Source organism: Candidatus Enterococcus murrayae (assembly GCF_017315985.1).
Classification (GTDB): domain Bacteria; phylum Bacillota; class Bacilli; order Lactobacillales; family Enterococcaceae; genus Enterococcus_A; species Enterococcus_A murrayae.
This window is the reverse complement of the sequence record NZ_JAFLVR010000020.1, coordinates 1-57396: the sequence shown is the minus strand read 5'-3', so window position 1 is coordinate 57396 and position 57396 is coordinate 1. Positions and strand designations below refer to the sequence as shown.

The following is a 57396-nucleotide window of genomic DNA, read 5'->3' as shown; positions in this document are numbered from 1 at the left end:
TTTCTTTGGTAGATAAAAAGAGCGCGGTCATTTGGATAAAGCAACTCGAAGGAGCCTTCTGTTAAAATTCGTTCGGAATGCCGCAAACGAATCAGTTCTTGATAAAGCTTGAAGATTGATTTTTCATTTGCTTGATCCACCGCTACGTTGATTTGCGTATAATTCGGATTCACCTTAAACCATGGTTGCGCCTGACTAAAGCCTGCATTCGCACTTTGATCCCACTGCATTGGGGTTCGCGCATTATCTCGAGAGATTTTATGAACGGCTTTTAAAAATTCTTCTTTTGACATTGTTTTTTGCTGTTCAACATAAAACTCATAATTTCCTCGCAACTCAATATCTTCATATTCCTCCAACTCGAATTTCGTATTAGTCATTCCAATTTCTTCCCCTTGGTAAATGAATGGGGTTCCTTGCAAGCCATGCAGAATTATCGCAAATGCCGTAGCACATTCATAGCGATATCTCTCATCATTTCCCCAGCGAGAAATCACCCGAGCACGATCGTGATTTTCAAAATAGAGCGCATTCCATCCTTTATCTCGTAATTCCGTTTGCCAAGAAGCAAGAATTTTCTTCAAATCCGGTAAATCCATCGACTTTAATGCCCAACGACCATTGATGTCTCCTTTTTTACGATCAACATGCATATGTTCAAAGGTAAAAATCATATCCAGCTCTTCCCGTTTTGGATCAACTAATAAATGTGCATCCGTCGACTTAGCTGCTGGAGATTCCCCTACGCTCATCATCCTGAAAGGTTTCAAAACCTCTTGATTCATTTCATGGATAAACTCGTGCATTCGTGGCCCATTTTGTTGGTTTTCTGTCGTAAAGTCGCGTGGATTATTTGGGAAATCTAAATTCTTTGAGATCGAAGTGATTACATCCATTCGCCATCCGTCTACACCTTTTGCTTTCCAAAAGCGCATCATATCATAGATGTATTCCCGGACAGTTGGATTTTCCCAATTTAGATCTGGCTGTTCTTTGGCGTAATAATGAAGATAGTACTGCTGACGAGACGCATCCCAACTCCAAGCTGAGCCACCAAAACTCGATCCCCAATTATTGGGTGCTGAGCCGTCTGATTTACCATCTTTCCAAATATAGAAATCACTAAAAAAGTTGTCTTTGGATTTACGGCTTTCCTGAAACCACAAACATTGATCGGATGTATGATTTGCAACGAAGTCCATCACAATCTTGATATTCCATTCATGAGCCTCATCAATTAATTGGTACATTTCCTGATTTGTTCCGAACATCGGATCGATCTGACGATAATCCGAAACATCATAGCCATTATCAACCTGTGGTGACAAATAAATCGGACTGATCCATAAAGCATCGATCCCTAGCTCCCGTAAATAGGGCAACTTTTCTCTAATCCCGTTCAAATCTCCTATGCCATCATTATTGGTATCTCTAAAGCTTTTTGGATAAATTTGATAGAATACTGCTCTTTTCCACCATTCACTCATTGTTAGTCCTCCACCTTTTTCAGTACCCATTGCTGACTAAAATAATCTTCCTTGACAGGATCAATCGCTAAACCAAACATCATCAATTCATCCCCATATCGCTTTTCACCATTCGGCAACTCATACAATCCTTTGGAAACCAAGTCGACTAACCTTAAACGCTTTGAAGCAAAATTGGGGCGCGCCTGCACTTGAACATACGACACAACTATCTGGGAATCTTTACTATACTGCCAAGCTTTCGCATTACTCTTTTCTGATGTACTCAAGCGATAGAATTTGCCTAATTGAACGGTCTCACGAATTTTTTTGTATTGGGCGATCTGTTCTTTGATTTTCAATCTTTCCACAGGTGATAATTTTGATAAATCCATTTCATAGCCAAAATTCCCTTGCATCGCAACAATACCGCGGGTTTCTAGTGGCGTTACTCGCCCAATTTGATGATTAGGAACCTGCGAAACATGACACCCCATCGTAATTGGTGGATAAATCAGACTAGTTCCTTCTTGAATGCTCAAACGCTCGATAGCATCCGTATCGTCACTTGCCCAAGATTGCGGCATATAATAAAGCATTCCTGGGTCATTTCTTCCGCCGCCACCAGCGCAATTTTCAAAAAGAATAGCTGGGAAACGCTCGGTCAATGTTCCGACTACTCGATACAGTCCTAAAACGTAGCGATGATAAAATTCCTTTTGTTGGGCAGCCAGTAAGACATTCGAACCCGCTTCGGTGATGCTGCGGTTCCAATCCCATTTTACATAATCAATCGCATATTCTCTAAATAGAGCCGACATCGTATCAATCAAATAATCCTGAACTTCATGATTCGCTAAATCCAGAACCCATTGACCGCGGGAATAGGATTTCAACCGGCCTGGTACTTCCACACACCAATCAGGATGCGCTCGATATAACTCACTATCCTCTGAAATCATTTCAGGCTCAACCCAGATACCGAATGCTAGGCCTAATTTTTTGATTTTTTCGATAAAGGCTGAAAGTCCTGCTGGAAACTTATGCTGATCGACAAACCAATCTCCTAAAGAACTAGATGTATCGTCACGTTTGCCAAACCAGCCGTCATCCAACACAAACATTTCAACACCTAGATCCTTCGAGCTTTGCGCCAATTGAAGTAAATTCTCCTCTTTTAAATCAAAATAGCTGGCTTCCCAACTATTGACAACGATTGGTCGTTCCTTCTGAGCAAATTGTGGTGCTAACAAATGATTTTGATAAATGTTGTGATATTTATGACTCAGTTCCTGTAGGCCTTGATCACTAAACACCAGCACTGCTTCTGGAGTGACAAAAGTCGCTTCAGGGTTCAAATTCCAGCCGAACGTTGTAGAATTAATCCCAATTTGCATTCTCACCGCCTCTTGCTGATCCACATCAACCGTCGCTTCAAAATTTCCGCTATAGACAAGATTCATGCTATAGGCTTTTCCGAATTGCTCATTTGTCTCCTTTTCCACTAAAGCGATGAAAGGGTTATGCTCATGACTGCTTCCACCGCGCAAACTCTCAATACGATAATTCAACTGGCTTAATGCTGTGCGCTGAATCCCTGCTTCATGTGCCCAACGACCACTCAAATGTAAGAGTTCAACATCCATCGTCGGTAATTCTACACAGGCACTATTCATTTGGTTAATTTCTACATCACATTCACCATAATTTTCCAGCTCCGTATGACGTGTGATTACATCTGCTTCCTGATAAAGGGTGTAAAATAAACGCATTTTTACCTTTTGAACAGAATCCATCAAATGAATTACCAAAGTCTCACAGCCCTTACTGTCACGAAGACTTGGCAAGCCAGTCAGAGTTGGTTTCCCTGCAAGAATTTCATGAGAATCATACCGAAAATCACTGATATTTGTTCCATTTTTATAGCTCAATTGAAAAGCCGGTTTTCTCAGATCACTGTTTCCGAAAGCGGGATACTCCTGTGGCAGACGCTCCAATTTATATTCCTTGATATGGTCTGTATCAGCTAGATAGCTCGCTCGCTTAATCTCCTTCAATAAATAATCAGGGAACCGCTTTGCCAAGCGACTCCCCCAAAATAGATGAAAAAGATGATTTTGTTGGTTCTTTTGAATGAGGTAACTGGTTTTTCTTCCTTGAAGATGAAAAATCCCAGTCTGTTCATCAAAATAAATCATTATTCTTCGTCCCTTCTATGCAATTCCCAAAGCAGAAATGAGGATTCCTAAAACGATAATGCCCAGCATCAGCATCGTAATACTCACTTTTTTCTTCAATAAATAGTAGCAAAGCAATGTTAATAAAATTGGAACGATCCCAACAAAAATCTGATCAAGCATTTCCTGCAGCTTCATAACAGTTTCACCTTGCATTGAAAAAGAAAGCTTTGTCTGGAAAACTACCATTGAACTGGTCATAGCGCCAACCATCATCAAACCAACCAGGCTGGCTCCTTTTGTTAAAATACCGATCAAGCCTTCTGAATAAAGCTTTTCGATGTACTTTGATCCTAATGAATAGCCTAAAAATGCCCCATAATATCTAGTTAACCATTGTGGAATATTGAATAAGGCTAAGAATACCAAGGGGGCGAGAACGTTTCCGCTAGTGGCTAACCCAACTGCAATCCCAGCTGAGATCACACGCCAGACTCCCCAGAAAATAGAGTCACCGATCCCTGCCATCGGTCCCATCAGACTGGTTTTTACTGCATTAATCGACGCAACATCAAAATTTTCTTTTTCGGAATTTTCTTTTTCCATCGAAGCGGCGATTCCCATAATGAAGGAAACCATTGGAACCGTTGTATTAAAATAAGACATATGACGAACCAATGCTTCTTTACGCTGTTCCTCTTCTTTGTAAAACGCGTTGATAAACGGCATCATAGAGTAACAAAAACCATTCGCACCTTGTTTTGCCGGATTTACTGAAACATACAATGTTTGCGAACGCCAAAACATTTGACGGACTAATTTTTTCTCCTCTTTGCTTAAGTCTTTCCCTATTTTGCTCATGCGAAAAAGTCCTCCTCTTCTTGATCTGTCCCGCTAACGGATTGCATCGCTGCTGCCGGTTTTGCCTTTTCTAATTTATTTAACTGATAGTCTCTTTGAGCGATTACAATGGCCACGATAAAAGCAATTACTGCTACTGCTACCAGCGGAAGTTTTAAGTAAGCCACTAACACAAATCCTAAGAAAAAGAAAACAGCAATTTTATTTTCCCAAAGCATTCGCAATAGCATCGCCATCCCTACAGCTGGAAGCAGATTTCCTGCTATTGATAGACCGTTCATAATTACTTCTGGAATCATATTTAAAGCTGATTGTACTGCATTTGCTCCAAACAGCATCGCGAAAAAGGGAATCAATGAATAGGCAAAGAACCAAATACCCCAAACACCAAAATGTAGATAAGTGAACTGCTTTTGTTTTCCCTCAGCAGCTAAACGATCAAAAACAGGCGCCATTGAACCGCTGAATAAAATATATATAGCTAATTTGATTTGCTGTCCTAAAATTCCGATTGGTAATGCTAAGGCGATCGCGGCATCAACACCTCCGCCTAGCTTGATCGCAAATCCAGTCGCCAGCGCTGTGGCTAATCCCGGTTCTGCTGCTGAGGCACCACCAATATTAATGACTCCCATGAAGATGGTTTCCAGTGCCGCTCCGATTTTCAATCCTGTTTGAAGATCCCCCATTAATAAGCCTAAAAATGGACCAACCACGATTGGACGAAATAATAGCGAAAAGCCGATCAATTCATGTCCACCGACACAAAGAAACACTACCAAGCCAACTAAAAATGCATCCCACATATTTTCCGCCTCCTATAATTTCTGATCTTTGATGATCGAACGTGCTAAAACCTTGTCTTCAGATGGAACTGCTTGAAAAGCTGATTCAGGATAAACGTCTACCAACTCTTTTAATGCAGCGATCTCGCTGTCTGTCAACATGACATATTTGGTTATTTGTTTCTTCTCTGCTTGAACCATTTTTCCGGCATTGCCGATATTCACATATTCAATCGTTGAAATCTCTTTTGCAATCCTCAACGCGTCTTCTACTGTTTTGACTAGAACCATCAAGTTCATTTCACTAGCTTTCGGATTTTTCAACAAATTAATGGCTCCGTCAATGTCCTTAATAATTGACTTGATCCCGGATGGCACTGCCATCTGCAAAGCCATTTTTTGTGTTTCATTGTTCGCTACTTCATCATTTGCGATCACTAATCCTTGTAATTTTAGTTCTTTTGACCAAACCATAGCGATTTGTCCATGGACTAACCGTTCATCTACTCGTAATGCTTTAATCATACCTATTCTCCTTTTATCCTGATGTTTTTTAGTAAGCAGTCACCTGCAATAAGACTAACTCGTAACGAATGAATGATTTTTCGTGCACCCAGCAATCCACTGGTCCTATTGAAGGGTAATTGCAACCTGCCGTTTTTAAGCAAAAAATTCGTCTTCGTTCATTTCTGAACCAGCGATGGGTGCTACTACCTGCATGGTTTCTCGTGCAGAAGTAATCAGCTGGGACAATCGTTCCTCTGTCAATTGTTCCTTGTTTAATATTACCTCTAATACTAATGATAAATTAAAACCAGCGATAATTTTCGTGTTTTTTCCAGAACTTGCCAGTAATACCTTTTGATTCACACTTCCACCCAATAAATCAGTAAAAATAATTGCTGATTCTCCTTCTAAAGAATCAAAAAAGCGCTTGATCTGATCATCGATTGAAGGCTCCTCCTCAACATAAGCAGTTAAATAGCTAATTGATTCATTTGGAATGAACAGCTCCAGCGTACTCTTTAACCCTTTAGCAAAATTCCCATGTGTCGCGATCGCAATTTTTGTCATGCTCTCCCTCCTTATCCTTTTCAAAGTAATCATTTAAAATCGTTTGATTCGAATGCCTTCCAGCCTACAACTAAAGTGCTTAAGCGTTGCTGCAAGACACCTTTTGTTTAAGCAGTCTGCGACAGGTGAAGCTGACATCCTTCTCATCTTACTAAAAGCAATTGCCGTGCCAACTTTAAAAATACTGATCCAGCAATAGGTATTAAGCACAAAAAAATAGTGCTTAATAAAACAAGCACTATTTTAAGCAGTTATTAGAATCTCATTTTCAATAATTCATACATCAAGGAAAGCTCATAATCATTTACCACGACGTTGTATTTCTTCTCGATCTGATAAAAAATACTCTTAGACACCTCGTAAAATTCCTTTTTCACAGCATCTAACTCCTCCTGGAAATCATCATCTTCTGTATTTACCATCAGACGTTCGATCATCAAAGCAATGTGCATGGATAAATTCAATAAATCTCGACCAGAAAGTTTTAGCCCATAATACTGTTCATACTTGCTTATGATTTCTTGAACTTCTTGAATCACGATCTTAGGATTTAAGAATTGCAGGCGTGCACCGATTCCTTCTAACGTGAAGAATTGTAATAATTGTTCTAGCAACACAGCGCAATTTTCTTCGGATTCTCCATTTTGCACTAATAATTGCTGCAATTCATCTGCACCGCTTTGCTCCATCACTGCATAGATGTTCAGGATGGACAATTCCGTAAACGAATCAATATCCGTCGTTGTTAAAATCAGCTGTGTATTAGAGAAGTAATCAAGCTCATGTGAATTTAAAGTCTGCTTTAAATCTTTATAATCCATCGTTATAATCTCAGTGTCCTCATGCAGACACTGTTGCATGATGCGTTTAATTTCTTCCGACAGGCCGACACCCGACATACATGAAACAATAATATTTTTATTTTGAGAGATTCCCTCAAAATATTGAACATTCGTCAGTTCATTGTATGTTTCTGCTTTTTTTGCAATTTCTTTGAAAGACAATTGCTGCTGAACCTTCAGTCCCATATCTAAAGCCATCGAAGTCGTCAAATTATTGATGACCATTAAATCCGCATCTGATTGCTTCTTAATCTCTTTATACATTTGACTCAATGAACCCATATCAAATAGCAGAATAACTTCTTGATTCTTTTTCGTTTGTTTCTGAATGAAGCTCGTAACTTCTCGACTAATTTGCTGCATGGAAGCATCGATCGGCATATCAAAGGCTTCAAATAAATAGTTTTGACAAAGATTGTTAACGACTGTTTGGATACTTGAGGCCATACTTCCGTGTGAGACTAGAATACAAAGAAACGGCACCTTTTCGATTTCCCGATAATCTTCCCCTATCAAAATGAACAAGAATAGACAGCTTAAATACTCGATTTCCTCAGCTTCGAGTCCTACTGTACGACGAAGGCTTTCCACGAGCTCCCCTATCAAATAATAGGATCTCGGGTACTGTTCCTTCACTTGATTGATCGCATCTTTCATTGAGGCACACTTTTCTTTTGATTCAATAAATAAATATAAAATCAGGGCAGCCTGCTGCAAAGTTTCTTCACTCAGTCGCGAAAAAACACCATAGCGAGCCTTATGTGCAGCGGTTTGCTGACGGATTTTCTCCAGATAGCTTTCTATAATCAATGAATCCAAGTCCGAACGATCGAACAGCCTTCTGATTTTCTTGATTTCAGTTTGAATCAAAAATCGGCACTCATTCATTGAAGCAAGCTTTTCAGGAACGAGTACTGCTTGCAATAGTTCAGCAAGACGATGCTCAAACATATCTTTGATTTCTGAATCACAATTCGTATCGGGAGAAACATGAATTGTCCCATTTTCATTTGTTCCGACCTGAATCACCGGCTGCTGCTTTTGCTCCATGAATGCCCGGGCACACTGAAGACGAACGCGATTTTTTAGATCACCTAAGTTCCCTTTATAAGACTGATTGACCAGTTCAAAAACTTCTGAGAGGCTTAAGTCAAAATCCTTTTCTAAATTTACTGATTCCTGTACAAAATTAGTTAAGGTAATTTTCAAACGTTCGTGGATCGGCCTTTCATGGAAGGCTGGTAAATGGACTACCATAGGAACTCTTCGCCGAAAGGTCCGTAAAAGTGTGTCGTCTAATGATTCTGTCGTAGCAAAAATGAACCGCAGATCAACATCAATTGCCTGTTCCTTTTCTCCTAATGGATAATATTTTCCCAAATCCAATAGTGTGAATAATTTTTCCTGATTTTCACTATTTAGACGATGAACTTCATCTAAGAAGATAAATCCACCATCGGCTTGTTTTACTAACCCTTCAGTGTCCTGCTCAGCTCCAGTAAAAGCGCCTTTACGATAACCAAACAAAACAGATGAAAGCAGCTCTGGATTATTGGCATAATCTGCACAGTTCAACGTCACAAAACGTCCCGTTTCCTTGATTACCTTTTGCGAGATAGCATACTGATGGATCAAAGAGGCCAAATAACTCTTCCCTACTCCAGATTCGCCGGTTATTAAAACAGGAAAGCCTTTAGGCGGATAAGTTACTGCCGCTTTACATTCATCTATTTCCTTTTTCAGACTGCCATCTGAACCAATAAATTCTGAAAAAGAATCGACTGCACTTGTTACGGGCAGCCAATAAACAGGCCGTGTCCCGTATTTCTTCACCAGCCCTTCATCTAAAAGCTGTGACAAATAAGTTGTGACTACATTTCTACTCAATCCGGTACTTTCGGCAATTTCTGTAGTGGTAACTTGGCTCTGCAGAGTTGACAATTCTTCTAAATGATCATAAATGACGTACCTTGATCGCTTCATTTCATCACCTCCAAAATCAATTTTTAATGCTGTCTAGTGATTAACATGAGAGCACTCTTTAAGAACAATTAGAATCAATCAAAAGAAAAAAGTCAAGTTAACAAATAAAATATTTTTTAATCAATTGATTTTTATTTTTCTTTTAGATATAATTTCCAAAAAGAAACTATTTTAGGAGTGATAAAACTGTCTAACTTAAAATCAGCCTTGATTCAACTACAATGTGAACTAGTTGCCGAACGTAACCTCGTTAATCCTAATGAACTTTCTTGGCTGCAATATGATATTTTAAATTTATTACGTCAAAAAGGCCCGTCCTCACCTTCCTTATTAGCCGAACAACTACACATTCGTCCATCAAAATTTTCAAAAGCTATCAAAACGCTTAAGGAAAAAGGCTATGTCATTCAAACCGTTAATCAGCAAGATGGTCGCGGGTTACTAACGAGTCTCTCATCAGCGGGTAGAACTTTTCTTGATTCGGTTGATGCCGGACATACCTATCTCTATGAAACTGCCGATGCCGTACTCTCCACTGAAGAAAAAACGCTCTTTACTCAATGTGCTAACAAACTGATTCGTGCTTTTGAAGAGGAAAGGATGCGCAAGCATGTCCCAAACAATTAGTATTTTCGGCGCAAGAAGCAATAACTTGAAAAATATTTCTATCTTTATTCCCAAAGGAAAGATTACAGTTGTCACGGGCCTTTCAGGTTCTGGAAAATCGTCTTTAGTTTTCGATACGCTAGCCGCAGAATCCCAACGACTGTTAAACGAGACCTATTCAAGCTATATTCAGCAAATGCTCCCTCATTACGAACGTCCGATCGTTGATAAAATTGAAAATCTGCCTGTTTCTATCGTGATCGACCAGAAAAAAATTGGCGGTAATATTCGATCGACAGTTGGAACTGCCACCGATATTTATGCTTCCTTACGTTTGCTTTATTCAAGAATTGCTCAGCCTTTCATTGGTTATTCAATGATTTACTCATTCAATAATCCCACAGGAATGTGTCCAAACTGTCAAGGGACTGGAGAATGCTTAACCTTTGATTTGCAGGAGCTCATTGATTTCGACCGTTCATTAACAGAAGGAGCCATCCAATTCCCTACCTTTCAACCGGGAGGCTGGCGTTTGACTCGCTACACAGAGTCTGGCTATTTTGATAATCATAAAAAAATAAAAGATTTTTCGGAGGCTGAGCTAAAGAGACTGCTTTACGATAAAGGCAGTAAACCCATAAATGCTACAGATAAATTTCCAAAGACCGGATTTTATACAGGAGTAATCGATCGGATCCAAAAAACGGTGATCGAAAAAGACTCGAAACAATATCAGAAGGACATTAATCGAGTGACTACAACAGTCGAATGTCCAGAATGTCACGGCTCTCGTGTCAACAGTCTTGTGCGCTCAGCTAAGATCAATAATGTCTCTATTGCTGACTGTGTGACAATGCCGATTCAGGAACTGCTGGACTTTCTTTCCTCGATTGAAAATGACCAAGTCGAGACAATCCTGATTGATCTAAAGAATCGGTTGAAAACAATGATTTCTGTTGGTCTGGATTATTTAACTCTTGGCCGAACCACAGGCACTCTATCCGGAGGAGAATCCCAACGACTAAAAATGACGAAACATTTGAACAGCTCACTCTCAGATGTTTTGTATATTTTTGATGAGCCCAGCGTCGGTCTTCATCCCGAAGATATTATCGGCATCAATAAAATTTTTACCATGCTAAGGGAAAAAGGAAATACGGTTGTCCTCGTCGATCATGATCCAGATATCATCAGAATCGCGGATTTTATTGTTGAGTTAGGTCCTAGTGCTGGTGCCAAAGGTGGTGAAATCACCTTCCAAGGGAGCTACCCCGCCTTCCTAGAATCAAATACGCTGACTGCCAAGGCATTAAAAAAGCCGCATCGGCTCACTTCAAATAGGACATCTTATACAGATTTTTACACATTAGAAAACGTGAGTGCTCATAATATCAAAAATCAATCGGTAGAACTTCCAAAAGCCGCGTTGACTGTGGTTTCGGGTCTCGCAGGTTCTGGTAAAAGTACATTGATCCGCAAATTATTTACAAAAAAATATCCAGAGGCCATTACCTTTGATCAAACGCCGATCAGAGGAAGCAATCGATCGAATTTACTGACTTACTTAGGCATTTTCGATGCTATTAGACGTGAATATGCCAAGTCATCTGGAAAGTCAGCTTCTCTATTTACTTTCAATGGGACCGGCGCTTGCCCTGAGTGCAAAGGAAAAGGCTATATAAAATATGATTTGGCTTATATGGGCGATGTTCGACAGGTTTGTGAAAAATGTCAGGGCAAACGCTACAATCAAGAAGCGTTAAAGTATCGCTGGAATGGTTATACTATCGATGAGCTTTTTGGATTGACGGTTTCCGAAGCGTGTACACTGATTACTGTTCCAGAAATCAAAAAAGCGCTAGACGTTTTAGTCGAAACAAATTTAGCCTACGTCACTTTAGGTCAAAGCCTCGACACGTTATCGGGCGGTGAAAGACAACGATTAAAAATCGCTGCGATGCTGCTAAAAGAGGACATGGCAGAAGCGCCAACCATGATTTTTGATGAACCCAGCACTGGACTGCACGAGAGTGATATTGAGAGTTTACTCGTTCTCTTGCGTAAATTAAAAAAGCGGGGCAAAACCTTGATTGTTTTGGAACACAATTTATCCATCATTAGTCAAGCTGATTGGATCATTGATCTTGGGCCTCGAGGCGGAATTAATGGCGGACATGTATTATTTCAAGGGATACTGTCTGATCTTTTAAACTGCCAAAAGTCCTATACTGCCAAACATTTAAAGACCTTTTTTAACCAATAAATAGTAATTATTGATCACTGATACTCTTTGTTTTTTGAAATCAATAGTAGAAAGAACCGCTGATCTGAGCGATCAGCGGTTCTGTGCTATTTGTTCAGCTAACTCTTTTAGAAAGGGCTCATAATTGACCGTTGAGAAATCAGATACATCAAATTCTGTTAAATGGCCTAATTGAAATTGGTTGTATCCTCGTGTGTCGATAATTTCACGAAAGGCTTCCCTTGTAATCAGATTATCCGCCTGTGTTCGATCAATCAGTGTGTCGCCAAAATGATAATGCGTCATAATATGGCTCAGGTGGCGATCGGGTTCAACATCTCTAACCTTTCTGCGATTCCAAAGAACGTCAAAATCTGCGACTAAGCGAATCGTGATTGGTTCGTAGTGATAGTGTTCGGCTAAATCTTTTAATTTAGCTTTTTGCTTATCACTAAAAGGATATTCGGAAACTACGATGCGCTTCCCTGCTTCCATATATAAAGATAGAGCATTGTAATAGAACGCCCAAACTTTGTTCTCTAACTCATTCTTCTCCGTTAGATTGTCAAAGCCGATCTGATCAGCCAGGATTTCCTTCCCCTCATCCGGCGTGATCAGGAAGAAATCTCCTAGAACACGCCACATTTCATTGATCAGATAAGACTTTCCCGTTGCCGGACTGCCTGCGATCAAAATCAAATACTTTTTCATCTTACTTTTGCATCGCTAAAGGGCTGTCTACGTTCATAAACAGACTGATTTTATGTTTGACGATTTCTTTGACCGCCTGATTAGCTGGTATGACATTATGACGAAGCGATTTATTTACTTCTGTTTCTCCGAATGATTCCTTCGCCACTTTGGTCCAATTCACTAATAATTCGGTTCCAACGTTAAATTTGCGGATGCCATTGTTGATCAATTCTGGATAATCCTCCTCCCTCACACCAGTACCGCCATGAATGACTAATGGTACATCTACCACTGCATGAATTTCCTTTAATAATGGAATGTTTACTTCTGTTTTGGATTTGAATTGTCCGTGATTCGTTCCAATAGCGATGGCAAGAGCATCAATCGCTGTTTGTTTTACAAACTCTACCGCATCAGCAGGTTTTGTATAAACCTTGTCGTTTTCTGCTACAGAAATTCCTTCTTCTGTACCGCCGATCGTCCCTAATTCGCCTTCAACAGAAACCCCTTTGGCATGAGCATATTCAACGACTGCTTTCGTTTTGGCGATGTTTTCTTTGAAGGGTAAATGCGAGCCGTCATACATCACGCTGGAATAGCCTGCATCAATCGCCGCTTTGATCTCATTAAAGTCTCTGGCATGGTCTAAATGCAGTGCCACATCTACCATTTCCGTATTCGCTATCTCCTTCACCACTGCGACCATCACATCGTAGCCAATATATTTAGCAGTATCGATACTCGTTTGAATAATGATCGGAGAACCCATTTCCTTTGCTGCGCGAATCATTTCCGGCAGCATTTCCAAATTATGCGTATTAAACGCCCCAATCGTCATGTTCAAATCTTCTGCTATTTGCGTTACTTCTTTTAATGTTTTATACATTTATCCAATACCTTCTTTTCTTTTGATTAATTACCCGCTGATCGTCACTTTTTTGGCAATTTGACGCATTTCATCCATTTTGCCCATATACTTTTCGATACCCGCATCGTCGCCATTGCGAGCGGCCTCCGCACGTTTCCCATTGTAAAGGCTCATTAATTTCTTGTAGCCATCACCGATCGTCAGTTTGTAGTCTAAGCTTTTTTCTAAACTTTCGATGGCAGAATCAATTTGCTCCAGCTTGGCATGGTTCAAGCCAAGCGTTTCATACAGACTGGCTAATTCACTTTTTTCAGCTGGATTCGCCTGTTCAGCTTCAGCAGCTTTGACCATCAATTCCTGCTGCTCTTTTTCTAAAGCTTCCTTTTCTTCAGCTGACAGCTCATTTTTTTCTACTGATTTTTCTGTTTTGTTCTTTTTCTTAAAAAAACCAAACATGTTGAAACCTCCTAATTTTAGAACATTTTCAAGATTGGACTAAGAATCCAAGCGTATAACAAGGCTGCTGTAACAGTATCTACGTCAGTTGCAGTGGCATTGATAAAGCCCATTTGATTGAAGATCGTTACTAAAAGCGCTGGCAATAAGGTGATAAAGAAGCCGTGGGCGATCCCGCCAATGATGGCTCCTCTTCGTCCCCCAGTCGCGTTTCCGAAAATCCCTGCTGTTCCTCCCGCAAAGAAATTTGTCAGCATACCTGGTAAAATCATCGCTAATCCAAAAGTCGGCAGGACGAACATGGCGATGATCGTTCCGATCGTCGTTGTAATGAATCCTAGAATTACGGCATTTGGTGAATATGGGAAAAATACAGGGCAGTCCAATGCAGGAATCGCATTTGGTACAAGCTTCATGGCGATTCCGCGGAATGCCGGTACGATTTCACCTAGCAACAGACGTACACCTGATAACAGCACATAAACGCCGACAACAAATTGAATGGCCTGTAGGAAAGCAAACATCAGATAGTGTTGCGCTCCGTGATCACCGACGCCTTGACCAGCAAAAGCCGCAGTGATGATATATAACGGAACCATCACGACCATGACTGACAAATATGTGTCCTGTAAAAACTCAAAGGATTTTGGCAAATTGATGTCTTCGATTGATTTTTTGTTCTCACCGCGTTCACCAAAGATGTATGCAACACCTGCTTCAAACATATAACCAATCGTACAGAAGTGTCCTAAAGCAATATCGTCAGATCCGGTAATTTTTCGAATAATCGGTTGAGCGATCGCCGGCATCGCAACAGCAAAAATCGCTCCGACGATACTTCCAACAACGATCAGCACTAGTCCTCTTAATCCAGAAAAATAACCAAAAACAGTCGTCATCGTTGCCATCCAAAGAATCGCTTGACCCGTTAAGAAAATGTATTTCCATTTCGTAAAACGAGCAATCAGAATATTAACAATAAAAATACCTAGAAAAGTCAGTGCGATGTCACGGCCTAAGCCCAACTCATTCATCGCTTGTCCGTTGATTGCTTCGATTGAAGGAATGATCCCCTGCATGTGGAAACCAGCAGTAAAGATCTCGCCAAAATAAGTCAAGCTGCCGACAATAATGCTGGAACCGGCACTCAATACTTGGAAGCCAAGTAAAGTTTTCAGCGTACCTGATATAACTTGTCCAGCTGATTTTTTCTGCAAGCATAGCCCTAGCATCGCGATCAAAGCGATCGTGATCGACGCCTGTGTTAAAATATTCTCGATGATGAAATTAACAATTCCCATTTGTTTCGCTCCTTATTCATATTAATGTATTCATTTTTCACAAACCGAAAAATGAGTTTGATTTTCATGCCGTATACCATTCCACTAGGTGCACTTTTTTAGTGGGATAATTCTTGCGGTTTGTCTCTTTTCACTGTGTTAACTGTGAAGAGTGGAACTGGCATCCTTATTCATATTAATGTATTCATTTTTCAAAATTCGAAAAATGAGTTTGATTTTCATGCCGTATACCATTCCACTAGGTGCTCTGTTCTAGTGGGATACTTTTTTGTGTTCTGTTTCGCTCCCCTTTGCTAACTGTGAAAAGTGGAACTGGCATCCTTATTCATATTAGTGTATTCATTTTTCATAAACCGAAAAATGAGTTCGATTTTCATGCCGTATACCATTCCACTAGATGCACTGTTCTAGTGGGTTAATTCTTGCGGTTTATCTCTTTTCATTGTGATAACTGCGAAGAGTGGAACTGGCATCCTTATTCATATTAGTGTATTCATTTTTCATAAACCGAAAAATGAATTTGATTTTCATGCCGTATACCATTCCACTAGGTGCTCTGTTCTAGTGGGTTAATTTTTGTGTTTTGTCTCTTTTCATTGTGTTAACTGCGAAGAGTAGAACTGGCATCCTTATTCATATTAGTGTATTCATTTTTCATAAACCGAAAAATGAGTCTGATGTTCATGCTGACATACCATTTCTACATAATGCACTCAGACAAAGGCTAACTCCTATTTTAGAAATCATTTTTCGAAAATATGAAAAATGAATCTGATTGTCGTTGCGCATACCATTTTACTAACTTGCTGAAGCAAGAAGTAAAACTGGCAAACTGGCATCCTTATTGTTTTTTACAACGCGCCTTTTGACTCTAAGATTGGTAAAAGCTTTTCCTCGATTTCTGGTTTTGAGACGATATTTTTTAAATAAACGATGGCGGTTTTCTCTTCATCAATCGAAAATTTTTCAAACTGCGACTTGAAATTTTGTGCTGTGATAATAATGTCAGATTGTGACGATGCCGCTGTAGAAATATCTACATGATCCAATTTTGCATCAACGCCATGTGCATTCAGCACGTCCTCCGCTGCCATTTGAGCAGCGAAACTGCTTCCTAGCCCTGCCCCGCATACGAATAAAATTGATACCTGTTTTCCCATCTTTTTTCTCTCCATTTCTGTTTTTTATTTATAGTAAAAACATAATTCCCTAACTAAATAAGATTTCCTTGAACCGTTCGATATCTGTTTCGCGACTCAAACGATCTACCTTGGCTTCATCATTGATCAATTCGATCAGGCTTCTCATAATATTTAAGTGAGAATAGGCATCGATGGCTGCTAAGCAAAAAATAATTTTTACCGGATCGTTCTCTTCGTTGCCAAATTCGATAGGCTCGTTGATCGTTGCCACGCTGATCCCTAGCTGATTGACGCCATCCTCAGGACGCGCATGTGCCAATGCGATGTATTTGCCGATCACGATATAAGGACCGTATTCTTTTACCGAGTTGATCATGGCGGTCACATACCGAGGCTCGATCACCTTTTCATTTACTAATGGTTCGGAAACCCTGCGAATCGATTCCTCCCAAGTGTTTACCTTCTCATTCAATAAAATATTGCTGTCCTTTAGTACGTCTTCTAACATCGGCTGAATCTCCTTCTTGTTTATCGTTAATTGATTTTTGTCAAAAAGCGTTTCCAATTCTTTATAAATATCTCCTGACACCTCGCCGCCGCTTTTTTCAATGGTATCGATCAGCGCGTAGAACAATTGTGTGGAATCCTCGTTATTGACTAGCCGCTTGAGCTTCTGATTCTCATTCAAGAAGCTGGTGATTCTTTTTTTACTTTCTTCCTTGATGATCGGCTCCAGCTCCAACACAGGCTTTTGCAGGTAATCAATCGCTACTGTACTGAATATCAAATCCACATCTAGCTTTTCGATCAAGTCCACTTCTCTCGAGCTCAGTACAGCCAGAACCTCAATATTAAAGAGCTCCTTCAGGTTTTCCGACAGCAGCTTGCCGGTCGCAACTCCGTGGTTGCAAATGACTACCGCTTTATAGATGTAATGCAGATCCTGATTGATCGCACTGACAGAGGTGGAAAAATGAATCGTGAGAAAAGCAATCTCATCTTCTGTTATTTGCTTGCCGGTCACCTGCTCGATCGAGGGGGTGAATTGATGAATGGCGGAATAAATATTGCCATAATTCTTTTTGATATTTTCCTTCAATGGATTGACGATTTGAATATCACTCTTCACTCGATTGATCAGACCAACGAGATGCTTGTACAGACCTTCTTGCAGCATCTCCTCTTTTCTCGAAAAGGGAATCTTCGTTTTTGCTTCAACAAACTGCATCAGTTGTATCGAAAGAAGCTGTGCCTGAACCCATTCGATCGAATTATTCATATCTCTTGAGTTAAAGGTATTCAACATGAAAACAATGTATTTGATTTCGACTTCCGGCGGTGATAGTTGAAACGCCTCACAGATCGCTGTCACAAAATCACGAATATCGCTTTGAGGGGTATCCGCAGCCTCCCAAGCCGAGCTGGCGATCAAATCTTCTCGTAGATACCGGCTCAGCCATACTGCTGTAAATACCAGCAGCTGATTTCGATAAATTGCGTCCTCCATTGAAGCCATCGACTCCACGTAGAGCTGATCTAGTTTTTTCAATAAATGCTGTGGAATATAGTGGTTTAAAATCGTCCGATTGATGGAATATTCCTGCTCACCTTGAGGCGCAATCACGCCAACTGAATTGTTGATGATGTCATAGATCATCGTTCGAATCGATCGTTCCGCCCCCTGCAGGATGATTCCCTGCTTCGGTACACTTAAAACCTCAATGCCATATTCGGTTAAAATATTCCTGACTCGACGCATATCCTCATCCAATGAACTTTTAGAGATTTGGTATTCTTCCTCCTTTTGATAAAGAAAGGTCGCCTTTTTTCCTAGCGAAAAGGAAAGAATCAAATCAAAAATTCGGCTTTCACGATCCAAGTAGCGTTCATCATTGACTAAATCGATCTGTTTTAATAAGGCCTTCTTTTCTTCTGAGCTCAGGATTAATTGATAGCCTCTTTTTCGAAGATTTTTGATTTCTGGAATCTTTTCGGCAGCTAAAAATTGATTGATTTCCCGTAATTCATTTCGAATCGTTCGCGCACTGGTATGAAATTCTTCCTCCAGTTTGACAAGTGTGACTGGATAATCAGAAGTTATAAAAATCCGCAATATTTTTACTGTTCGATCTTTCATCTATATCTTCCTCTCGTCTAAGGTGAGTATATAACCCTTTATTTTTCTTGATAAGTAGAGATTCTTGCAATCTTTTTTGGCAACAATGTAAGCGCAACCTAAAATCGTTCCATTTATCCAAATATTCCATCTCTCAATTTCCTGTTATTTTAATTGATCTTCAAGCGCTATCGAATGTTCATTTACAAAAGGAAAAGCGGCCATTTTGCTGATGGATAAACGAAAGGAAAACGATCTCTGCTATTATTTAGCGAAACAAAAAACTCCCACAAAAGTGGAAGTTTTTTGTTCTTAGTGATTCGTTTATTATAGACGAATTAGCCAGAAAAATTGTGATAAATTAAAAATGGAACATTTGATTTTTTTAGCTGCCTATTTTTTCCATTGTTTATCCGTTACAATAAAGACAGCTGATTAGTATGCTTAATGAAATCAGGAAATGGGGCAATAAAAATGAAAAAGGATGATGGGAGCTCACTGGCGATTGGATTGTCCTTAGGGTTGGTTTTTGGCCTTCTTATGGACAACTTGGCCATCGGCTTGGCGATCGGGGTCGCTCTAGGGGCCTCTGGCACTTTTGCTAGAAGGAAAAATCAGAAATAATACTCGTCCCATACAATATTGGACGCATGGAGCCTCCTCGTTTATACTTTTAGGTAGAATGGAGGGTGTTTTTTATGATGCGTAGATTACGAAACTCTTTCTTAGTCACACTGGTTTATCTGCTTATTTCCAATATAGGAAATCTAACTTTCGGTATCAGCCCGAGATACAGTTGGACGACGACTCTTTGGGAGGCGCTATTTTTCTTTATTTTTGTTTTTTTGATCCAACAATTTCGCAAAAAATAAGCCTGATCAGTCCACTCAAATAAGGAGGTTTTTCCATGGAGTCAAATTTATCCGAAGATATCAAAATCTACCAGCAGGCCATTTACACGGACAGTCCTGTTTGTCGTGCGTACGCGGGTCTTTTGAAATTTATCCGGAGTGTCCGAACGGATTTCTTTATAGACTCAACGGATTATAAGGTCGGAAATCTTTCGGACGGCTATTTGGATTATACCTACTTTCCCTTCTTTGATCAGCAGCTGAGGAATGATGGGCTGCGCTTTGGGATCGTTTTGAATCATCAAGACATGCGATTTGAACTTTGGCTGATGGCTCAAAATGCCGACCTGCAAATCGATTATTGGAATAAGCTGAAGCATTTAAAATGGAATGTAGATAAGGCTGCGATGCCCAAATATACTGTTCTGGATACGGTCATCGTAGAGCAGCCTGATTTTTCCGATTTGGAGAAACTAAAAAAACAAATCATCGAAGGAAGCTTGAAAGAAGCGGCAGAAATACGACATTATTTATAATAAGCAAGCAGGGAGAGTCGAAATCTTAGTACTCTCCCTGCTTTTAAGTGTAGAAAACCTAATGAATTCTGTTCAATGCCTTCACTACCATTTTCGAAAACTCTTTCGAATGATCGATGAATGGCAAATGACCAGTACCTTCCATTGTGATAAAGTCTTTGTGAGGTGCTGAAATTCTTTGATAGTAATCCGTAGTCCGATGCTGAACATCCATTTCATTTCAGTTATCCAAACCTCGGCTGGCTGCTCAATTGCAAACAGGATTGTTCTTGCTGCATCCTCAGGTGAGATAACGATCTTTCTACTCTTGATTTCTCTTCGTTCTTCTTTTTTCATTGTAGAAAAGATGATTCGTACGACTCACCAGGAGGGGCTTTTTCTCCATAATGGTCAAAATGACGGCCAGCGCAATCATCAGAGCTCCTTCTCCAACAAACAATCCAGCGCCTGTTAATACTGGTAACAATCCTTGAAGCAGCGCAATGGAAATTGGCGCAAAGGCCGAACCAATATTGAAGGTAATCAGCAAAATCGACGTGTTTCGTTCTGCATTTTCCGCCTGCTGATTTATCTCGTTAAAGATATATGGAATGAATGTTCTAAAGCCAAATCCGCATAGAGCTGCTGACAGGGCGGCCATCACTAAATTTGTAGAAAATGCTAATAAAATTAGCGAAAAGCCCAAAAGCAGATAAGCCGCTGGCAAGGTCCATTTTTTTAGAATTGAAACGATTCTTCCAAAAAGAATCCCTGCCAGCATTGCCCCAAGACCTACTATTGCGAGATAATTACTGCCGTCTGTCGCATTTCCAATCCCCTTAGTTACAAAGAAGGCAGTCACCTTTACCGCGATAGACATGTAGACAGTCACTGTAATCAGCAGCAAAATCAAATATCGGACAAATTGCGGCGTAAGCGGCCGTTTTCTTTTGTCTTGATGCTTTTCAATCGCGGCTGTTTCTGTTTCAGGAACAAAAAAGGAAAAAGCGAGCAGAATTGGAATGGCAAGAAAATAGGTGAAAAAGGAAACCCGCCAGCTCACTAGTAATAATTGACCGACAGTGAAGGTGAAAAGCATCCCTCCGATTCCTTCGAATGCACTTTGCAGGCCAATCACTGAAGCTAACTCCCTCCCCTTAAAAAAGGTGGCGGCTAATGAATACAGCAAAGGATTAAACAATCCTACTCCTATGCCAAAAAGCAGTCTGCTTAAAAAGAGTGAGAAGAACGAGCTGGTTGCTGCAGGCATGGCTCCGGAAATAATAACCAACAGAATGCCTAATTGGACCGTTCTTTTTTTACCGATGACCTGTGCGATTTTAGGACTGATCAGCACAGTTGTGATAATGAAAAATGACGGAATCGTCGTTAATAACTCGATATATGTTGCGTTGATGTCGGGGTAAGCTTGGGCGATAGCCGGGATATTTCCAGCTATCGCACCTCCTGTTACCACCAATAATGAAACGGACAATAAAGCAGACTTAGCTACTCGGTTCATAAATATAACCAAACCATTGGACGATCGACATCAGCGATCTGTCCACTCAAAAGGCTCTTCATTAATACAAACTTCCTCCTGTTGTCTACATCCTTAGTCAAAAATTTCCTTTGCCATTGAAAAAGCACTCCAAGCCTTTGGCCAACCAGCATAAAAGGCTAAATGGGTGATCAACGCGCTGATTTCTTCTTTTGTTACGCCATTTTCTTTGGCGATCTTCAAATGTGCTTCAAGCTGCGGTGCCCCCATTGCTAACAGGGCGGAGCAGGTAATCATGCTGCGATCGTGAGCAGAAAGCTCCTCCTCTTTTGCCCAAACCTCGCCAAATAATACATCGTCATTTAATGCGGCAAATTGCGGTGCGAATTCTCCTAATTGTTCTCTTCCAGCTGTTTGTTTTTTCATGATTTATTCTCTCCTTATTGTTCTAATTTGTTGTACCATTCGTCACCTACTGGTTCCAGCCATTCAGGTGTGCCTGCTGTAATGGCTACATGTTCAAACCAGCTGTCTTTGGTCGCTCCGTGCCAATGCTTCACGCCATCATGGGTTACGATCACGTCTCCGGCTTTCAAGAGTTGTGCTGCTTTTCCTTCCTCCTGATACCAGCCTTCTCCTCCAGTTACTAGCAATAATTGATACCCATCATGATGGATGTGCCAATTGTTGCGGCAGCCAGGTTCAAAGGTGACATTGCCAACACCGACATTGACCGCTGGATCAGCAACTAATGTCTCTAAATAGCTTTGTCCGATAAAATATTGTGCATAGGTATCATTTTTTTCTCCGATTGGAAAAATCACACCATTTTTTACTTCTTCATGTTTTACCATTATAAACTCCTCCTGATAATTGTTTTTATTTTGAATAGGATAGCAGCCAATTTTTCACTGCGGTATCCGCACGACTGGCCTTTGAGCCGCGAACGGCTAATCCCGTCTTGATCTCAGCTCCTGCACAAGCCGCCTGCAAGTCTTGGATACTTGAACCAAAAGCACTGCCTTCGTGAGTACAGAAAGGATAGATCGCTTTATTCTGCCAATTGTGTTCTGCTAAAAAAGTCGCGATGATCCGCGGATAGGTTCCCCACCAATTTGGGTAGCCAAGAAAAATCGTATCCACCTGTTCAAGGTCAACAGACAGCTTTTCATAGGCTACCTGCGCGGAAGTTTTTTTCTCCTCCTCAGCCTTTTGCACGGCCTCATCATAATTGTCTGAATATGGCGTTAACGGTAATAATTCATACATAGGAATCGTTAACTGCTGACTGATTTTTTCTCCCAAAATCGCGGTGTTTCCAACTGAGATCATTTGCCTTTTTCCATCAATATAGTTTTCTCCAGCTCTGGAAAAAAGAACAACTACTGCGGTCATTCTGCTCCCTCCTCTGTTCTTATTATTCTGCGGCTCTTCCTCTTACAAAAAAGAGTCGTATCCTGAACAACTTCAGAATACGACTCTTTATCAACTATGTCTAATGCCTATATAGTCATACTACTATAGCCTGAAAGCATGATTAAACCGATTGATTAGCTCTTGAACCGCCGGTGTTTGAACCCGCTTTTTCCAAACTAAAACACAGTTGGTTTTAATCGCCGGCTTCAACGGAATAAACACTGTCTCTTCCAATTTGCGATCCGAAATCGCTCCTTCGATCGCTAACGCAGCACCAACCTTATGATCTACCAGCGGCAGCACATTGAAAATTAAATTGTAATTGCCGACGATATTCAACTGGTCAAAGGGTACTCCCGACCATTCAGCCAATAAGCTTTGAACCTCTGCACGACCTGAACACAGGATCGGCAACCCGCGAATATCCTCTGGCTGGATATATTCATTATTGGCGATGAACAATTCTTTGGAGATCAGAAATCCCCATTTTTCCTCCCGCGGCAGGGTCAACGCTTCGACTTCCTTCAATGAAACAGGCTCGATCAATACTGCAAGATCCAAGATGCCCTTTTCTAAACGGTCCGAAATATCGTCACTTGTGCCGGTAACTAAATTGAATCTGATCTGAGGATAATCACTGATCAGCTCCTCTAAAAGCATGGCGACCGTATCTGAATTGTCTGCTTCCACACAGCCAATCGAGATCGTACCGCTTAATTCCTCATTTCGCTGCGCTGAAAAGGCCTGCTCCAGCTTTTTATCCAATACTAAGATTTCTTCGGCACGTTCCTTTAAAAAATAGCCGTCCTGAGTCAAGCTTAGGCGATTTTTTTCCCGATGAAAAAGCGGCCTGCCGATACTTTCCTCAAGCTCCTTGATTTGTCGGCTCAAGGTAGGCTGAGTAATATTCAAGATACGGGCTGCCCGTGAAATATTTCCCTCTTGGGCAACTGCCCAAAAATAGCGTAAAAGTCTGATCTCCATAACATTGCCTCTTTGCTTTTTCTTTTACTATAGCAGATTATTCCCACAAACTAAAAAGCTGCGTCAGTTGAACGCAGCGCTTTTTATAAATTCTTCACTTAATCCAGTTTAGCCAAAATATGCGCGATCCCGCCCTCATCATGAGTCAATGTGATCTCATCCGCTGCGGCCTTCAATTCATCTTTGGCATTTCCCATGGCAATGCCGACTCCGACAGCTTCAAACATGACCAAATCATTGTTCCCATCACCAAAGGCCAGACAATCCTCTTTGCTGCGCTGGATCTTTTCTAGTACCGTTTCAATAGCAGTCTTCTTATTGATATTTTTCAGACCAATCTCGCCGCTGTCTGGTCCAAATGCCGGAACGGTACTTCTCAACATATGAAAGTCTCCGTCATACTCCTCATGGATAACCTCATAAGGAACCGAATGATTAATAAAGGAAAGCTTATTCACGTCTTCATAGTCGATTAAGCTCGAATCCTCGATTAGAAGATCCAAAAACCACTTGATCGCAGCGATTTTTTTCTGTCCTTCCTCCGATTCCTCAGCACTATCGCCTAAACTAAGCTGAATCAGCCGCTCTCTTAGCTTGGCGCTCGCAAACAGCCCTTGATTTGATTCAAGATAGTATTCAATCTGATGGCCCTCTAGAAAACGAATCATCTTCTTTAATTCCGCAGAATCAAACACATGATGAAAAATCACTTCGCCGTCGATCTCACAGTAGCCGCCGCCAGCACCGATGATTCCGCTGATCGGCAACGCAAGGACTTCGTCAGAAATCTCTGCTTTAGAACGCCCTGTACATAAATAAAAGCGGTGGCCTCTTTCATATGCATGAATGATCGCTTCTTTGGCACTGTCTGGAACAAGCCCAGCATCATTACACAACGTACCATCAATATCTAAAAAAATTATTTTTCCCATTATTTCCCTCACATTCTCATGAATTGCTCAAATAAACCTGCATTTCTAACTAGATTACTATTCTTGCAGATACTTTTCAATTCACTTTTAGAATATAAGAAAATTGTTTCGATGCATCGCCTTATTTAACCGTCTCATTTATCGATTTTAGATTGCTATCAATTAAATCCTCGGGCGATTTCAACCCAACCGAACTGCGGCAGTAGCTAGCATGTGTAATGTCTTTTTGAAAAATACTTAACAAAACGAAAGCCAAACGGTCCCTTTTCTTTAAATTTCGAAAGTTTAGGAGCGATTGGCTTTCTATTCATTCTATTTCACTAAAGGACTGCTGAGGGGATTTGATTTCTTACGGCCTCTCCATTTGTCGCAATCACTTGTTTGTACCAATCAAAGGATTTTTTCTTTGTCCGTCTTAACGTACCATTGCCCTGGTCATCACGATCGACATACACAAAGCCGTACCGTTTGCTCATTTGACCAGTACTTGCTGCAATCAGATCAATACAGCCCCAGGTAGTATAGCCAAGAAGCTCTACACCATCAATTTCCACTGCATCCATGAAGGCTTGAACATGCTTTTCCAGATAGTCGATCCGATAGTCATCCTCGACATAGCCATTTTCATCAGGAACATCCACCGCTCCTAACCCATTTTCTACGATAAACAAGGGCTTTTGATAGCGATCATACAGCTGGTTCAAGGAATTTCGCAAGCCCAGCGGATCAATCTGCCAGCCCCATTCAGTTGATGGCAAATGCTCATTTTTGATTGAGGCAAAAAGATTTCCGGTGGCCTGCTCATAGTCCTCTGGATGCGCACTGACAGTTCGTGAACAATAATAAGAAAATGTCACGAAATCGACTGGCGATGCGGCCAATATCTCTTTGTCTTCAGGCGCCATTTGAATGGACAAGCCTTCTCGTTCAAATTTTTTCAGCGCGTAATTAGGATAGTTGCCTCTTGCTTGGACATCAATGAAAAAATAACCTTCACGATCGCGCTTGATCGCTTCTTGATAATCCTCCGGCCGGCAGGTATAGGGATAATGACTGCCGCCAGCCAGCATACAGCCGACTTTATTCTCAGGATCGACCTCATGAGCAATTTTCGTAGTTAATGCACTGGCGACTAGTTGATGATGCGCCGCCTGATACTTGATCGCTTCTTTGTTTTCGCCTTCCTTAAAGACGATGCCGCCGCCAACAAAGGGCTGGTGAAGCAAAATATTGATTTCATTGATCGTCAGCCAATAATGCACCAGACCTTTGTATCGGGTGATGACTGTTTCTGCGTAGCGGGTGTAAAAATCGATCATTTTACGGCTTCTCCAGCCGCCATACTCCTTGATCAAATGAATGGGGATATCAAAGTGTGTGATCGTAACAAGTGGTTCGATCCCATATTTTTTTAGTTCATTAAAAATGTCTTCATAAAATTTCAAGCCGGCTTCGTTTGGCGTCTCATCATCTCCGTTAGGGAAAATACGGGACCAGGAAAGCGACATCCGATACACCTTAAAGCCCATCTCAGCGAAAAGCCGAATATCTTCCATATAGTGATGGTACATATCGATCGCTTCTTTAGCAGGATAGTAATACCCTTCTTTCCAATCGAGCATTTCCAGCTCGCCGGCCGCTACCTTCTTTCGATCTTCTCCGTACGGCAATACATCGATATTGGCCAATTGCCGGCCGCCTTCAAGTACGCCGCCCTCCGTTTGATTGGCTGCGGTCGCTCCGCCCCATAAAAAGTTTTTATCTAAAGCCATTCTGATTCTCCTTCTCGTTTCTGAAAGCGTTCGTTGTCCAGCGCTAAACTCTGACAGCCAAAATATCTTGATTACAGTCTGTTTGCCCGATCGTGATCGTTTCGATCGCGGAGTACTGAGGCGTATTGGTCACTACAACCGGAACCTGCGTATCGTATCCTGCTGCCTGAAGCTGCTCCAGCTCAAAGGTCAGGATCGGCTGTCCCTTTTTGACTTTCTCGTTCGCTTCCACCAGTACGTCAAAATATTGCCCCTTCAGTTCGACAGTGTTCAATCCAACATGAATCAAAATTTCTACCCCAGTCTCTGAAACTAGCCCGATCGCATGCTTTGTCGGGAAGACAGCAGCTATTTCTCCATCAAACGGAGCGACTACCTTTCCTTCGACTGGCTCGATCGCAAAGCCTTTACCCAGTGCTTCAGAAGCAAACGCCTCATCGTGAACCTCACTCAGTGGAAGGACATGTCCTCTAATCGGACTGATCATCAGCGTATCCTCCAAAATAACTTCTTTCATTTCTGGAATTTCTAATTCGTTCGCTTCTTTTTCAAATTTAAAGCTCAAAAAGTAAGTCAAAATTGCGGTCGATACAGCAGATATGATCAATGCGATCACGATATTCCAGAAAAAGCGCATCGTGTCATCACCGATGTATAGCAAAATCGCAGGTAACCCGGACGAGCCTGTAGCAAAGCGATGGGTATTGGTCAAACCAGCGTATAAGCCGCCTAACCCACCACCGATCATTGCGGAAATCAACGGGTATTTTTTAGGCAAGTTCACGCCATAAAGGGTCGGCTCTGTAATCCCCATATAAGCAGTGATTGAACCAGAGGTCGCCAGCTGACGTAATTTTTTATCCTTTGTTCTAAAGGCCACAACTGCCGAAGCGGTCGCCTGTGCGATGTTTGAGCAGACACAGCCCGGGCCAAAAATACTATCGTAGCCCAGCTCCGCCATCTGCATCACACCAAGAGGAGCGACTCCATTGTGAAGGCCGAACATGACCATGATCGGTAAAAAGCCGCCGATCAAAACAGCTGGTACCCAGCTGGCATTGACGCTTAGGAAGGTAAAGAAGCTCGCTAAATATCCGCCAAGTATACTGCCTAAAGGTCCTAATACAGAAAATGCTAATGTTCCCATGACTAAAAAAGTCAGCATCGGTACGAAAACAAGCTCCACCGATTTAGGGATCACACGATTCAAAAATTTCTCTACGTAGGATTGGACAAAAATCACCAGTAAAATCGGAATAACGGAGCCAGTATACGTAGCAAGTGTGAATGGAATAATTTCAAAAAAGCTGACTGGATCTCCTGCGGTTACTAGCGCTCCCCAATTAGGATGCAGCATCATCGCAGCGACAGAGGCTGCTAAAATTGGGTTGCAACGAAGCTTCTGCGCCTCGGTAAATGCCAGAATAATCGGTAAGAAGAAGAAAACACCATCGGCAAACATGTTCAACAGGTAATAGGTTTGCGACTCAGGCGAGATCACCTGGAAGACGATCAGTAAAGCGAGGACCGCTTTTACCATCCCTGCGCCAGACAAAGCTGGAATAACTGGTTGAAACGTTCCAGCAACAAACTCAATAATAGCCGTCAAAATCCCTTTCTTCTCTGTCTGAACTTCTTTTGTCGGATCAAGATCAATGATTTTTTCAATTTCTTCAAAAACATCTTTTACGTGGGTCCCGATCACGATTTGATGGACACCCGCGTTAAAAATATACTTCGCTACTCCATCTAACCCTTCTAAACCCTCGGTATCGATTTTAGACTCATCGATCACTTTAAATCGAAGACGTGTCTGACAATGGTAGCCTTCAGTTATATTCTCTTTGCCACCAAGCTTTTCTACAATATCATGAGCTAAACCTTCATATTTCTTACTCATGGGACTCTCCTTTCAGCGGAACAAGATGATTTTTTTGATCTAACCGGTTAATCAAGTCTTGCTTGTAATTGAACTCTACCATGCTTAGATAGCGTTTCCAATAGTTTATCCATACCTTAAAACGTATTCCACTTTTTCTAAACAAGGAGGTCAATTTCTTGAAATACGTTTCATTTTTTTGTCCTCGGCCCCTGCCTGCTAGTTTAAGCTGCCGCCAAAAAGTCTTTTAAAAAATATCGTACAAAACGAAAACCGAACGGTCATTTACTATCGTATGTGATAATAAATGACCGCTCGGCCTTCTTTAGAAGTGCTCTGATAAGTCCTTCGAGTCAGATTGTCTCTTTGTTTCCAAAACCTTTGAATTTGCGATTTTATTGTCCATATTCACTTGATAATTTAGTGCAAAGACCTTTGAAAACAGCGCGTCTAATAAGAATAGGATGGATTCCTGTGTCGCGAAGTTTGCAATCTTTGAATACAGCCGCTCTTTGCTGGAAATATTCAGCACCACATCGGAATAGTCTCTAAGATAATTCTTTCCCCCGCTGGTGATACTGATGATCGGTACACCCGAACGTTTTAGTTTCTTGACATTGCTAGTAGGATTTTCATCGGGATTATTTCCAGAATAGGAGATGATGATGGCACAATCCCGATTCGTCAATGCACTGGAGATCAAGCCGTTTTCTCCGGCCTTTGATAGAAAAGCCTTTTTCTGGATCGTCAGCAGGTTTCGCTTAAACAGCTCGCCGTAATAAGAATTCGGGCTAGTCCCATAAATGACGATATTTTCGGCTTTTTGAATCAGCTCTGCCGCATGATTCAAATCCTCCGCCGCGATATGAGAAACAGTGTCCTTTATGCTTTGCATTTTTAGCGTTACGAGATGTTCAATGATCTGCAGCGAATCATCTTCGGCAGAAAAGGGGAAATTGGGATCGACAGCTTCATAGGCATTCTCATCATAGTAAGCGACCTCATGAGTAAAGGCATACATGAACTCCTTCCAACCAGAATAATCAAAATACTTGGCAAAACGAACCAGCGTTGGTTTTGAAGTGAAGGTTCTTTTAGCGATCTCATCCATACTTAGCTCCTGCAGCTGGTCGCGATTTTCAAGAATGAACTCTCCAATTGTCCGCCTCGCATCATTTTGCTTGAATGCAGCTTCCTCAATTCTTTGAAACAAATACATGGCTCATCCCCCTTCCTTAGACCTTTTCAGCAGCCGTTTTATTAGCACCGGAAACTAGCTGCTGCTCACACTCTTTAATCATCTGATCATAATTGTCCAGCTTCGTTTCCAAACGAGCGACTATTTGGTTGATCAGCTGCTGCTTTTCCAGCAGCTTCTGGTATTCCTCCAGCAGAATCGCTTTTCGTTCCATTAAAGTGGCGGTTCCCTGCTGATACAGCTCTGAATAGCGAGCGAGGGAATCAATCGAAAGTCCCGAATCCCGCATGCATTTAATGAACTCGACCCAATTTAAATCCTCCTCTTGAAAATCCCTCACGCCAGAGGCATTCCGGGTGATCGGCGGAATCAATCCCTGCTTTTCATAATAGCGAATCGTTGCCGGAGTCATTTCAAATTTTGTTGCCACCTCTGAGATATTCACGCGTGTCACTCCTTTATTGTCTAGCTATGTATAAACATGTTCTTTTCAATTTTATCAGGCTTCCAGCTAAAATCAAAGCGCTGGTTAAGAGGCCAATTGAAAAAAGAGACAAAGCGCCTGCTGGCTTTGCCTCTCATCCTCTGGCGCTCAATCCAATTGAGCCAACCATTCCTCGACTAGCTCCGCGGTATGCTGTTTGTTCGAAGAGTTGATCCCCAGCCCTTTACCTAGCGTTGAGCCATCAAGCAGCTTGGTGTAATGCTTCATCGATTCATTGATCGAGCTGCTGCCGCTCGTAAAGAAGGGATACACCTTCTTACCAGCCAAATCATTCTCACTCAGCCACTTTTCGACTGGCAGCGCAGGTTCGCCAAACCAAATCGGTGCTCCAAGATAAATGACATCGTAATCGGCTAAAGTGATTTCCTTCGAAACAATGGCAGGCAGCTCGTTTCTTTCTCTTTGGGCTTGAACGATATCCAACACCTCATCATACTCCTCTGGATAAGGCTCCTGTGTTTCGATCCTCAAGCTCGCCCCCTCCGCCTGCTTCTGAATTTCTTCTGCAACGGCTCGCGTATTTTCGGTCAAGGAATAATAGACAACAATCGATTTTTTCACTTCAGCGGGGATGCTTGAACGATCCGCTTCATCCAGACTGGCATCTTCATTTTTTACATTGTTTGAGCCGCATGCGCCTAAAAAGAACGTAACGGCGGCTAACCAAAACAGCTTTTTCACACTTCTCACCTCCATATTAGTTAGTTCCAGCATACAGGCTGAAGTGGACTTTAAGTCAAGAGGAAAAAAACTGCCGCCAACAAAAGGCTGCAGTTTTTTGAGCTATTTCTAATTGTGTCCGACTACTTTGTGGGGAATGTAAGGCTCTTCCAAATAGTGAACATCCTCTTTGGTTAATTTGAAATCAACAGCACCAACGGCTGTTTCGATGTGACTCATTTTTGTAGCGCCGACAACCGGAGCAACCACTGGATCCTTTTGCAGGAGCCAGCCTAGTGCGATATTTACGCGATTCGTCTCATATTTATCCGCCAGCTCCGCTACACGATCAATGATCAGCTGGTCTTTATCAGCCGTTTCATCATATTTCGATTTTTGAGCGCTATCTGTCGTGCTGCGCTTGGTTTCTTCTGAGCGATCACGAATCAGTCGGCCTGACGCCATTGGACTATAGGGCGTCAATGCAATCTTTTCCGAACGGCAATAAGGAATCATCTCACGTTCCTCTTCACGATAAATCAGATTCAAATGGTTTTGCATCGAAACAAACTTGGTCCAGCCATTTTTTTCAGCAATGGAATTCGCCTGTTGAAATTGATAGGCGAACATCGCCGAAGCGCCAATATAACGAGCCTTTCCAGCCTTCACAACATCGTGCAGAGCCTCCATCGTTTCTTCGATCGGCGTATCATAATCCCAACGATGAATAATATATAGATCCACATAATCCGTCTGCAGGCGTTGCAGGCTTTGATCGATCTGCGATAGGATCGCTTTTCTCGATAAACCTTGACCATTCGGTCCGTCGAACATCTTTTGATGAACCTTCGTTGCCAAAACAATCTCGTCGCGCTTCGCGTAATCCTTCAATGCTTTTCCCAGAATCTCTTCACTGCGTCCTAAAGAATAAACATTGGCCGTATCAAAAAAATTGATCCCTAATTCCAAGGCCTTCTTGATCAATGGGCGGCTGTCCTCTTCCTCCAAGACCCATTTGTGGATCCAGTTTTTAGGATCGCCAAAGCTCATGGAGCCTAGGCAGATTCTTGAGACATCTAGTCCAGTGTTTCCTAATTTTGCATATTCCATCTACTTCACACCTTCCTTAATGACTCCTACTATACACGTTAGAGTTCACTTCAAGGCAAGTCTTTTTTTCAAAAAAGCAGAAACTTATCCCAAAACGATTCCAGCATCTGTCAACGCTGCTTCCACGATCTCCATCACGATTTTACTATGAGCAAGCTGCTGTTTAACAAAGGACAGGTCCTTGTTGTCGATCACTTGATTAAATAGCTTGAATTCATCATACATCCGATGAGGGTGGTCCTTGTGGTCAAAGGTTTCTTTTTCCCCCGAAAGTGCTTCAGTGGTGTAGCTGTCCAGTGTATTAGTCGGACCGTTCACTACAACAGAGCCTTCTGTTCCTTGGATCGTTGAACGGATCGTCGCCTCTGAATCCTTCGCTCCGATACAGACGACTTTTACATCGCCATAATCCAGCAGCAGCATGCCTGAAGTGTCGATATCACGCTCGATGTTCGCATAATAGTGAACCCGTTGCGGTTTTCCCAGCAAGCCCACTACCAGATGAATGTTGTAAATATTGATATCCATCAAAGCGCCGCCGCCCATTTTAGGATTGAAGGCTGGCAAAATCGTCCCTTCCTTGAAGGCATCGTAGCGGGAAGAGTATTGCGAATAATTACATTCAATGATTTTCAGCTTGCCGATATGTTTACTAGCTTCCTTGATTCCTTGGTAATTGACCAGGTATTGATTCGTGATGGCCTCGACTAAAACCAAGCCCTTTTCTAACGCCAGCTGCTCTAGATCCAATAATTCGGCATACTTCAACGTGAAGGGCTTCTCGCAAATCACGTGCTTTCCAGCCTCCAGTGCTTTTTTGGCAAAGCTGTAATGCAAATGATTCGGCACCGCGACATAAACAGTATCGAAGGCATCGCTTTGCAGGCACTCGTCAATCTCCGTATACGATGCCTCAATCCCATACTCGGCTTGGATTTTCTCCGTTTTTTCCTGACTGCGTTTCGTTCCTAAGATGGCCTTCACTTGAATTTCAGGTAAGTCCTTCGTAATCGGTAAAAACTCCTGTACAATTTTGCCCGAACCAAAAATGGCTAATTTCATGGAAATCCCTTCTTTCTTTGACTAGTTGATTACTTGCTGAATCCCTTTTTCTAACATTTCGATCTGAAGCAGCGTTTCTTCATCTTTAACGGCTTTTGGTTTGCCGTTGATTAACGTTTCATAGATGTCTTCATATACCCGGCTGTAATCACCGATCTCTGAGACCACCTTTTCTTCATGAAACACGCCTTTGTCATCCATATAAGTCAGCGTACCATAATGTTCAGGCAAATCAATCCCGAAATCCTTGTTTTCCGGCATATAAAACATCTTCAAGTGTTCCTCTTGGCGGTCCTTCGTCTCCTTCACAAAAACGCCCTTCTTGCCATAAACCACAAAGCTTGGCCGTTCCTTTAAGCGGAAGTAGCTGGATTTTACCGAAACCTTCATCCGGCCATAAAAGAGATCTAAATCAAAATAATCGTTCATCCGATCATCCCCTAAAAGCTGACGCACTTCGTAATGAACATCATCAGGTTGACCAAAATAAGAGATCACCTGATCCAATGTGTGGCAGGCATGCCCATACAGATAGCTGGTGCCGATGGAGAATTTCTCAACACCTTCTGGAACCTCCGGACGATAATAGTCATAATGCATCTCCACCTCCAGCAGATCCCCAAGCACACCGCTTTCGATCACCTTTTGAACAGTCAAAAAGTCCGAATCATAGCGGCGGTTTTGATAGCATTGTACGAACAAGCCCTTTTCATCCGCTAGTCGATACAGCTCTCTTGCTTCTGCTGAGGTTTCGGTAAACGGCTTTTCAATCAAGACGTTTTTCCCATGCTCCAGAACCTCTTTACCCAATTTAAAATGTAGCGGACTTGGCGTGGTCACTACTACCAGCTGAATTTCCGGATCATTGTAAATGTCATTGATATCCGACGTATAATTCGTACCAGGATTTTTCTTCCAGGTGATTCGGCCACTTGGCGAATAGATCGTTTTGACGTTGATTTTGTCCGTTAATTTAGTCGAAAATGGTAAGTGATAGCGGTTCGTACTCTTTCCGTTTCCAATATATGCGATAGTTAACATGAGTAAATCCCTCCAAATTTGTTTTGCTGCATTCATTATAAAAGACTCTCGCTGTGAGAAAAGCCTTTCTGCCAAATCAGGTCGTTTTATCCAAGCATTCAATCCATTTCGCTGAAATCTCGAACATTTATACCAAAAATTGGGAAAAATGGGCGGCAGTTCTTCTGGATTTGCTGAATTTACGTTATGATAAGGACTGAGGTGATCACATGCTCTTAATAGATAAACTACGGCTGCAAAAGGACCTGACCAATACCGAAAAAAGAATCGCGGACTACATTTTGCAGCATCTGACAACCATCCCGGCGATCAATGTCGCTGAGCTCGCCAAAAATACCTATACGTCTCACTCTTCAGTGATTCGTTTAGCACAAAAAATGGGCTACGACGGCTTTCGCGATTTTCGAGTCGCTGTTTCAGAGATCGCCCACAGCGAGCTTTATCGTTCAGAACCGGTGGATGCGAATTTCCCTTTTATGCCTCAGGACTCAACCAAAGAAATCGCTAAAAAAATTGCCGATTTGACGATCAATACGGTCCAACGAACCTATGCGCAATTAGAGGATCAAATACTTGATGACACCGTCAACCTGCTAGCAAAGGCCGAGCGGATTTTCCTATTTGCACAAGGAGATTCACAGATCCGTGCCCGCAGCTTTCAAAATAAGCTGGTAAAAATCAACCGCTTTTTGATCATCGCGGATGAATACGCCGATGAGGATTGGAATGCCGCAAGCCTGACTAGTAACGATTGCGCCATTTTTATCACCTATCGGGCAAGAGTGCCGCAATATGAACGAATGATGAAGCACTTTTTGAATGAAAATATTCCTGCTGTGCTGCTTACCGGCAATAGCCAGTCAAATTTGATCCCCCTCGCTGCTCAAGCGATCGTCTTCACCCAAGAGGAAATGGACTTCTTAAAAGTCAGCACCTTCTCTTCACAGGTCGCCTTCGAATATATTTTGGATACTCTGTTCTCTCTTTTATATGCCAAAGAGTTCCAGAAAAATCTGTCGGCCTTTAAGAAAAAGAACACGTGGATCGAAAAGGGCAGCTTGTCGGAGGATGCCAATAGTAACTAAAAAAGCGTTTCTACTGAACATCTGTAAAGTAGAATCGCTTTTTAGTTTATAAAACAGAAGTGAAATCGTGATTGACTATTTCTTGTAATGCAAACTGATCCTTCTCAAAAGCGAACTTCAAGATGCAGCAGTTCGCGATGCGTCCAGGTAAATCGATGCGACTTGTATGATCCCAAACCCGCATAAATTGCCTGCAGGAAGCGCCATGAGAAACCATCAGAATATTCTCCCCTGCATCCTTTTGAACCAAGTCAAAAATCGTTTGGGAAACTCTTGCTCGAAATTCCAACTCGCCTTCACCGCCAAAATCGACGAAAAAGTCTCCATAGGGCAAGGGCGGATTCAAGTATTCATGCTCCGCTTCTAAAGCTCCGAAATTCCATTCCTTCAGTCCTTTGACTCTCGTATAATCCACGTTCGTCACCAGCTCCAACGTATCACAGGCTCGTTCGGATGTAGAGGCATAGGCACTATGTAAGTTGATGTTATTCGCTATAAAATACTCCCGTGCGACTAATGCCTGCTTTTTTCCTAACTCCGTAAGCGGCGAATCACACCAGCCTTGAATTTTCTTCTGCTGATTAAACAAGGTTTCCCCATGCCGCATTAAATATAACGTTTTCATTTCCTCGCTCCTTTTTATCTATCAAGTTGATCCCTGTCGTCTTCAGTTCTTCCTTTTTGGTCCAGCTAGTCAAACAGGCTCATTATTGATTTTCAGCTTCTCATTTTCATAAGCCACCATGTGGGTATCGTAATTATCCAATTTATACTTCAAATAGTCTCTGGCTTCTTCTAGCGCTTTGATTTTTTCCTCAGCCTCCTCTAAATGCTCCTGAAGAATCGCTTTTCGGGCACCTAAAGTTTCCCCGCCATCACGTGAAAGACGGGTATAATCAATCAAGCCTTCAATCGAAACACCTGCATTTCGCAAGACTTTCGCGAAATAAACCCAATTCAAATCCGTGTCGGAAAAATCGCGGTAGCCATTTTTGTCACGAGCGATCGGCGGGATGACTCCGATGCGTTCATAATAGCGTAAAGTGTCTGGTGTAAGATCGTATTTTTCACTAACTTCCTTAATATTCATGCCTTCACCTCTTTTTCATTTATCTATCTCACTAAAATTTTCACCGCTCCTGGATCACGAGGATTAAAGAAGCCTGACCGCCTTTGATCCAATGGAACGATTTGTTGCATGTCCGTGTCCTTTTATTGTACCTGCTTTATCTGTTGAAATAAGCATACACCTTGGAGTTCACTTTAGGGCAAGAGTAAATGTTCATTTTTTTGAAGAAAACAAAAAATCCCTAATGATTATATGCCGCATCATTAAGGAGTTTCCTGTTTTATCCTATTATTAAAAGCTATAGAGAGTCCGTTTCTTTCATTCACTTAGTGATTCTCGGAATCAAAACGGGTCTTTTCGTTTTCGGGCCACCAGACAGGTGAAAATCACGTCCAGCAAGTAATCAACAGAAACACCGTATTGCAATGAAGTCAGCTCGTAATTGCCAGAATAAATATACAGACTTTCATTACATAGCAAATCTAACTCTCGATTCACATTACTGGTCAACGCGATTGTATAAATGTTTTTTCGCCGCAATTCCATCGCCGCATTGATCATTACGGAATTTTTACCAGAATGGCTAATGATGACTGCTACACTATCGTCGTCTGACAGTGTGGCAATATAAAAATCATTATAAGTATTAAACACTTGCGTATTAATTCCCAAACTGCTCAGCTTTAAACAGATTCCCTGTGCACGAGTGTAGTTCATATCACTCGCATAAAAGTCGATTCTCTTAGAGTGGATCAAGCGATTAATCACACGATTTAACGAAGCCTTTTTTAACATTGCCTGCGTATGGCGCACGGTCTCTTGATATAATCCCTCGACCGTTTTTGATAAATCGATATTTGAAGCAGTTACATCCAGCTTTGTTTGATCGTTTTTTATGCTTTGAGCGTACTCACTGACATATTGTAATTGAAACTCATGATAGCTCGTAAATCCTAACTTCTTGCATAGACGATTAATCGTCGCAGGACTGGTTAAGGTGATAGCCGCTATTTCCTTTGCAGTTTTATCCAAAATACTTTCTCTGTTTTCCAAGATAAAGAGAACGATCGCCTTTTCTTGATGGGTAAAATTCGTTCCCTCTTGCAGTTGTTGAATAATCATTGCCTCACTCCTCAGTCTAGGATGGTCTGTGAAACTATCCCTTTCAGATGCAGTGGATAGTTCTTCATTTATCGCGGGCTTATCCGTTTTGTTAATTATAGCATCCTAGTCTGAGAAAAATACCTGCTTGTAAAAAACAGTTTTTATCGATGATCGTTTATGCTTCATTTGGTTGAATCACTTCTGCTTCAGTTTGTTTATCAAGTGCCTGTTTTTCGGTGAGATCAAGACTTTGATTATAGACCTTCCAGAATGGCAAATAGATAACAAGTCCAACAACAAAAGAAAGAACTGGGATAAGAACCGTTTTTATATCTCCAGTGCCCAGAGGTCCTAGTAGAAATGGCGGTGTTGCCCACGGTACGATTGCATAAAATTTTCCAATAAAGCTTGTCGACATCAAGAGATAGCCGATACCTGTGGAGATAGTTCCGCTCAAAACAAAAGGAATCATCAAATATGGATTTAGTGCAATCGGCAATCCATAAATCACCGGCTCTACAATGGTAAAAATGCCTGGAGCTAAAGCAGTCAAGCCAATTGTTCGAAATTGTTTTTTCTTCGAAAGGATCATCAGGACTAAAAGCGGCCAAACGGCTGCTGTCCAAATGGTGAGTCGTAAAAGGCCTGTGCCGCCTAGCCCTGCTAAAATATTCGGCAAATCATAGTTCGATACCCCACTTGATAAAGCGCTTGCATTTTGATCAGCCCAGGTCAATCCGAACGGTGTGAAGAGGACTAAGAACATATTATCTCCGTGAAGTCCGACACTCCATAACAATAAGCAGACAAACGTTACAAACATCGCCATCCATAGACTATCTGAAGAGGAAATGATCGGCTCCAGTAGTGTGTTCAGCCAAGAAACCATATCAAAATTCATAATAGTGCGAATCAGCCACGCCAGTGAAAAGATCGTCGCAAACGGCAGCAACGCACCAAAGGCATTGCCAATATTGGGCGGTACTGACTCAGGCATTTTGATCGTAATATTTCTATCTAAAAAGAATTTCAGGATTTGAACGCCTACAATACTCGTAATAATACAAACAAATAACCCGCTGGCACTAAACGACGCGACAGAGATGCCTCCAGCTTCATCATAACCATTGATTGTAAAAATCAAAAAGGTTGCCAGACCTAACAGACTACACGTCAGCGTGTTCATTCTTTTCTTTTGTGCGTAGTGGTAAGGAATCGCGACTGAACAATAAAGCGACATCATATTCATCGTTAAATTATTCATCCAGGCAAATTTACCTGCTAAAGGCGCGAGAAAGCCGATTAATGGTTGCCCACTCGTTCCAACATCCGGTGATCCCAATACATATAAAATCAAGAAGATCGAACCGATCATAATAATCGGTGTTACCGAAACCAAGCCAGCTACAATAGAAGAAATAATATCAGTATTGGCAAATCTGCCTAGCGGTCCGGAAATTTTTGTCGTAAAGTCAGTTAGTCGATCCATTAAGCTTTTCTTCTGTTTCTCCATTTTTTGCCCTCCTAATTATGCGTAGTTGATCTCAGGGATCACGTCCTTGTTACTCGCAATCCCTAACTCACTACGTTGTTTTCCAATGATTACCGATTGCTCATACTGACATCAGACGGAAAAATCACGTCAACTGTTCTTCTGGCCTGAGTCTGGATCTTCATTGTTTCCAATGAGACTTGCATTAGTTTATCTGCTTCAGATGTTTTTTGATTGTCGATGATGTCGCAAAATGCAACGAACTCATGATACATTCGATGTTTGCCCTGATTCAGTTCATAAACCTCTTCATTTGCTGAATCGTTCATCAACAGTTTGAACTTAGCCACAATATTCGCGGAGTCTTCAATAATAATGCAGCCTTTATCCCCTTGGATCGAAGTCACGATCGGCGCCTTGCAATCTTTAGCCGCAATACAAACTGCTTTAAAATCACCATAGTCCATACTCAAGATACCTGATGTGTCGATGCCCTTCTGGATATTCGCTTGATAGCTTACATTATCGGTGGCACCAAATAGTGTGACCATCAAATTGATATTGTAAATATTCAAATCCATTAATGCTCCGCCGGCTTTCTCCAGATCAAAGGCGGGCTGAATGTTTCCTTGTTTGAAGGCGTCATATCTAGAAGAATATTGCGAGTAATTAGCAGAAACGATTTTAATTTCGCCCAAAGTTGGTAAAAGCTCTTTGATTTTCAATACATTGGGTAAAAAACGTGTAGAAACCCCTTCTAAAACCATCAGCTCGCGTTCCTTTGCCAGCTCAGCTAATTCGACAGCCTCCTGATAATTTGCCGTAAAAGGCTTTTCGCAAATCACATGCTTATCTGCTAGTAAGGCTTTCTTCGTAAACATATAATGTAGATGATTCGGTACGCCTACGTAAATGGTATCGATCTCTGTATTTTTAAGCATTTCATCGTAATCCGTATACTGTTCTTTGATCCCATGTTCTTGGGCCAAGGTTTCAATCCTTGCTGATTCTGCTGGTGTCGCACAGATTGCAGCTATTTCCAGCTCCTTGATTTCGCCAACAAAACTCAGCAGATCATGTACAATCATCCCTGCTCCTAAAAGACCCAGCTTCATTCTTTTGCCTCCTTTGCGACATGTATTGCTGCTTCGATAATTTCTAAAACAGCTATGACTTCTTCATCCTTCACCATTTTCTCGGCATTTCCAGCCAAAACATCAAAAATATTATCATATATGATTCCATAATCTCCTTTTTCAACAGGAACTCGCATGTTTACTTCCTGTCCTTCTTGATCCATGTATGACAATGTGCCCCAGAGTTCTTCCGAATACTCCTCTGCAGGTAATGGATAAGGACCATTAGGCTTAGCCTTCGAAGAATTATGTCCTAGTGAAGGCATCTGAAAACTCCCCTTTTTACCATGAACACTAAAGCTGGGAGAATCCAGCTTCACATAGAAACTAGTTTTTACGATGGCTTTCAATCCCTTAGGATAGAAAAAATCAATGTCGTAGTAATCATCAGAAATTCCTGGATTATCGATACTCCGAACATCGTACACCAGCTTTTTGGGAATACCGAACTCTCCGATAATTTGATCAATCGGATGAACGGCTAATCCGTAAAGGACGCCCATCCCCTTGTGTTCAGCGATGCTTGGTCGATAATAATCATAATGCGATTCTATTTCGATTAGCTCTCCTAATACTCCCGATTCGATTACTTTACGAACCGTTCGCATATCCGCATCGAAACGACGATTTTGGTTAGCCATTGCAAGCAGCCCTTTTTCCTTTGCCAGCGCAAAGACTTCTTTTGCCTCTTCACTAGTCATCGCAAAAGGTTTTTCGGTAAGAACATTTTTCCCATTCTCCAAAGCCATTTTGGTATAAGCAACATGGAACTGATCCGGTGTATTGACCACTATCAAATTAACCTCCGGGTCCTGCATTACTTCCTCGATTGAGGAGGTAAACTGAATCGCTGGATACCAGCTTTCACGTTCTAAGTCGCCCACCCGATCTTCTTCTCTGCGATAGATATATTTGACCGTCATTTTCTTTTTTCGTGCTTCTACGTATGGCAAGTGATACTGACAGACACTATTGCCAAAACCAATATAAGCAATAACTAACATAAGAAAGAACCTCCTAATTCAACATTTTTTATGTGTGAAACACTTAAATGAAGCAGCGTCCACAGGACCATCAGCTGATTGGTACAGTTCAACCATATCACCCAGACTTGAGCGTTTCGATAGACTTCATGTAAAAAGAGTGGCGCTTTCATTAATCGGCGCTATATTTGAAAATGACTTTCACTTGCTAGATAGGAATGAACAAAAAAAAGACAGATACACCTCCTGTATCTGCCTTAAAACACTGCAAGTAAAAATTATTTATCCTCTTGTACCGTGATTAGATAGCTATTGACGGCTCCCGCTTCGGCAATATTAACGAAGATTCTATCCAATCTTTCGCGCTCCATCAGCCTCGGAAGCAGGATATTCTCAATGATTTCATCTTCAGTAGTCCCTTTTACGATATATTCCACCTTGCTGGCACTTTCGCCTGACTCTCCCGTAGAAGAACTAAAGGTAAAATCAACAATGATATCGTCGCACTTTTTGCTATCTCTGGCCAGCCAATGCCGTCTTGCTAGAAACTCGCCAAAATAGCCCAAGATGATCGTCTTTTCTTCCTGATCGTCCCAATCGTATTCTATCTCAGGAAAATCCTCCTTGAAAAAATTTCCTATTTCCTTCAAGTGCACGTTGGACAAGGAATAGTCGATTAAATCTACCTCTTCATACTCTGGCCGTTCGCTGATTTGATAGAGCAGAATCCCGTCTTTATCTAAAATATTAAACTTCATCAATAATTCATCCTTCAATGTCGTGATCCAAATCACTCGACTGGCTTGGTATCCGCCAAAACTCTGAAGCCTTTTCAAATATTTTATTTTCACTTTTTTTATCTCCCTGATTCTTTCTATTTTCACCTTCAGTATAAAGGAATCTACGGGCTCCGACTAGCTATCTTTTCGAATTTAAAACTCAATATTTAAAGATAAATTAAAGCGTTTGACCACTTTTAGAAAATCACTGAATCAATTGAGCGAACGCTTACAAAAATCGCTGAAATAGCTAACATGATAGAAAACCAATGAGTTTATAGTAATTTAAGTTTATCCTGTAAAGAAACCCACCGAGCTATAGACAACCCAGCAATCCAGTACTAAAATGTAGTTGAGTAATCGTTCGTTGTCGTGAAAGTAAGGAGGAGCGGAAATGAAGAACGTTTTAGATATTTTTTTGCAGAAACAAGGTTTGACTCGATACGATTTATCGAAATCTGCTGGTATCTCCGAACAGACCCTTTCCAAAGCAAGTAAACGTGATCCGGAAACCTACAGCTCTAAAACGATTATCGCTATCGCTAAAGGTACGGAGCACAGTCCAGGCGAAGTGTTAGATGCGCTGCTGCAAATTCGTGATAGTGACGAGCTTTATCAAGTAACCACCTTGAATGAGCTGCTGCAAAAGGTCCGAGAAAAAGAAGATCAATTCATTGTCAAAGGTGAATTCAACGAGCTGTTGAAAGAAATTGAAAGAAGCCGAATCTCCGAGACGGCTGAATTGGGCTTTCAATATGGCAGCGGCGGTCTTGGAACCATCGCTGTTTACAAAATTTTGCGCATTCTGAATTCGTTTGGCGATGAGACAAAACTTGAAAATTTGAAGCAGGATATCGGTACTTTGTATACGATTGAATTCATTGACAAGAACAACGTGAAGCTTAGATTAAAGCAGTTGGATTATTAAAAAAACGGCGTTGCCTGNNCAGGCAACGCCGTTTTTTTCGAACGCCTATTCCTGTATGGTCACTAAGTAACTGTTGACCACACCTGCTGCGGCAATGTGCACGCGAAGCGTATCCATTCCCTCCTGCTCTAAAAGCTTCGGCAGCAAATACTCCTCGATCAGGTCATCTTCTGTTGCTTCTTTTTTTAAATAGTCTGTTTTACAGATTTCATCGCCAGTATAATCCTCACTAGAATCAAACGTATATTCAACTATCACATCCTCCGTTTTCCTGCTTTCCCGCATTAGCGAATGACGTGAGGCCACACATTCCCCAAAAAAACCTAAGACAAACGAAATATCTTCCTCATCATCGTAGTCTATCTCCTCTTCCCAGTTCCTCTCAAGATCACTTGTTCGCAAGAGGTGTGTGATCTCTTCCAGCTGTTCAAAGGTCAGAGCATTCGCCGAAATTTCATAGAGTTCGCTTTGTGGCGGCTCGGTTATCTTATAGACTACCTTTCCTGTTTTATCCAAAATATCTGCTTTAAGTAATGTTTCATCCTCTCGGGTATGGACCCAAACCACTCGAGCCGCCTGATAATCACCGAAAGACTGTTTCCTTTTTAAGTATTTTCTATTCACCCGTCTACCCCTGCTTTTTTCTTTCATATAATCTAATTTTTTAACTTCTTGTTTCTATCTTAAGTATAACGACCCTGTAAGCGCTTGACTAGTGAACGTTTCCTTTTTAAAACCCTTTTTTAGATAAAAAAATAAATCAATTGACCACCTTGTTTGCCGCTTGGCTTTTCCTACGCAGGAAAGAAAAAACTCTAACCCTGTCAAAAGGTTAGAGCGTATTCTTTATTTACGTTCAATATTGAATTCCTTCAGTAAACTGAGGGTCGCTTCGTTCAAGTGGTTTCCTGCAACTAAATCCGAATCAATAGAAAAATTACCTTCAGGAAGTGCCCCCTGCAAAGCCAGTGTGTTGGCTAACACACATACACTTAATTCCACACCGACCACTTCAATTTGGCTTTTTTCCTGTTTTCGTTCCGCTGTTAATTCCCGAACGTGGATCAACGATTCTGGCGGCAGAGCATAATAATTTTTCTTAAACACATACTCATCCGACAAAGGAGCCAGCTCATCTATGATCTGCAAGCCAAACAGCTCCTCCGATTCATTTTTATGTTCGATGGGAATATCCCGCGTGAAAAGCACCATTTCGCCAGACTCGCGCGCCTTTTTCAAACGCTGCTGCAGTTTGGGAATAAGGATATCTGCTCCTGGAACATGATTCTTATCATTCGTATCCAAAATACGATTCTGCATATCCACAATAACTAACATTGTTTTTTCCTATTTGGATCTTCCTAAGAAGAATGAAACGATCAGCACTAAGATAATCGCGCCAATAATTGATGGCACCAAGGCCATCCCTGCTAATGAAGGTCCCCAAGAGCCTAATAATGCTTGCCCTAACCAAGAACCTACTAACCCAGCAATAATATTCGCGATCCATCCCATACTATTTCCTTTACCTGTAATCGCACCGGCAATTGCGCCGATGACTGCTCCAATAATCAATGACCATAATAATCCCATGTCAAATTCCTCCTAATAAACTTATTTTACTCGTGTTTCTTGTGCAGTTTCCATTCTTTCTTGTGCTTTATCTGCCCCGCGGTTTACAGCATCTTTCGCCTTATCCGTTTGCTTTGAAGCAAAATCTCCGGTTGTTTTAGCCGCATTTGTGACCTTGTCTTGAACGGTTTCACTGTCTTCTTCAAACTCTTTTTGCGTCTTGATATCCACCACGTGAATATTTGCTTCAATGACATCCAAATGAGTCATCTTCGCAACTTCATCACGGATCACTGTGCGAATTTTTTCAGCAACAGCTGTAATGTCACGACCATACTCAACGACAACATCCATATCCACAGCGACCTGCTTCTTGCCTACTTCCGTTTCGATGCCAGCAGTGACATCCTCAGTATTGACTAATTTTTCCTTCGCATTGGAGAGAAAGCCTCCGTCAACTGTTAATAGCCCATCCACTTGTTCGATTGCGACACCAATGATTTTTTGGATGACCTTGTCGTCATAAACCAAATCACCTTTAATCTCTTGCTCCTTCTGAGAAGCATGAGTGGATTCAGCGCCACTTGACTGCTCATAAAGCGACTTATTTCCGTAATTGTCTGCCATGATAAATTCCTCCTGTTAACTAATTTTTCTGGCATCATAAAATAACATCGAAAGCTTTTATAAAAAAGATTTTCAATGATTTACTGTCCCTCTTTCACTAATTAGCATAGCTCACTTTTTTTTATTTTCACAATAATCTGCTTACAATCGCTTAATTTATTAAAAAATGAATCAATGAATTGATAAAAAAAGATTGTTTTTACCATTTACAAAAAGCGACTATTTCTGAAAATGGTCGTATACAGGTCAGTTGATCTCTTGCCTTTTTTAAAATAACTATTCTCAGTTGAATGCGAGCATACAAAGCAAAAAAGCTCTAACCACACAAGCGGTCAAAGCTTCGACTTTCACTAGAAAAATTTACAACGCCCTTACTGTATCCATAACACTTTCATGCTCAACATTGGTCACATCAAAATGCAGCAGCTTGAAGGTGGTCTCCAAAATGAAACTGATCCCAAAAACAGAAATAACAGTCCCAATGCCAACCTTCGCACCTAGCAGCCACCCGATCAATAGTACCGTACCCTCGATCAAACCGCGGGTGATTCCAATCGGTACATTTGGCATCCGTTTCCCAAGAGCCACCATCAAAGCATCCCGCGGACCACAGCCCATCGAGGCGCCGATATAAAAATAGCTGCCGATACAAATAGACACCTGCCCCAGCAGCAGCATCACAACTCCAGAGAAAAAACTATGCATCTGGGGAACGATCTCAAAAGCTTGGATCATATCAACAAAAACCCCAATCAAAATCGTATTCAGAATCGTACCGAAGCCGACCTTTTCCTTCAACAGTACATCCACACCTAGAATCACAACCCCGCTAATAATCAAAATATTCCCATATGTTTGGTCGGTCAGATTCGCAATCCCCATACTGAAGGCTTCCCATGAGGCCAATCCAATATTTGCCTGAATCGTCAAAAACGACCCTAAAGCAAATAGAAACAACCCAAAAATCAGACGAACCAGCCGCACACTATACCCTTTCATCAACATCCTTCTTTCTACAAACAGCTGCTTTTCAGCGACGCTAAACTCATTTCTATCCTCTAAAACGTCGATAGCTGCTTTTCATTTTTCAGTTATAGTGCAAAGCTACTTGTCTTTTTCAAATTTGTCAATGAAAACTAAGAAATACAGTCCTTCGATTTTAGAAAAAGCGAAGCTGTTAACCCTTTGCAACAATGCTTCCTCTCAAATCACCTGATAGAACAGGCTTTATTTAGAACTTTACAGTCAGAATAGGGCTAGTATACTTTAAAGTGACCAAAGGATATGAATTTGGTCATAATAAACACACGAATATTAAAGGTTCAGAAAGAAGGAGAGAATTATGCCAAAGATAGTAACAAAAGAAGAAAAAGCCCGACTTAAAGAGGCGATGTATGTTGAAACAATCAAATTAATTAAGAAAAAAGGATTGAAAAGGATTACGGTGGAGGATGTTATCCATGCTGTGGGTATCGCAAAAGGAACCTTCTACAATCACTACACTTCTAAGGAAGAGCTATTGTATGACGTTATACGAAAGAGTGAAGAACAACTATTTCGCCAAATTTTGGCAATTGATTTTCAAACAGGAGATTTCCAGATAAAGCTGCGAAAAGCCTTGAATGAAATTTATCTGGCAGATAGCAGTATCGTGTTATATCTCAACCCTGAGGACTTGAATTCATTGATCCAAAAATTGCCTGATCAAACGAAGAAACAGCAAAATGAAAAGCAAAGTACGAATTTCCAGCGGATTGTGGAGCTTTTGGGTATCGATCAAACAGATCAGCAGACATTCGGCGTTATCTCTTATTTAATGGATTGTCTTCATTTCACCGCCGCAAACGTTGACTATGGTGTAGCGGCGCGCCAAGAAACACTAGAAATAATTATTGATGCACTCGCTGCCTTTTTAGCCAAAAAGAAAGAAGATGAAGGAGTTCAAAATGAAAACACAAACGATTAAATACTATTTATTCTCTACTATTGCAATCTCATGGAGCTTTTGGTTATTGGCAGCCGCCTTGACCCACCTTGGAAAAACCCCCTTTTCCAATCCCCTAGTCATGCTCCTATTTATTTTAGGTGGAATTTCACCCGCCTTTAACGAAATTTATCTAAAAAAGAAAACCAGCACTCTCGAGGAATATCGCACCTTTAAAAAGAACATAATCCATTTCAAACAGCCCTTAAAAGCCTACCTGCTCGTTTTTGGAATTGCCTGGCTCTTTTGTTTCCTTCCAGTTTTACTAGGCGGAAGTGTTCAACTTGTTCCACTTTACGTGGCGATATTGGAATTCCCCATCATGATCATCGGTGGCGGGATCGAAGAAATCGGTTGGCGCGGCTTTCTGCAGCCAATGCTTCAAAAGAAGTTTTCAACGCTGGCCTCTGCTTGCATTGTTAGTCTCATTTGGACCTTTTGGCACATCCCTTTGTGGTGGATTCAGGGCTCCAACCAAAGTTCAATGAGTCTCATTTGGTTTACCTTGACTTGCTTCAGCCTGTCAATCCTGCTTTCATATATTTGGAATAAATATGAGAGCATCTATCTATGTATTATTTTTCATGCGGCGATCAACTCGTTTTGGGATGTCTATGTGTCCAATAATAAACTTCTTCCCACCGCTATCATATTGATCTTGTGTGTAGGGTTCTTTCTCTTAACGAATAGACGCGCACCAGAAAAAAACCACCCGCTAACCAACTATCCACAATAAGCGAAAAGCATCGCAAGTGCCCTCTAACCCATGAGCATTTGCGATGCTTTCTCGAAAAAAAGCCTGTAGGCCATTTTTTCCCAATCGCTTTATTCCATAAACGAACCCGTTTACTGTTTTAGCAGGCTCACCAAATCAAACGGTTCATGACTGATTAATCACCAATCATTTTTTTGATCATCAGCCGGTAGCACCTCAAAATCCCTCCTTGAATGATTTTCAAAATAATCGTATCCAGTCCATCATATTCGAGGATTTTGGGAATCAGAATGTTTTCGATTATGACCGCATCCGTCAAGTGCTCCTCAAAAAATTCCAACTCACATACTTCTTCGTCATCCTCCAAAACCTCGTCAGTAGAAGTGAAATCATATTGGACTACCTGAGTGTCGAACCTCCTGCTATATTCCAGCAAGGACTCATTTCTCGTGATCTGAAGTCCAAAAACCCACAGCGTGTCCTCAAGGTCCTCTTCTTCCCACTCAACTTCTGGGTACATCTCATTTAAGACCCCCGCGATTTCTTTTATCTCCTCCGAGGTTAGATTATCCTCACTAACCTCGATCGGCGCGTTATCCGGTTTTTCCGTAACCGTACACAAATGATTGCGATCCTTATCTAACAGATTGAACTTTATCAGCTCTTCACCTGCCAATGTTGTAATATGGATCACCCGTTCTGCATGGTAATCACAAAAATCAATCGGTTCCTTTTCATACGTAACCTTCACTGCTTGTCCTCCTTGAATAAAATGATTCGTCAATGCAAATCTTTAAAAAAAATACGCAAACGCGATCGATTTCTTTTAAGAAAAATAGTTTATTCAATCAGCCGGCTTCCGTTCACCACAAATAGCCCGTGATAAAACGGGCTAAAATTTTTATTCATGTTGATTTCTACTGATTATTCGATCCCATACCAACGTTGGATTTTCTGATGAGATACAGTCAGTCAGCTACTCGCGGCTGCAGACACGATCGAGTAACCGCTTTCGTTTTTTCTTTGGCTGTGCTGGTGGCGACTGATTGATTACTGGAGCCTTGGACGGAGCCGCCCTTTCTTCCACCATCGCCGTGAGGGTCAGGCTCGCCGGAACGGATTGATCATCGACTTCTAGATTGACCGGTGCCGCATTAGCTGGCAGACAGGCCGAAATCAGTGATATGGCCTGCTCTTGAGTTAGCGACCACGGATCGAGCCCTTCAGGAAGTTCGATGTGTTGAATCAATACATCCTCTTTTGGTCGTTCCTCGGTAATTCGCAAATCTTCCGGGAAACGGATAGTGGCTGGGTCAGCTTCTGCTTTTGTTGGTGCTGGCTCACCCTGCGCTTTAACAGGCTCTTCAATCGCACTGCTGGTTGCCGCCTTCATCATCGTGCTCAACGGATCAGTTGCAGCTTTTGGCGAATTCTTGAATTTCGCTGAATCATCAAAAAGATCAGTTACTCTTTCTTCGATGATAGTCGCATGCTTCACCTTTTTGAATAATTGAACGCCATCCTTTTCAAACAGACTCAGCTTGGTTAATTTTTCTAATGAGGAACGGATCTGCTCCCCTGTTTTTGACACATCAAAATTTTTAAAACGAAAATGATGCGATTTGCCGTTGCCATTTTCAAATTCTGCATCTAATGTAAATGTACTTATCATTTTTTATCCCTTCTTTTTCGTATTTTTCCTCCTTCCTAATCCTCACGTCATGATTCTGCTAAGCTTGTCAGCGGTTTTCCAATGACTTGGCTGTAAAGATGCTCAAGCTTTTCGGAGATAAATGTTTGCGCTGGAAACAATTTGACCGACAATAACTGCCAATCTTCTTTTCCGAAATAATCAATAAAATATAAATAATAGCGACGCATAGCAGCAGTAGATCTAGTTTTTAAAAAGATTCGCTGCACAAGAGTTCTTAATACATATGAAAAATCCGCTTTACATAAGTCTTCCCGAACCTGCAGCGTGATCAACATCTCGAGGGTGGCCGTTCCATCGTTTGTTTCATGATAGTAGCTGCTGATTCTTTTTTCCAAAGTTTTACGTGAAAGCGAAAACAATTTTTTGTTGTTCAAACCATACTCTTTCAAAAAAATCCTCCTTTCGACAAAAATAGTTTCAATTCTGTGGTGTGAGATATCTACATAATCAAAATACGCTTATTTGCAACCAAATTACACACCAAAAAATTAATATTAAATTAAGCATAATAATTCTCAGGAACGAATTGTTATTACACCAATCATTCACGCGTCATGAAATAACGAAAAATTTCTATTTTTCGATAAAAAAAAGACCGACTATACACTTGTATAATCGTCCATCTGCCTCTTTTTAAGCTACCAATCGCCAAAACCTGCTTCTTTGGAAACTATTTTCTCCACTTTTTTTACTCTCTGGTCGTATTGGCTTTTATAATACCGATAGTCTTCTTCGAGAATTTCCAATGAAGCCTTTTGTTCACGAGTCAAGCTGCTTTTCTTTTGCTTCAAGCCATCGATTTGAAAAGCAAGTGTAAGTACGTGAAGCTCTAAATCCTCAAACTCCGCCTCATCCATCATGAACCACTCCTTTGATCTTTTTATAATTGACGACTACCTTTTGATTGTACTGATCGATTTCATCCTTCGTCAGTCTAGAATCCTGACTGATGTCCACCAAACAGCTGTTGGTGTATTTTTTTAGCACCGTGCCCGACAGCGCACTCTTGCCTTCGTTGAATAAAAAATCAACCGCATCACCAACGATAAACTGCAAATTGTAGGTATTTTCTCGCACCTCCATGATGGAGCTGGGAATTGCCTGACTACCATTTTTCAAAACATCTCACCCTTTTTCTACTCTCTATAAAAAGTACGCAAACCGTTTGTCGATTCTTACAGTCAATCTAAAAACTGTTCAAAAACCTGACTTTACGATAACTATCGCTACCTTTTAGTTAGTCATTTCTCCTTATTGTAACCGATTAGAAAGGCTATACTGAGAAAACCTTAATGAAAAATTAAGATTCAAGCGAAGCATAGCAAAAAAGCCAATAACCAAAAAAACCTCATTATTTAAGGTTTATCCGATCATTCGCTTTCGTTTTGTAAAGTATTTTTCGAAAAGGCTTTAAATTTTTAAACAATTCTGCTGCTGCTTCAAAGCTAGGTTTCTAAAGACAACCTTCTGACAACCTTAAAAATCATAATTTGCTCTTATCTCCTCTATTTCATGCTTCATTCGTTCCTTAATACTATCTGGACTCAAAATTTTCAGGTGTTTCCCATAGGACAGCAACTGTCTAATGAGCCAACGCTGATCAGTTACTTGAGTGGTAACAATCGCAGAACCATCCTTTTGAATCGTTATGTCCTGATGATCAAAATCATCAAATACTCGATAGAGAATTTCTTTAGAAAAGGCCAAGGTCAATTCAATCCTCTCCCCCTCCCTTTCAGGAACAGCTATCTCAGGAACGACCATTGGAGTAAAGGTTTCATCCATTATTTTGAGAGACTGCATACGGCTGATTTTGAAGACCCTGAAATCCTTCCTCGACAAGCAAAAGGCCTGCAGGTACCATGTTTGTGATTTGAAAATCAGCTTTAATGGATTACACACCCTTTTCTCCCGTTGATTTGACTGACTTATATACTCGAATGCAACCTTCTTCCTATTTAAAATTCCTGATTTGAGCCTATCGAATTGGGCACCCTCGTTTTCCTGATACCAAGGAGAAAAATCGACCTCCAGCCAATTGTCCTCAGGAAGCTTGAACAATGATTGCAATTTTGAATAGGCCTGCTCACTTTTTTCTGGTTCGATTGCTTTGATGCCCTTAAGTGCTAACAGCAAGCTTTCTTGCTCCTCTTTTGAAAATAAAACCTTGTCTAAGACAAAATGATCCATTAAATAGATGCCGCCATTTCGGCCCGTTTCTGCACAGATAGGTATTCCTAAAGAGCTGAGTGCGTTAATATCTCTGAAAATGGTTCTATCAGATACCTCAAACATAGTAGCTAATTCGCTGGAAGTCGTTCGTTTTGCGTTCAAAAGATGATAGATAATTCCAAATAACCGACCATTATTCAATAGATTTTCTCCTCTTAAATATTTTTTATAAACTATGACATTAGATGTCATAGTTTCCATAGTACTATTAAACCATACTATAGAGGAGGTTTTGAAATGAAATTTTCAATTTCGAATACCGTTAGAACGAATAACTTTAAGGACGCTGCTATCCAAGAAAAAATTATGGGCCTATGGCAGCAAAGCAGTGCCTTCATCGCACAGGCGAAGGAACAAGGAAAAAGTATTGCGGCGGTGTATCATGATTACGAAAGTGATTATAAAGGGGACTATTCTCTTTCCATCTGCAAAGAAACCGAGGCTGAGGGGGATTTTGATACTTCCAAATATCAGTGGAAGGAATACAAAGTGGATAGCTCTGACGAATTAGGCGTCCTGAATGCCTGGAAGAAAATATGGTCAGAGGAGGAAGCCCAAGTAATCCAGCGAGTGTATGAATTTGATTTTGAAAACTACCCTCCTGCTGGGGAAATTTCTATTTTTATCGCCGTTCAATAGACTAGCGGCACCTTACCAAAGACAGCGAACCCAGAAATTAAACGGGTTCGCTGTCCTTTTTATACTAAAAGCAAATTCCCCATAAACCTTCAAAATCGATGGTTTACAGGGTGATTTGCTTTCATTTCATTAAGTATTTCTCAAAAAAACTTTACGTTCGTAAACATTTTCGGCGTTTATTCCGCAGCTTCCTCTAATAAGGCTTGCGCGACTTTATCTGTCGTTACGAGGATATTGATCAGCTTCGTCTCAATCGCGATTTTGGCAATTGGCATTCTTCTGAGGTCATCGACAATCGTCATTACTTGAGGAATCTTTCTGATATCCTCTAAAGTAATCCCCACGATACTTTTATTGATCTCATTGTCGACTTTTTCTCCTCTAGCGTCGAAGAAGTTGGAATTGATATCTCCCAGTGCTTCGTCTGTTTTCAGCTGCTGAATATCTGCTTCCGTCAAATAGCCGATTTCCTCCATCGTGCTGCCGGCATAGGGATTTCCTAAGCCTACGATCGCAAAATCAACGTTGGCACCATCATCAAGGACTGATTTTATCGTCTGGTTGCTGCGTAAAGCGATCGCCAGCTGTTCATCCGACAGCATCGCGGGCGCATACAGATATTTGGATTGCCCGCGGATTTTTCGAGCCAGGTCATAGCACAGCTGATTGGAATGGATATTGACATGAGAGTCTCCCATCCCACCAATCAGCGGGATCACGGCTACCTCCGTCTTTGAGCTGTGAATGACGGAATCAACCACTCGTCGGATTCCTTTACCCCACGAAATCCCGAGCCTTTTGATGGATTTCAGGCGGCTATTTAGGTAATAGGCCCCGTAATTGGCTGCTACCTTTTCCACCTCTTCGTTCGTGAGATCCTTTGAATCGACGACCATCGCGGTCTTTAATCCGTAGACGGCTTCTAAGGAGCGCTCCAGCTTTGAGGTGTATTCATTTTTACTATTAATAGTAATTTCCACGATCCCTTGTTCTCTTGCGTCAAGCAGCAGCTTGGAAACAAGGGAGCGGGAAACACCGATTATTTTAGCGATCTGAGCCTGCGTCAGTCCATCCTCGTAGTATAAGCAAGCAATTTTTATAATATTTTTTTCTTCAAAAGTATTCATTATTATCTTCCTTTACTATGGATTAACTGTTTTTTACGCTACTCGAATGAAATCTCATCTCCGACAGCCAGTGTTGGAAACACCTTTGGTTCGACTAGAATCGCGCCAGGCAGGATCTCATTGTTCTCGCCATCTCTAAAATAGAGGGAAATGTGTCCCAGCGTCTCAAAATTAGGGTTCGCCTCTTCTCCAACCTCAAGGATATGGTACTCCTGCTCCCCGATGGTCAAGCGTCCATTCTTTTGAATCACATTTTTCGGAGTATCCGCGCCTTCATGAATGACACAAATATCTCTTAACTCTGATGTTGCTTGGGGTCCGAACAAAATCAACAGGAACTCCTCCGCGAAATCCTCAACGATCGAACCGATTTCTACAATTTTTGTTTTGTACATGCTTAGGCTCCTCATAGGTTTTTTAGGCAAAGGTCTCATCCTGCAATTTACGCAGCTTGTAAACCGTCGTTGATTCGTCCAGCTCAATATCATCAACTGTCAAGAAAGCACCGTCCTTGATATCACGCTTGGCTACCGAACCGCCGCCGACTAATCCAATCGGCACATTGCCGTTTTTCTTCATCTCCGCATGTGTTTCCAACACACCGCGGACACAATAGCCGCCGATTCCGTCGATTTTTTCACCTGCTTTGATGTCGCGTTTCGCAACAGCCACTGTCTCAGAAATCGGTGCCCCTAAAGGAACGATCGCTGTATCATGCTCTAGTACTGCTCGAGCGATGGTCAAAGGTGTTTCCAGACTGCACAAGTGGTACGGACGGAACAGGATATGATGATCACGCTCGCCCTTTTTCAGTAAATAATTCAATTCATGCTGGACGCCTTCGTTTTGCCCCTTCACGATACAGAAGATCCCTGGAGCAATACCGTCAACATATTCAACAACGCCAAAGCTATTTAACACGCCGCCGTTTTCTTTCAGGTTTAATTTTTCGACTGTTCCGTCTAAATCAGCTGAGACTCCATGCATTCCCACAACATCCGGCAGGTAGCCGATCGCATTGGACAGGAGATTCATTTCAGCCATTGTCTTCGTTCCATCCTGGAAGGCAGCCAGCATATGACTGTTCATCCCTTTGGAATCCGCTTCTGTCTGAGCAGTATCTGGATTGGCACTTACTTTTAAGGCATTGTTTTTCCCTTTGCCGGCGACAAGGACTTCCATCCCCATGCTCTTGGCAAATTCATACATTTGAACCGTTGCCGCAGGCTCGTCCCCATCTGAACCAGTGTAGACAAGATCCGCTGCGTCGTATAATTTCTTCATTAAAGGACCAACCGTGATATCGATCTCTACATTTAATAGAACCAAATGTTTTTTAGCGATCAATGTTTCTAGTGAGATTTTCGCTCCTGCCTCTGGGACACCCGTCGCGTCGACGATCACTTCTACATTTTTAGAATGGACGATTTCTTTAAAATCGGTGCTTGTTAAAATGTCGACTTTTTTCTCCGCACTGGCATTGTAGGCATCCGCTGCTCTTTTCGCGGCATCTAGATTGATATCACTGATTCCTGCAACGATCATGCCGGGAATCGTTGAGATCTGAGAGACCATCCCAAAGCCCATTTGTCCTGCGCCGATTACTCCAACCTTGATCGGTGCGCCATTTTGTTCTCTTTCCAAAAGCTTTCCATATAATGTCATTCTATCTTTCCTCCGATGTTTGCTTATTTTCGATTTCGTTCTTGATAAAGTCGATTGATTGCTTTAAGGCTTCGCCGTGTTTTACCTTTAAGATGTGTTCTGGAATCGTATCGATGCAATAGTCTTCAATCTCGGAATACCGCTTGAACTTCGCAAAGATCGTCAATCCAGTCATCACCTGGCACTCTTCAATGACGCCGTTTGGATCGGCGACCATCAGTACAATACTTCGTGCTTTAAATTTACTTTGAGTCATTCCAATCCCTAAAAAGCCCGCTCGGTTTTCTTTCAAAATGCTGTTGACTGTTTTCTTGTAATAATTCGAATGTCTCAGAGAGGTGATCACATTCAGAACCAACAAAAGGACCACAAGCAATGCTAAGCGAAGTTCAGCCATACGTATTCTCCTATCTGTTAAAGGTATTCATTGATGAGGCGATTCGCCAAAATTTTAGGTGAATTAGCGAAATTGCCAATCGTCGATCCCGCGATGTGGGGAGTGATCGTTACATTTTCCAAGGCTAAATACGGGTGATCTGCTGGTAAGGGCTCTTGTTCAAAAACATCCACTGCCGCACCGGTAATCTCTTTGGTCTGCAACGCTTCAATCAAATCCGCTTCGTTGATCAATCCCGAACGTGCACTATTAATGACAACTGCCGATGTTTTCATTTTCCTGAAATGCTCTTTATTCAGCATATTTCTTGTCTCGGGTGTCAGACGATAGTGCATCGAAATAATGTCCGCTTGCGTAACCAATTCCTCCAGAGAAACTTGAGTATCCTCTGTTTCACCTTTGAAGTAATCATCAAAGAAAATGATTTTTCCGCCAAATGGTCGAACCAGATTCGCTACCTTTTGACCAATCGCTCCATAGCCAACCAGTCCTACAACCGATTCCTTCAACTCAGGAGCCAGTACACCGTTCGGATAAGATTTTTCCCACTCGCCATTTCGTAATTTACGATCCGCTCTGGCGATGTTTCGAATTTCAGAAAGCATCAGCCCCACAGCGTATTCAGAAACACTCGTCTCACTTCGACCAGGCGTATTAAATACTGTGATCCCTTTTTCTTCAGCGTATTGTCTATTGACGTTTTCGATTCCGGCACGCAACACACCGACAAATTTTAAGTTTTTTGCCTTGTCGATCACTTTTTTACCGACTGGCGCAAACTGGGTGATCAAGTAGTCGTACTCTTCGATTCCTTCTATTAAATAGTCCGGTAAATCGACCGCTTCGCTACCTTGCTTTTCAAGTGTGATATTGTCCTTTTGAAGGGCTTCTAAATCGTCATGCTGCCACTCTTTTACGACTACCTCGATGCCCTTTTCCTTCAAATCGGCCAAACCATTCTCCATCATTTGCTTATCAATGAATAAATCTGCAATTGCCAAACATTTAACCATTCATTCGTTCTCCTATCCTTTAATCTAAAATCACTGAAACTCGGTAATTACCGGGAGTGCTTGCTGTTTCGAATGCTTTTTGAATATCATCTAACGGGATCTTCGTCTCTACCAGCTTCGAAACATCGACTCTGCCAGTATTCAGCATCTCAGCAGCATCCGAAAAGTCCTCTAATGTTGACCCATAGGTGCCGATCAGCTCAAGACGCATATAATGCACTTTGTTCGGATCGACATCCATTTCAGGTGCTGGATACCCTGCCGCGTACATTGAAATCTTCCCATCTTTAGGCTTCACCATCTCCAGTGCTTGATTATTGGCTGGTGTCGCTCCTACCGCAACGATCACAATGTCTGCCCCTTTGCCATTCGTCAGCTCTTTTACCTTTTGGACAGGGTCTTCTTCTTTAGGATTGATCACTTCAAAGCCCATCGCTTTTGCGACCGCTACCTTTTTCTCCATTAATTCAGAGACAATCACCTTCGCACCAAAGGCTCTGGCTGTTTCCGCATTAAGCAAGCCCATGGTTCCTCCGCCGATGACTACAACCGTATCGGTTCCTTCCTTCACTCGTAATTTTTTCATGTTTTGAATGACAGAGGACAGCGGTTCAACAAATGCAGCTTCAGACGCCGGCAAATCTGGATTCATTTTGACAAAGCTTTTCGCCTTGCGAACAAAATAGTTGGCAAAGCCAAATATTCCATAGTACTCATCAGAGTAGTTTTTACCGAACTGTTTGATATTCTCACAGCCCGTAACCTCTCCGTGCTTGCATTCCTCGCAATACCCGCAATAATCATAGACAACGCTTACACGATCGCCCACTTCATACGTATCGCCTACCTCAGAACCCTTGGCGATGATCGTGCCAGAGCATTCGTGACCGCCTGCCATTGGATAGCCCTGATGCTCCCGCAGACCCAGCCACTGCTGATAATCTGTCGTACAAATATTACAAGCATCCTGCTTCACTAAGATTTCATCTGCCAAAAGCTTCGGCATCGGCATTTCCTTTACTTCTGCAACGCCCTTTTCTACTAAACATCCAAATTTGATTTTGTCTGGAATCAATTTACTCACCTTGTATATTTAA

General features: G+C 41.6%; 61 protein-coding genes (1 of these 61 only partly in view). 10 read left to right on the top strand and 51 right to left on the bottom strand.

Annotated features, from left to right (window positions below; translation table 11 throughout):
* From JZO85_RS08480 to JZO85_RS08450, 7 genes are all read right to left on the bottom strand, one after another.
* Positions 1-1487 carry the 5' portion of a glycoside hydrolase family 13 protein gene (locus JZO85_RS08480; RefSeq protein WP_207108077.1) on the bottom strand. 181 nt of this gene lie to the left of the window's left edge, so the window shows 1487 of its 1668 coding nt (coding positions 1-1487); it begins with the start codon at positions 1485-1487; the stop codon falls past the left edge of the window.
* A 2-nt stretch (positions 1488-1489) separates the two neighbouring features.
* Positions 1490-3664: an alpha-galactosidase gene (locus JZO85_RS08475; protein WP_207108076.1), complete on the bottom strand. Its 2175-nt coding sequence runs from the start codon at positions 3662-3664 to the stop codon at positions 1490-1492.
* A gap of 15 nt (positions 3665-3679) precedes the next feature.
* Positions 3680-4504: a PTS system mannose/fructose/sorbose family transporter subunit IID gene (locus tag JZO85_RS08470; RefSeq protein WP_207108075.1), complete on the bottom strand. Its 825-nt coding sequence runs from the start codon at positions 4502-4504 to the stop codon at positions 3680-3682.
* On the bottom strand, positions 4501-5310 hold the full coding sequence (locus JZO85_RS08465; protein ID WP_207108074.1) for a PTS mannose/fructose/sorbose/N-acetylgalactosamine transporter subunit IIC: 810 nt from the start codon (positions 5308-5310) through the stop codon (positions 4501-4503). Before JZO85_RS08465 ends, JZO85_RS08470 begins: the two co-directional genes overlap by 4 nt.
* Before the next feature lie 12 nt (positions 5311-5322).
* Positions 5323-5814, bottom strand: a complete 492-nt coding sequence (locus JZO85_RS08460) for a PTS sugar transporter subunit IIB (RefSeq protein WP_207108073.1) — start codon at positions 5812-5814, stop codon at positions 5323-5325.
* Between the two features lie 135 nt (positions 5815-5949).
* A complete protein-coding gene (locus tag JZO85_RS08455; protein WP_207108072.1) occupies positions 5950-6363 on the bottom strand; it encodes a PTS sugar transporter subunit IIA in 414 nt (137 codons plus the stop codon).
* Positions 6364-6617: 254 nt separating this feature from the next.
* Positions 6618-9188, bottom strand: coding sequence for a sigma 54-interacting transcriptional regulator (locus JZO85_RS08450; protein ID WP_207108071.1), 2571 nt, complete (start codon positions 9186-9188; stop codon positions 6618-6620).
* 177 nt (positions 9189-9365) lie between these two features.
* On the opposite strand from JZO85_RS08450, the gene JZO85_RS08445 reads away from it, so the two are divergent.
* Positions 9366-9815 (top strand): MarR family winged helix-turn-helix transcriptional regulator, encoded by a 450-nt coding sequence (locus tag JZO85_RS08445; protein WP_347401793.1) that lies wholly within the window; start codon positions 9366-9368, stop codon positions 9813-9815.
* A complete protein-coding gene (locus JZO85_RS08440; RefSeq protein WP_207108070.1) occupies positions 9799-12057 on the top strand; it encodes an ATP-binding cassette domain-containing protein in 2259 nt (752 codons plus the stop codon). Before JZO85_RS08445 ends, JZO85_RS08440 begins: the two co-directional genes overlap by 17 nt.
* A 72-nt stretch (positions 12058-12129) precedes the next feature.
* Here the strand turns inward: JZO85_RS08440 and JZO85_RS08435 are convergent, their stop codons facing one another.
* The 6 genes from JZO85_RS08435 to JZO85_RS08410 form a co-directional block, all read right to left on the bottom strand.
* On the bottom strand, positions 12130-12747 hold the full coding sequence (locus JZO85_RS08435; RefSeq protein WP_207108069.1) for an AAA family ATPase: 618 nt from the start codon (positions 12745-12747) through the stop codon (positions 12130-12132).
* Position 12748: 1 nt separating this feature from the next.
* The gene (locus JZO85_RS08430) at positions 12749-13615 is read right to left on the bottom strand and encodes a class II fructose-bisphosphate aldolase (RefSeq protein ID WP_207108068.1); all 867 of its coding nucleotides are present in this window, start codon (positions 13613-13615) and stop codon (positions 12749-12751) included.
* Between the two features lie 30 nt (positions 13616-13645).
* The gene (locus JZO85_RS08425; RefSeq protein WP_207108067.1) at positions 13646-14053 is read right to left on the bottom strand and encodes a tetratricopeptide repeat protein; all 408 of its coding nucleotides are present in this window, start codon (positions 14051-14053) and stop codon (positions 13646-13648) included.
* A 17-nt stretch (positions 14054-14070) separates the two neighbouring features.
* Complete coding sequence (locus JZO85_RS08420) at positions 14071-15354, bottom strand: PTS sugar transporter subunit IIC (protein ID WP_207108066.1); 1284 nt, start codon at positions 15352-15354, stop codon at positions 14071-14073.
* Between the two features lie 851 nt (positions 15355-16205).
* Positions 16206-16514, bottom strand: coding sequence for a PTS sugar transporter subunit IIB (locus JZO85_RS08415; RefSeq protein ID WP_207108065.1), 309 nt, complete (start codon positions 16512-16514; stop codon positions 16206-16208).
* A 49-nt stretch (positions 16515-16563) separates the two neighbouring features.
* A complete protein-coding gene (locus tag JZO85_RS08410) occupies positions 16564-18633 on the bottom strand; it encodes a BglG family transcription antiterminator (protein ID WP_207108064.1) in 2070 nt (689 codons plus the stop codon).
* A 453-nt stretch (positions 18634-19086) separates the two neighbouring features.
* Between JZO85_RS08410 and JZO85_RS08405 the strand changes: the two genes are divergently transcribed.
* The 3 genes from JZO85_RS08405 to JZO85_RS08395 all read left to right on the top strand — a co-directional run bounded on the left by JZO85_RS08405 (position 19087) and on the right by JZO85_RS08395 (position 19999).
* Positions 19087-19236: a glycine zipper domain-containing protein gene (locus JZO85_RS08405; protein ID WP_207108063.1), complete on the top strand. Its 150-nt coding sequence runs from the start codon at positions 19087-19089 to the stop codon at positions 19234-19236.
* A 74-nt stretch (positions 19237-19310) separates the two neighbouring features.
* Positions 19311-19484 (top strand): hypothetical protein, encoded by a 174-nt coding sequence (locus JZO85_RS08400; protein WP_207108062.1) that lies wholly within the window; start codon positions 19311-19313, stop codon positions 19482-19484.
* A 35-nt stretch (positions 19485-19519) separates the two neighbouring features.
* Positions 19520-19999 carry a DUF7000 family protein gene (locus JZO85_RS08395; RefSeq protein WP_207108061.1) on the top strand — a complete coding sequence of 160 codons (480 nt, stop codon included), beginning with the start codon at positions 19520-19522 and terminating at the stop codon, positions 19997-19999.
* Positions 20000-20300: 301 nt separating this feature from the next.
* Here the strand turns inward: JZO85_RS08395 and JZO85_RS08390 are convergent, their stop codons facing one another.
* The 14 genes from JZO85_RS08390 to JZO85_RS08325 all read right to left on the bottom strand — a co-directional run bounded on the left by JZO85_RS08390 (position 20301) and on the right by JZO85_RS08325 (position 34038).
* Positions 20301-21500: an MFS transporter gene (locus JZO85_RS08390; RefSeq protein ID WP_207108060.1), complete on the bottom strand. Its 1200-nt coding sequence runs from the start codon at positions 21498-21500 to the stop codon at positions 20301-20303.
* A gap of 93 nt (positions 21501-21593) precedes the next feature.
* On the bottom strand, positions 21594-21905 hold the full coding sequence (locus JZO85_RS08385) for a carboxymuconolactone decarboxylase family protein (protein WP_207108059.1): 312 nt from the start codon (positions 21903-21905) through the stop codon (positions 21594-21596).
* Between the two features lie 14 nt (positions 21906-21919).
* Positions 21920-22333 (bottom strand): cupin domain-containing protein, encoded by a 414-nt coding sequence (locus tag JZO85_RS08380; protein WP_207108058.1) that lies wholly within the window; start codon positions 22331-22333, stop codon positions 21920-21922.
* Positions 22334-22358: 25 nt separating this feature from the next.
* Positions 22359-22874, bottom strand: coding sequence for a flavodoxin (locus JZO85_RS08375; protein ID WP_207108057.1), 516 nt, complete (start codon positions 22872-22874; stop codon positions 22359-22361).
* Positions 22875-22997: 123 nt separating this feature from the next.
* Complete coding sequence (locus JZO85_RS08370) at positions 22998-23879, bottom strand: LysR family transcriptional regulator (protein ID WP_207108056.1); 882 nt, start codon at positions 23877-23879, stop codon at positions 22998-23000.
* A gap of 98 nt (positions 23880-23977) precedes the next feature.
* Positions 23978-24811, bottom strand: coding sequence for a Cof-type HAD-IIB family hydrolase (locus tag JZO85_RS08365; protein ID WP_207108055.1), 834 nt, complete (start codon positions 24809-24811; stop codon positions 23978-23980).
* A 320-nt stretch (positions 24812-25131) separates the two neighbouring features.
* Positions 25132-26583, bottom strand: coding sequence for a 6-phospho-beta-glucosidase (locus JZO85_RS08360; protein WP_207108054.1), 1452 nt, complete (start codon positions 26581-26583; stop codon positions 25132-25134).
* A 43-nt stretch (positions 26584-26626) separates the two neighbouring features.
* Positions 26627-28483 carry a beta-glucoside-specific PTS transporter subunit IIABC gene (locus JZO85_RS08355; protein ID WP_207108053.1) on the bottom strand — a complete coding sequence of 619 codons (1857 nt, stop codon included), beginning with the start codon at positions 28481-28483 and terminating at the stop codon, positions 26627-26629.
* Between the two features lie 304 nt (positions 28484-28787).
* On the bottom strand, positions 28788-29681 hold the full coding sequence (locus JZO85_RS08350) for a MurR/RpiR family transcriptional regulator (protein WP_207108052.1): 894 nt from the start codon (positions 29679-29681) through the stop codon (positions 28788-28790).
* 16 nt (positions 29682-29697) lie between these two features.
* A complete protein-coding gene (locus JZO85_RS08345; protein WP_207108051.1) occupies positions 29698-30105 on the bottom strand; it encodes a MerR family transcriptional regulator in 408 nt (135 codons plus the stop codon).
* A gap of 147 nt (positions 30106-30252) precedes the next feature.
* A complete protein-coding gene (locus tag JZO85_RS08340; protein WP_207108050.1) occupies positions 30253-30846 on the bottom strand; it encodes a flavodoxin in 594 nt (197 codons plus the stop codon).
* A 108-nt stretch (positions 30847-30954) separates the two neighbouring features.
* On the bottom strand, positions 30955-31935 hold the full coding sequence (locus JZO85_RS08335) for an aldo/keto reductase (RefSeq protein ID WP_207108049.1): 981 nt from the start codon (positions 31933-31935) through the stop codon (positions 30955-30957).
* Positions 31936-32019: 84 nt separating this feature from the next.
* The gene (locus tag JZO85_RS08330) at positions 32020-32997 is read right to left on the bottom strand and encodes a Gfo/Idh/MocA family protein (protein ID WP_207108048.1); all 978 of its coding nucleotides are present in this window, start codon (positions 32995-32997) and stop codon (positions 32020-32022) included.
* Positions 32998-33018: 21 nt separating this feature from the next.
* The gene (locus JZO85_RS08325; protein WP_207108047.1) at positions 33019-34038 is read right to left on the bottom strand and encodes a Gfo/Idh/MocA family oxidoreductase; all 1020 of its coding nucleotides are present in this window, start codon (positions 34036-34038) and stop codon (positions 33019-33021) included.
* 209 nt (positions 34039-34247) lie between these two features.
* On the opposite strand from JZO85_RS08325, the gene JZO85_RS08320 reads away from it, so the two are divergent.
* A complete protein-coding gene (locus tag JZO85_RS08320; protein ID WP_207108046.1) occupies positions 34248-35123 on the top strand; it encodes a MurR/RpiR family transcriptional regulator in 876 nt (291 codons plus the stop codon).
* Between the two features lie 46 nt (positions 35124-35169).
* Here the strand turns inward: JZO85_RS08320 and JZO85_RS08315 are convergent, their stop codons facing one another.
* From JZO85_RS08315 to JZO85_RS08285, 7 genes are all read right to left on the bottom strand, one after another.
* Positions 35170-35748 carry a histidine phosphatase family protein gene (locus JZO85_RS08315; RefSeq protein WP_207108045.1) on the bottom strand — a complete coding sequence of 193 codons (579 nt, stop codon included), beginning with the start codon at positions 35746-35748 and terminating at the stop codon, positions 35170-35172.
* Between the two features lie 69 nt (positions 35749-35817).
* Entirely contained in the window at positions 35818-36213 is a 396-nt protein-coding gene (locus JZO85_RS08310) for a MerR family transcriptional regulator (RefSeq protein ID WP_207108044.1), read from the bottom strand.
* 321 nt (positions 36214-36534) lie between these two features.
* Positions 36535-37314 (bottom strand): MurR/RpiR family transcriptional regulator, encoded by a 780-nt coding sequence (locus JZO85_RS08305; protein WP_207108043.1) that lies wholly within the window; start codon positions 37312-37314, stop codon positions 36535-36537.
* 157 nt (positions 37315-37471) lie between these two features.
* Positions 37472-38809 (bottom strand): PTS sugar transporter subunit IIC, encoded by a 1338-nt coding sequence (locus JZO85_RS08300; protein WP_207108042.1) that lies wholly within the window; start codon positions 38807-38809, stop codon positions 37472-37474.
* A gap of 89 nt (positions 38810-38898) precedes the next feature.
* On the bottom strand, positions 38899-39903 hold the full coding sequence (locus JZO85_RS08295) for a Gfo/Idh/MocA family protein (protein WP_207108041.1): 1005 nt from the start codon (positions 39901-39903) through the stop codon (positions 38899-38901).
* Entirely contained in the window at positions 39900-40928 is a 1029-nt protein-coding gene (locus tag JZO85_RS08290; RefSeq protein ID WP_207108040.1) for a Gfo/Idh/MocA family oxidoreductase, read from the bottom strand. Before JZO85_RS08290 ends, JZO85_RS08295 begins: the two co-directional genes overlap by 4 nt.
* 257 nt (positions 40929-41185) lie before the next feature.
* Entirely contained in the window at positions 41186-41758 is a 573-nt protein-coding gene (locus JZO85_RS08285; protein WP_207108039.1) for a hypothetical protein, read from the bottom strand.
* Between the two features lie 322 nt (positions 41759-42080).
* Between JZO85_RS08285 and JZO85_RS08280 the strand changes: the two genes are divergently transcribed.
* Complete coding sequence (locus JZO85_RS08280; RefSeq protein WP_207108038.1) at positions 42081-42614, top strand: helix-turn-helix domain-containing protein; 534 nt, start codon at positions 42081-42083, stop codon at positions 42612-42614.
* A gap of 45 nt (positions 42615-42659) precedes the next feature.
* Here the strand turns inward: JZO85_RS08280 and JZO85_RS08275 are convergent, their stop codons facing one another.
* The 5 genes from JZO85_RS08275 to JZO85_RS08255 form a co-directional block, all read right to left on the bottom strand.
* Complete coding sequence (locus tag JZO85_RS08275) at positions 42660-43238, bottom strand: hypothetical protein (protein WP_207108037.1); 579 nt, start codon at positions 43236-43238, stop codon at positions 42660-42662.
* 222 nt (positions 43239-43460) lie between these two features.
* Positions 43461-43952 (bottom strand): cysteine hydrolase family protein, encoded by a 492-nt coding sequence (locus JZO85_RS08270; RefSeq protein WP_207108036.1) that lies wholly within the window; start codon positions 43950-43952, stop codon positions 43461-43463.
* Between the two features lie 9 nt (positions 43953-43961).
* Positions 43962-44207, bottom strand: coding sequence for a GlsB/YeaQ/YmgE family stress response membrane protein (locus tag JZO85_RS08265; RefSeq protein ID WP_207108035.1), 246 nt, complete (start codon positions 44205-44207; stop codon positions 43962-43964).
* A 21-nt stretch (positions 44208-44228) separates the two neighbouring features.
* Positions 44229-44813, bottom strand: a complete 585-nt coding sequence (locus JZO85_RS08260; RefSeq protein ID WP_207108034.1) for an Asp23/Gls24 family envelope stress response protein — start codon at positions 44811-44813, stop codon at positions 44229-44231.
* Between the two features lie 360 nt (positions 44814-45173).
* Entirely contained in the window at positions 45174-45812 is a 639-nt protein-coding gene (locus JZO85_RS08255) for a YczE/YyaS/YitT family protein (RefSeq protein WP_207108033.1), read from the bottom strand.
* A 343-nt stretch (positions 45813-46155) separates the two neighbouring features.
* Between JZO85_RS08255 and JZO85_RS08250 the strand changes: the two genes are divergently transcribed.
* Positions 46156-46779, top strand: a complete 624-nt coding sequence (locus tag JZO85_RS08250) for a TetR/AcrR family transcriptional regulator (protein WP_207108032.1) — start codon at positions 46156-46158, stop codon at positions 46777-46779.
* Positions 46760-47533 carry a CPBP family intramembrane glutamic endopeptidase gene (locus JZO85_RS08245; protein WP_207108031.1) on the top strand — a complete coding sequence of 258 codons (774 nt, stop codon included), beginning with the start codon at positions 46760-46762 and terminating at the stop codon, positions 47531-47533. The genes JZO85_RS08250 and JZO85_RS08245 overlap by 20 nt, the downstream gene beginning before the upstream one ends.
* A 154-nt stretch (positions 47534-47687) precedes the next feature.
* On the opposite strand, the gene JZO85_RS08240 is transcribed toward JZO85_RS08245, so the two are convergent.
* The 6 genes from JZO85_RS08240 to JZO85_RS08215 all read right to left on the bottom strand — a co-directional run bounded on the left by JZO85_RS08240 (position 47688) and on the right by JZO85_RS08215 (position 51599).
* Positions 47688-48263: a hypothetical protein gene (locus tag JZO85_RS08240; RefSeq protein WP_207108030.1), complete on the bottom strand. Its 576-nt coding sequence runs from the start codon at positions 48261-48263 to the stop codon at positions 47688-47690.
* Between the two features lie 225 nt (positions 48264-48488).
* On the bottom strand, positions 48489-49184 hold the full coding sequence (locus tag JZO85_RS08235) for a DUF2922 family protein (protein ID WP_207108029.1): 696 nt from the start codon (positions 49182-49184) through the stop codon (positions 48489-48491).
* Between the two features lie 47 nt (positions 49185-49231).
* Positions 49232-49615 carry a hypothetical protein gene (locus JZO85_RS08230; RefSeq protein WP_207108028.1) on the bottom strand — a complete coding sequence of 128 codons (384 nt, stop codon included), beginning with the start codon at positions 49613-49615 and terminating at the stop codon, positions 49232-49234.
* A 249-nt stretch (positions 49616-49864) separates the two neighbouring features.
* Positions 49865-50086, bottom strand: coding sequence for a hypothetical protein (locus tag JZO85_RS08225; RefSeq protein ID WP_242550277.1), 222 nt, complete (start codon positions 50084-50086; stop codon positions 49865-49867).
* Positions 50076-50345 carry a DUF2187 domain-containing protein gene (locus JZO85_RS08220; RefSeq protein ID WP_207108027.1) on the bottom strand — a complete coding sequence of 90 codons (270 nt, stop codon included), beginning with the start codon at positions 50343-50345 and terminating at the stop codon, positions 50076-50078. The genes JZO85_RS08225 and JZO85_RS08220 overlap by 11 nt, the downstream gene beginning before the upstream one ends.
* Positions 50346-50702: 357 nt before the next feature.
* Positions 50703-51599: a helix-turn-helix transcriptional regulator gene (locus JZO85_RS08215; protein ID WP_207108026.1), complete on the bottom strand. Its 897-nt coding sequence runs from the start codon at positions 51597-51599 to the stop codon at positions 50703-50705.
* 96 nt (positions 51600-51695) lie between these two features.
* Between JZO85_RS08215 and JZO85_RS08210 the strand changes: the two genes are divergently transcribed.
* The gene (locus JZO85_RS08210; RefSeq protein ID WP_207108025.1) at positions 51696-52097 is read left to right on the top strand and encodes a GyrI-like domain-containing protein; all 402 of its coding nucleotides are present in this window, start codon (positions 51696-51698) and stop codon (positions 52095-52097) included.
* A gap of 176 nt (positions 52098-52273) precedes the next feature.
* Here JZO85_RS08210 and JZO85_RS08205 read toward each other — a convergent pair whose 3' ends face one another.
* Genes JZO85_RS08205 through JZO85_RS08180 form a run of 6 tightly spaced genes read right to left on the bottom strand, consistent with a single transcriptional unit; the run spans position 52274 to position 57374 of the window.
* Positions 52274-53224: a sugar-binding transcriptional regulator gene (locus JZO85_RS08205; RefSeq protein WP_207108024.1), complete on the bottom strand. Its 951-nt coding sequence runs from the start codon at positions 53222-53224 to the stop codon at positions 52274-52276.
* Between the two features lie 38 nt (positions 53225-53262).
* Complete coding sequence (locus tag JZO85_RS08200) at positions 53263-53619, bottom strand: PTS glucitol/sorbitol transporter subunit IIA (protein ID WP_207108023.1); 357 nt, start codon at positions 53617-53619, stop codon at positions 53263-53265.
* Between the two features lie 22 nt (positions 53620-53641).
* Complete coding sequence (locus JZO85_RS08195) at positions 53642-54889, bottom strand: NAD(P)H-dependent oxidoreductase (RefSeq protein ID WP_207108022.1); 1248 nt, start codon at positions 54887-54889, stop codon at positions 53642-53644.
* Position 54890: 1 nt separating this feature from the next.
* Positions 54891-55286: a transcriptional regulator GutM gene (locus tag JZO85_RS08190; RefSeq protein WP_207108021.1), complete on the bottom strand. Its 396-nt coding sequence runs from the start codon at positions 55284-55286 to the stop codon at positions 54891-54893.
* A 17-nt stretch (positions 55287-55303) separates the two neighbouring features.
* Positions 55304-56299 carry a 2-hydroxyacid dehydrogenase gene (locus JZO85_RS08185; protein ID WP_207108020.1) on the bottom strand — a complete coding sequence of 332 codons (996 nt, stop codon included), beginning with the start codon at positions 56297-56299 and terminating at the stop codon, positions 55304-55306.
* A gap of 19 nt (positions 56300-56318) precedes the next feature.
* The gene (locus tag JZO85_RS08180) at positions 56319-57374 is read right to left on the bottom strand and encodes a zinc-dependent alcohol dehydrogenase (protein ID WP_207108019.1); all 1056 of its coding nucleotides are present in this window, start codon (positions 57372-57374) and stop codon (positions 56319-56321) included.
* Between the last annotated feature and the right edge of the window lie 22 nt (positions 57375-57396).

What these genes read in the sequence shown, in the direction of transcription:
- JZO85_RS08390 (WP_207108060.1), bottom strand. Translation starts at nt 21,500, where the DNA reads ATGAACCGAGTAGCTAAGTCTGCTTTATTGTCCGTTTCATTATTGGTG.
- JZO85_RS08290 (WP_207108040.1), bottom strand. Translation starts at nt 40,928, where the DNA reads ATGTTAGTTATTGCTTATATTGGTTTTGGCAATAGTGTCTGTCAGTAT.
- JZO85_RS08330 (WP_207108048.1), bottom strand. Translation starts at nt 32,997, where the DNA reads ATGAAATTAGCCATTTTTGGTTCGGGCAAAATTGTACAGGAGTTTTTA.
- JZO85_RS08470 (WP_207108075.1), bottom strand. Translation starts at nt 4,504, where the DNA reads ATGAGCAAAATAGGGAAAGACTTAAGCAAAGAGGAGAAAAAATTAGTC.
- JZO85_RS08425 (WP_207108067.1), bottom strand. Translation starts at nt 14,053, where the DNA reads ATGTTTGGTTTTTTTAAGAAAAAGAACAAAACAGAAAAATCAGTAGAA.
- JZO85_RS08260 (WP_207108034.1), bottom strand. Translation starts at nt 44,813, where the DNA reads ATGGCAGACAATTACGGAAATAAGTCGCTTTATGAGCAGTCAAGTGGC.
- JZO85_RS08415 (WP_207108065.1), bottom strand. Translation starts at nt 16,514, where the DNA reads ATGGGAAAACAGGTATCAATTTTATTCGTATGCGGGGCAGGGCTAGGA.
- JZO85_RS08310 (WP_207108044.1), bottom strand. Translation starts at nt 36,213, where the DNA reads ATGAATATTAAGGAAGTTAGTGAAAAATACGATCTTACACCAGACACT.
- JZO85_RS08460 (WP_207108073.1), bottom strand. Translation starts at nt 5,814, where the DNA reads ATGATTAAAGCATTACGAGTAGATGAACGGTTAGTCCATGGACAAATC.
- JZO85_RS08410 (WP_207108064.1), bottom strand. Translation starts at nt 18,633, where the DNA reads ATGAAAGATCGAACAGTAAAAATATTGCGGATTTTTATAACTTCTGAT.
- JZO85_RS08335 (WP_207108049.1), bottom strand. Translation starts at nt 31,935, where the DNA reads ATGGAATATGCAAAATTAGGAAACACTGGACTAGATGTCTCAAGAATC.
- JZO85_RS08355 (WP_207108053.1), bottom strand. Translation starts at nt 28,483, where the DNA reads ATGAGTAAGAAATATGAAGGTTTAGCTCATGATATTGTAGAAAAGCTT.
- JZO85_RS08300 (WP_207108042.1), bottom strand. Translation starts at nt 38,809, where the DNA reads ATGGAGAAACAGAAGAAAAGCTTAATGGATCGACTAACTGACTTTACG.
- JZO85_RS08225 (WP_242550277.1), bottom strand. Translation starts at nt 50,086, where the DNA reads ATGATGGATGAGGCGGAGTTTGAGGATTTAGAGCTTCACGTACTTACA.
- JZO85_RS08385 (WP_207108059.1), bottom strand. Translation starts at nt 21,905, where the DNA reads ATGAAAAAACAAACAGCTGGAAGAGAACAATTAGGAGAATTCGCACCG.
- JZO85_RS08305 (WP_207108043.1), bottom strand. Translation starts at nt 37,314, where the DNA reads ATGATTATTCAACAACTGCAAGAGGGAACGAATTTTACCCATCAAGAA.
- JZO85_RS08380 (WP_207108058.1), bottom strand. Translation starts at nt 22,333, where the DNA reads ATGGTAAAACATGAAGAAGTAAAAAATGGTGTGATTTTTCCAATCGGA.
- JZO85_RS08475 (WP_207108076.1), bottom strand. Translation starts at nt 3,664, where the DNA reads ATGATTTATTTTGATGAACAGACTGGGATTTTTCATCTTCAAGGAAGA.
- JZO85_RS08250 (WP_207108032.1), top strand. Translation starts at nt 46,156, where the DNA reads ATGCCAAAGATAGTAACAAAAGAAGAAAAAGCCCGACTTAAAGAGGCG.
- JZO85_RS08325 (WP_207108047.1), bottom strand. Translation starts at nt 34,038, where the DNA reads ATGTTAACTATCGCATATATTGGAAACGGAAAGAGTACGAACCGCTAT.
- JZO85_RS08190 (WP_207108021.1), bottom strand. Translation starts at nt 55,286, where the DNA reads ATGGCTGAACTTCGCTTAGCATTGCTTGTGGTCCTTTTGTTGGTTCTG.
- JZO85_RS08395 (WP_207108061.1), top strand. Translation starts at nt 19,520, where the DNA reads ATGGAGTCAAATTTATCCGAAGATATCAAAATCTACCAGCAGGCCATT.
- JZO85_RS08465 (WP_207108074.1), bottom strand. Translation starts at nt 5,310, where the DNA reads ATGTGGGATGCATTTTTAGTTGGCTTGGTAGTGTTTCTTTGTGTCGGT.
- JZO85_RS08420 (WP_207108066.1), bottom strand. Translation starts at nt 15,354, where the DNA reads ATGGGAATTGTTAATTTCATCATCGAGAATATTTTAACACAGGCGTCG.
- JZO85_RS08405 (WP_207108063.1), top strand. Translation starts at nt 19,087, where the DNA reads ATGAAAAAGGATGATGGGAGCTCACTGGCGATTGGATTGTCCTTAGGG.
- JZO85_RS08205 (WP_207108024.1), bottom strand. Translation starts at nt 53,224, where the DNA reads ATGAATACTTTTGAAGAAAAAAATATTATAAAAATTGCTTGCTTATAC.
- JZO85_RS08450 (WP_207108071.1), bottom strand. Translation starts at nt 9,188, where the DNA reads ATGAAGCGATCAAGGTACGTCATTTATGATCATTTAGAAGAATTGTCA.
- JZO85_RS08185 (WP_207108020.1), bottom strand. Translation starts at nt 56,299, where the DNA reads ATGGTTAAATGTTTGGCAATTGCAGATTTATTCATTGATAAGCAAATG.
- JZO85_RS08280 (WP_207108038.1), top strand. Translation starts at nt 42,081, where the DNA reads ATGAAGAACGTTTTAGATATTTTTTTGCAGAAACAAGGTTTGACTCGA.
- JZO85_RS08360 (WP_207108054.1), bottom strand. Translation starts at nt 26,583, where the DNA reads ATGGCTTTAGATAAAAACTTTTTATGGGGCGGAGCGACCGCAGCCAAT.
- JZO85_RS08315 (WP_207108045.1), bottom strand. Translation starts at nt 35,748, where the DNA reads ATGAAAACGTTATATTTAATGCGGCATGGGGAAACCTTGTTTAATCAG.
- JZO85_RS08375 (WP_207108057.1), bottom strand. Translation starts at nt 22,874, where the DNA reads ATGACCGCAGTAGTTGTTCTTTTTTCCAGAGCTGGAGAAAACTATATT.
- JZO85_RS08295 (WP_207108041.1), bottom strand. Translation starts at nt 39,903, where the DNA reads ATGAAGCTGGGTCTTTTAGGAGCAGGGATGATTGTACATGATCTGCTG.
- JZO85_RS08265 (WP_207108035.1), bottom strand. Translation starts at nt 44,207, where the DNA reads ATGGGATTATTATGGTCATTGATTATTGGAGCAGTCATCGGCGCAATT.
- JZO85_RS08350 (WP_207108052.1), bottom strand. Translation starts at nt 29,681, where the DNA reads ATGTATTTGTTTCAAAGAATTGAGGAAGCTGCATTCAAGCAAAATGAT.
- JZO85_RS08195 (WP_207108022.1), bottom strand. Translation starts at nt 54,889, where the DNA reads ATGACATTATATGGAAAGCTTTTGGAAAGAGAACAAAATGGCGCACCG.
- JZO85_RS08365 (WP_207108055.1), bottom strand. Translation starts at nt 24,811, where the DNA reads ATGGGAAAAATAATTTTTTTAGATATTGATGGTACGTTGTGTAATGAT.
- JZO85_RS08255 (WP_207108033.1), bottom strand. Translation starts at nt 45,812, where the DNA reads ATGAAAGGGTATAGTGTGCGGCTGGTTCGTCTGATTTTTGGGTTGTTT.
- JZO85_RS08430 (WP_207108068.1), bottom strand. Translation starts at nt 13,615, where the DNA reads ATGTATAAAACATTAAAAGAAGTAACGCAAATAGCAGAAGATTTGAAC.
- JZO85_RS08400 (WP_207108062.1), top strand. Translation starts at nt 19,311, where the DNA reads ATGATGCGTAGATTACGAAACTCTTTCTTAGTCACACTGGTTTATCTG.
- JZO85_RS08455 (WP_207108072.1), bottom strand. Translation starts at nt 6,363, where the DNA reads ATGACAAAAATTGCGATCGCGACACATGGGAATTTTGCTAAAGGGTTA.
- JZO85_RS08270 (WP_207108036.1), bottom strand. Translation starts at nt 43,952, where the DNA reads ATGTTAGTTATTGTGGATATGCAGAATCGTATTTTGGATACGAATGAT.
- JZO85_RS08210 (WP_207108025.1), top strand. Translation starts at nt 51,696, where the DNA reads ATGAAATTTTCAATTTCGAATACCGTTAGAACGAATAACTTTAAGGAC.
- JZO85_RS08320 (WP_207108046.1), top strand. Translation starts at nt 34,248, where the DNA reads ATGCTCTTAATAGATAAACTACGGCTGCAAAAGGACCTGACCAATACC.
- JZO85_RS08200 (WP_207108023.1), bottom strand. Translation starts at nt 53,619, where the DNA reads ATGTACAAAACAAAAATTGTAGAAATCGGTTCGATCGTTGAGGATTTC.
- JZO85_RS08435 (WP_207108069.1), bottom strand. Translation starts at nt 12,747, where the DNA reads ATGAAAAAGTATTTGATTTTGATCGCAGGCAGTCCGGCAACGGGAAAG.
- JZO85_RS08440 (WP_207108070.1), top strand. Translation starts at nt 9,799, where the DNA reads ATGTCCCAAACAATTAGTATTTTCGGCGCAAGAAGCAATAACTTGAAA.
- JZO85_RS08245 (WP_207108031.1), top strand. Translation starts at nt 46,760, where the DNA reads ATGAAAACACAAACGATTAAATACTATTTATTCTCTACTATTGCAATC.
- JZO85_RS08370 (WP_207108056.1), bottom strand. Translation starts at nt 23,879, where the DNA reads ATGGAGATCAGACTTTTACGCTATTTTTGGGCAGTTGCCCAAGAGGGA.
- JZO85_RS08235 (WP_207108029.1), bottom strand. Translation starts at nt 49,184, where the DNA reads ATGATAAGTACATTTACATTAGATGCAGAATTTGAAAATGGCAACGGC.